The sequence below is a fragment of the Pseudomonas sp. GW821-FHT02H06 genome, assembly GCF_059421525.1.
This window is the reverse complement of sequence record NZ_JBWKVD010000006.1, coordinates 173,014-229,909: the sequence shown is the minus strand read 5'-3', so window position 1 is coordinate 229,909 and position 56,896 is coordinate 173,014. Positions and strand designations below refer to the sequence as shown.

Annotated in this window: 49 protein-coding genes, 2 tRNA genes and 1 pseudogene (2 of these 52 running past the window's edge); 25 read left to right on the top strand and 27 right to left on the bottom strand. The window is 61.5% G+C overall.

Annotated features, from left to right (window positions below):
• A protein-coding gene (locus AC07VF_RS12885; protein ID WP_192172472.1) for a TerC family protein crosses the window boundary here: on the top strand, positions 1-204 show its final stretch. 561 nt of this gene lie to the left of the window's left edge; only the last 204 of its 765 coding nucleotides appear in the window; the start codon falls outside the window, past its left edge; the stop codon is at positions 202-204.
• Between the two features lie 131 nt (positions 205-335).
• Here the strand turns inward: AC07VF_RS12885 and AC07VF_RS12880 are convergent, their stop codons facing one another.
• Positions 336-512, bottom strand: coding sequence for a hypothetical protein (locus AC07VF_RS12880; protein WP_192172473.1), 177 nt, complete (start codon positions 510-512; stop codon positions 336-338).
• 226 nt (positions 513-738) lie between these two features.
• Between AC07VF_RS12880 and AC07VF_RS12875 the strand changes: the two genes are divergently transcribed.
• Positions 739-1,440 (top strand): peptidase C39 family protein, encoded by a 702-nt coding sequence (locus AC07VF_RS12875; protein ID WP_197983805.1) that lies wholly within the window; start codon positions 739-741, stop codon positions 1,438-1,440.
• 25 nt (positions 1,441-1,465) lie between these two features.
• On the opposite strand, the gene AC07VF_RS12870 is transcribed toward AC07VF_RS12875, so the two are convergent.
• Complete coding sequence (locus AC07VF_RS12870) at positions 1,466-2,749, bottom strand: NAD(P)/FAD-dependent oxidoreductase (protein WP_282371328.1); 1,284 nt, start codon at positions 2,747-2,749, stop codon at positions 1,466-1,468.
• Positions 2,750-2,997: 248 nt separating this feature from the next.
• On the opposite strand from AC07VF_RS12870, the gene AC07VF_RS12865 reads away from it, so the two are divergent.
• A tRNA-Val gene (locus AC07VF_RS12865) sits at positions 2,998-3,074 on the top strand.
• A 111-nt stretch (positions 3,075-3,185) separates the two neighbouring features.
• Here AC07VF_RS12865 and AC07VF_RS12860 read toward each other — a convergent pair.
• Positions 3,186-3,407: a hypothetical protein gene (locus tag AC07VF_RS12860; RefSeq protein WP_197983806.1), complete on the bottom strand. Its 222-nt coding sequence runs from the start codon at positions 3,405-3,407 to the stop codon at positions 3,186-3,188.
• A gap of 176 nt (positions 3,408-3,583) precedes the next feature.
• Complete coding sequence (locus AC07VF_RS12855; protein WP_282371330.1) at positions 3,584-3,907, bottom strand: hypothetical protein; 324 nt, start codon at positions 3,905-3,907, stop codon at positions 3,584-3,586.
• A gap of 309 nt (positions 3,908-4,216) precedes the next feature.
• Here AC07VF_RS12855 and AC07VF_RS12850 point away from each other — a divergent pair.
• The 3 genes from AC07VF_RS12850 to AC07VF_RS12840 all read left to right on the top strand — a co-directional run bounded on the left by AC07VF_RS12850 (position 4,217) and on the right by AC07VF_RS12840 (position 5,544).
• Positions 4,217-4,293: transfer RNA gene (locus AC07VF_RS12850), tRNA-Val, on the top strand.
• Between the two features lie 255 nt (positions 4,294-4,548).
• Complete coding sequence (locus AC07VF_RS12845; protein ID WP_495009593.1) at positions 4,549-5,106, top strand: DUF4174 domain-containing protein; 558 nt, start codon at positions 4,549-4,551, stop codon at positions 5,104-5,106.
• A gap of 93 nt (positions 5,107-5,199) precedes the next feature.
• A complete protein-coding gene (locus AC07VF_RS12840; protein ID WP_495009594.1) occupies positions 5,200-5,544 on the top strand; it encodes a 2-oxoacid ferredoxin oxidoreductase in 345 nt (114 codons plus the stop codon).
• A 99-nt stretch (positions 5,545-5,643) separates the two neighbouring features.
• Here the strand turns inward: AC07VF_RS12840 and AC07VF_RS12835 are convergent, their stop codons facing one another.
• Positions 5,644-6,276, bottom strand: coding sequence for a DUF5666 domain-containing protein (locus AC07VF_RS12835; protein ID WP_346628950.1), 633 nt, complete (start codon positions 6,274-6,276; stop codon positions 5,644-5,646).
• 280 nt (positions 6,277-6,556) lie between these two features.
• Here AC07VF_RS12835 and AC07VF_RS12830 point away from each other — a divergent pair, with 280 nt between their 5' ends.
• From AC07VF_RS12830 to AC07VF_RS12820, 3 genes are read left to right on the top strand one after another with little or no spacing between them, the layout of a single operon-like run.
• A complete protein-coding gene (locus AC07VF_RS12830; RefSeq protein WP_346628951.1) occupies positions 6,557-7,648 on the top strand; it encodes an ABC transporter substrate-binding protein in 1,092 nt (363 codons plus the stop codon).
• Positions 7,635-8,633 (top strand): ABC transporter permease, encoded by a 999-nt coding sequence (locus tag AC07VF_RS12825; RefSeq protein ID WP_495009595.1) that lies wholly within the window; start codon positions 7,635-7,637, stop codon positions 8,631-8,633. The genes AC07VF_RS12830 and AC07VF_RS12825 overlap by 14 nt, the downstream gene beginning before the upstream one ends.
• Complete coding sequence (locus AC07VF_RS12820) at positions 8,627-9,421, top strand: ABC transporter ATP-binding protein (protein ID WP_495009596.1); 795 nt, start codon at positions 8,627-8,629, stop codon at positions 9,419-9,421. The genes AC07VF_RS12825 and AC07VF_RS12820 overlap by 7 nt, the downstream gene beginning before the upstream one ends.
• Before the next feature lie 78 nt (positions 9,422-9,499).
• Here AC07VF_RS12820 and dacB read toward each other — a convergent pair whose 3' ends face one another.
• Both dacB and AC07VF_RS12810 read right to left on the bottom strand, forming a co-directional pair.
• Positions 9,500-10,966, bottom strand: coding sequence for a D-alanyl-D-alanine carboxypeptidase/D-alanyl-D-alanine endopeptidase (gene dacB, locus AC07VF_RS12815; RefSeq protein WP_192172483.1), 1,467 nt, complete (start codon positions 10,964-10,966; stop codon positions 9,500-9,502).
• Between the two features lie 386 nt (positions 10,967-11,352).
• Positions 11,353-11,697, bottom strand: coding sequence for a YggL family protein (locus AC07VF_RS12810; protein ID WP_065988787.1), 345 nt, complete (start codon positions 11,695-11,697; stop codon positions 11,353-11,355).
• Between the two features lie 442 nt (positions 11,698-12,139).
• Between AC07VF_RS12810 and AC07VF_RS12805 the strand changes: the two genes are divergently transcribed.
• Both AC07VF_RS12805 and AC07VF_RS12800 read left to right on the top strand, forming a co-directional pair.
• Positions 12,140-16,816 (top strand): RHS repeat-associated core domain-containing protein, encoded by a 4,677-nt coding sequence (locus tag AC07VF_RS12805; protein ID WP_495009597.1) that lies wholly within the window; start codon positions 12,140-12,142, stop codon positions 16,814-16,816.
• A complete protein-coding gene (locus AC07VF_RS12800) occupies positions 16,813-17,274 on the top strand; it encodes a HEAT repeat domain-containing protein (protein WP_495009598.1) in 462 nt (153 codons plus the stop codon). Before AC07VF_RS12805 ends, AC07VF_RS12800 begins: the two co-directional genes overlap by 4 nt.
• Before the next feature lie 169 nt (positions 17,275-17,443).
• On the opposite strand, the gene AC07VF_RS12795 is transcribed toward AC07VF_RS12800, so the two are convergent.
• A complete protein-coding gene (locus AC07VF_RS12795) occupies positions 17,444-18,604 on the bottom strand; it encodes a cysteine desulfurase family protein (protein WP_495009599.1) in 1,161 nt (386 codons plus the stop codon).
• 207 nt (positions 18,605-18,811) lie between these two features.
• Here AC07VF_RS12795 and AC07VF_RS12790 point away from each other — a divergent pair, with 207 nt between their 5' ends.
• The gene (locus AC07VF_RS12790; RefSeq protein WP_282371358.1) at positions 18,812-19,273 is read left to right on the top strand and encodes an Lrp/AsnC family transcriptional regulator; all 462 of its coding nucleotides are present in this window, start codon (positions 18,812-18,814) and stop codon (positions 19,271-19,273) included.
• Between the two features lie 97 nt (positions 19,274-19,370).
• Here the strand turns inward: AC07VF_RS12790 and pcsA are convergent, their stop codons facing one another.
• Complete coding sequence (pcsA, locus tag AC07VF_RS12785) at positions 19,371-20,090, bottom strand: phosphatidylcholine synthase (protein ID WP_192172487.1); 720 nt, start codon at positions 20,088-20,090, stop codon at positions 19,371-19,373.
• A 286-nt stretch (positions 20,091-20,376) separates the two neighbouring features.
• Between pcsA and AC07VF_RS12780 the strand changes: the two genes are divergently transcribed.
• Positions 20,377-20,706, top strand: coding sequence for a hypothetical protein (locus AC07VF_RS12780; RefSeq protein WP_192172488.1), 330 nt, complete (start codon positions 20,377-20,379; stop codon positions 20,704-20,706).
• A 67-nt stretch (positions 20,707-20,773) separates the two neighbouring features.
• Here AC07VF_RS12780 and AC07VF_RS12775 read toward each other — a convergent pair whose 3' ends face one another.
• Both AC07VF_RS12775 and AC07VF_RS12770 read right to left on the bottom strand, forming a co-directional pair.
• Positions 20,774-22,768 (bottom strand): peptidase U32 family protein, encoded by a 1,995-nt coding sequence (locus tag AC07VF_RS12775; protein ID WP_495009600.1) that lies wholly within the window; start codon positions 22,766-22,768, stop codon positions 20,774-20,776.
• 122 nt (positions 22,769-22,890) lie between these two features.
• On the bottom strand, positions 22,891-23,271 hold the full coding sequence (locus tag AC07VF_RS12770) for a RidA family protein (RefSeq protein ID WP_495009601.1): 381 nt from the start codon (positions 23,269-23,271) through the stop codon (positions 22,891-22,893).
• Between the two features lie 444 nt (positions 23,272-23,715).
• On the opposite strand from AC07VF_RS12770, the gene AC07VF_RS12765 reads away from it, so the two are divergent.
• Positions 23,716-24,573 carry an SDR family oxidoreductase gene (locus AC07VF_RS12765; RefSeq protein WP_346628960.1) on the top strand — a complete coding sequence of 286 codons (858 nt, stop codon included), beginning with the start codon at positions 23,716-23,718 and terminating at the stop codon, positions 24,571-24,573.
• 87 nt (positions 24,574-24,660) lie between these two features.
• Here AC07VF_RS12765 and AC07VF_RS12760 read toward each other — a convergent pair whose 3' ends face one another.
• The 11 genes from AC07VF_RS12760 to AC07VF_RS12710 form a co-directional block, all read right to left on the bottom strand.
• Positions 24,661-25,500 carry a DUF3618 domain-containing protein gene (locus tag AC07VF_RS12760; protein WP_495009602.1) on the bottom strand — a complete coding sequence of 280 codons (840 nt, stop codon included), beginning with the start codon at positions 25,498-25,500 and terminating at the stop codon, positions 24,661-24,663.
• A complete protein-coding gene (locus AC07VF_RS12755) occupies positions 25,497-25,928 on the bottom strand; it encodes a phage holin family protein (protein WP_192172493.1) in 432 nt (143 codons plus the stop codon). Before AC07VF_RS12755 ends, AC07VF_RS12760 begins: the two co-directional genes overlap by 4 nt.
• Complete coding sequence (locus AC07VF_RS12750; protein ID WP_495009603.1) at positions 25,928-26,692, bottom strand: hypothetical protein; 765 nt, start codon at positions 26,690-26,692, stop codon at positions 25,928-25,930. The genes AC07VF_RS12755 and AC07VF_RS12750 overlap by 1 nt, the downstream gene beginning before the upstream one ends.
• 292 nt (positions 26,693-26,984) lie before the next feature.
• Complete coding sequence (locus AC07VF_RS12745; RefSeq protein WP_495009604.1) at positions 26,985-27,203, bottom strand: PLD nuclease N-terminal domain-containing protein; 219 nt, start codon at positions 27,201-27,203, stop codon at positions 26,985-26,987.
• A 25-nt stretch (positions 27,204-27,228) separates the two neighbouring features.
• Positions 27,229-28,470, bottom strand: coding sequence for a zinc-dependent alcohol dehydrogenase (locus tag AC07VF_RS12740; protein WP_192172496.1), 1,242 nt, complete (start codon positions 28,468-28,470; stop codon positions 27,229-27,231).
• Between the two features lie 303 nt (positions 28,471-28,773).
• Positions 28,774-31,455, bottom strand: coding sequence for a DNA ligase D (gene ligD / locus AC07VF_RS12735; protein ID WP_495009605.1), 2,682 nt, complete (start codon positions 31,453-31,455; stop codon positions 28,774-28,776).
• A 230-nt stretch (positions 31,456-31,685) separates the two neighbouring features.
• The gene (locus tag AC07VF_RS12730) at positions 31,686-31,928 is read right to left on the bottom strand and encodes a hypothetical protein (protein WP_423572520.1); all 243 of its coding nucleotides are present in this window, start codon (positions 31,926-31,928) and stop codon (positions 31,686-31,688) included.
• Between the two features lie 134 nt (positions 31,929-32,062).
• The gene (locus AC07VF_RS12725; protein WP_495009606.1) at positions 32,063-32,578 is read right to left on the bottom strand and encodes a DUF4142 domain-containing protein; all 516 of its coding nucleotides are present in this window, start codon (positions 32,576-32,578) and stop codon (positions 32,063-32,065) included.
• A 138-nt stretch (positions 32,579-32,716) separates the two neighbouring features.
• Positions 32,717-33,031 carry a hypothetical protein gene (locus tag AC07VF_RS12720; protein ID WP_495009623.1) on the bottom strand — a complete coding sequence of 105 codons (315 nt, stop codon included), beginning with the start codon at positions 33,029-33,031 and terminating at the stop codon, positions 32,717-32,719.
• The gene (locus AC07VF_RS12715; protein WP_495009624.1) at positions 33,031-33,972 is read right to left on the bottom strand and encodes a methyltransferase; all 942 of its coding nucleotides are present in this window, start codon (positions 33,970-33,972) and stop codon (positions 33,031-33,033) included. Before AC07VF_RS12715 ends, AC07VF_RS12720 begins: the two co-directional genes overlap by 1 nt.
• Positions 33,973-34,013: 41 nt before the next feature.
• Positions 34,014-35,369, bottom strand: a complete 1,356-nt coding sequence (locus tag AC07VF_RS12710; RefSeq protein WP_495009607.1) for an iron-containing redox enzyme family protein — start codon at positions 35,367-35,369, stop codon at positions 34,014-34,016.
• A gap of 294 nt (positions 35,370-35,663) precedes the next feature.
• Here AC07VF_RS12710 and AC07VF_RS12705 point away from each other — a divergent pair, with 294 nt between their 5' ends.
• The 9 genes from AC07VF_RS12705 to AC07VF_RS12665 all read left to right on the top strand — a co-directional run bounded on the left by AC07VF_RS12705 (position 35,664) and on the right by AC07VF_RS12665 (position 45,218).
• Complete coding sequence (locus AC07VF_RS12705) at positions 35,664-36,614, top strand: LysR family transcriptional regulator (RefSeq protein WP_346628966.1); 951 nt, start codon at positions 35,664-35,666, stop codon at positions 36,612-36,614.
• A gap of 404 nt (positions 36,615-37,018) precedes the next feature.
• Entirely contained in the window at positions 37,019-38,479 is a 1,461-nt protein-coding gene (locus tag AC07VF_RS12700) for an NAD(P)-binding domain-containing protein (RefSeq protein WP_495009625.1), read from the top strand.
• Positions 38,476-39,450: an ABC transporter permease gene (locus tag AC07VF_RS12695; protein ID WP_192172502.1), complete on the top strand. Its 975-nt coding sequence runs from the start codon at positions 38,476-38,478 to the stop codon at positions 39,448-39,450. The genes AC07VF_RS12700 and AC07VF_RS12695 overlap by 4 nt, the downstream gene beginning before the upstream one ends.
• Positions 39,447-40,367, top strand: a complete 921-nt coding sequence (locus tag AC07VF_RS12690) for an ABC transporter permease (RefSeq protein ID WP_495009608.1) — start codon at positions 39,447-39,449, stop codon at positions 40,365-40,367. The genes AC07VF_RS12695 and AC07VF_RS12690 overlap by 4 nt, the downstream gene beginning before the upstream one ends.
• Positions 40,364-41,389 carry an ABC transporter ATP-binding protein gene (locus AC07VF_RS12685; RefSeq protein WP_495009609.1) on the top strand — a complete coding sequence of 342 codons (1,026 nt, stop codon included), beginning with the start codon at positions 40,364-40,366 and terminating at the stop codon, positions 41,387-41,389. The genes AC07VF_RS12690 and AC07VF_RS12685 overlap by 4 nt, the downstream gene beginning before the upstream one ends.
• On the top strand, positions 41,379-42,389 hold the full coding sequence (locus AC07VF_RS12680) for an ABC transporter ATP-binding protein (RefSeq protein WP_495009610.1): 1,011 nt from the start codon (positions 41,379-41,381) through the stop codon (positions 42,387-42,389). The genes AC07VF_RS12685 and AC07VF_RS12680 overlap by 11 nt, the downstream gene beginning before the upstream one ends.
• Positions 42,390-42,444: 55 nt before the next feature.
• A complete protein-coding gene (locus AC07VF_RS12675; protein ID WP_495009611.1) occupies positions 42,445-44,010 on the top strand; it encodes an ABC transporter substrate-binding protein in 1,566 nt (521 codons plus the stop codon).
• Between the two features lie 93 nt (positions 44,011-44,103).
• Positions 44,104-44,625 carry a CMD domain protein gene (locus tag AC07VF_RS12670; protein ID WP_495009626.1) on the top strand — a complete coding sequence of 174 codons (522 nt, stop codon included), beginning with the start codon at positions 44,104-44,106 and terminating at the stop codon, positions 44,623-44,625.
• Complete coding sequence (locus AC07VF_RS12665) at positions 44,625-45,218, top strand: peroxidase-related enzyme (RefSeq protein ID WP_495009612.1); 594 nt, start codon at positions 44,625-44,627, stop codon at positions 45,216-45,218. The genes AC07VF_RS12670 and AC07VF_RS12665 overlap by 1 nt, the downstream gene beginning before the upstream one ends.
• A gap of 352 nt (positions 45,219-45,570) precedes the next feature.
• Here AC07VF_RS12665 and AC07VF_RS12660 read toward each other — a convergent pair whose 3' ends face one another.
• The 5 genes and pseudogenes from AC07VF_RS12660 to AC07VF_RS12640 all read right to left on the bottom strand — a co-directional run bounded on the left by AC07VF_RS12660 (position 45,571) and on the right by AC07VF_RS12640 (position 55,645).
• Positions 45,571-51,186, bottom strand: a complete 5,616-nt coding sequence (locus AC07VF_RS12660) for a putative Ig domain-containing protein (RefSeq protein WP_495009613.1) — start codon at positions 51,184-51,186, stop codon at positions 45,571-45,573.
• A 369-nt stretch (positions 51,187-51,555) separates the two neighbouring features.
• Entirely contained in the window at positions 51,556-52,767 is a 1,212-nt protein-coding gene (locus AC07VF_RS12655) for a GGDEF domain-containing protein (RefSeq protein ID WP_495009614.1), read from the bottom strand.
• 138 nt (positions 52,768-52,905) lie between these two features.
• A complete protein-coding gene (locus tag AC07VF_RS12650) occupies positions 52,906-53,670 on the bottom strand; it encodes a methyl-accepting chemotaxis protein (protein ID WP_489299528.1) in 765 nt (254 codons plus the stop codon).
• A 90-nt stretch (positions 53,671-53,760) separates the two neighbouring features.
• A pseudogene (locus tag AC07VF_RS12645) lies at positions 53,761-54,792 on the bottom strand (cache domain-containing protein); the annotation flags it as partial.
• 340 nt (positions 54,793-55,132) lie between these two features.
• The gene (locus AC07VF_RS12640) at positions 55,133-55,645 is read right to left on the bottom strand and encodes an acyloxyacyl hydrolase (RefSeq protein ID WP_282371647.1); all 513 of its coding nucleotides are present in this window, start codon (positions 55,643-55,645) and stop codon (positions 55,133-55,135) included.
• Positions 55,646-55,898: 253 nt separating this feature from the next.
• On the opposite strand from AC07VF_RS12640, the gene AC07VF_RS12635 reads away from it, so the two are divergent.
• Together AC07VF_RS12635 and AC07VF_RS12630 are read left to right on the top strand one after the other, a co-directional pair.
• Complete coding sequence (locus tag AC07VF_RS12635) at positions 55,899-56,324, top strand: VOC family protein (RefSeq protein ID WP_495009615.1); 426 nt, start codon at positions 55,899-55,901, stop codon at positions 56,322-56,324.
• Between the two features lie 159 nt (positions 56,325-56,483).
• A protein-coding gene (locus AC07VF_RS12630) for a HAMP domain-containing methyl-accepting chemotaxis protein (protein ID WP_495009627.1) crosses the window boundary here: on the top strand, positions 56,484-56,896 show its 5' portion. Its footprint extends 1,483 nt past the window's final position; only the first 413 of its 1,896 coding nucleotides appear in the window; the start codon lies at positions 56,484-56,486; its stop codon lies beyond the right edge, outside the window.

Genomic DNA, 56,896 nt, shown 5'->3' with positions numbered 1-56,896 from the left:
AACCCGACCGTGGTCATGCTGGCGCTGGGCTTCCTGATCATGATCGGCATGACGCTGATCGCCGAAGGCTTCGGCGCCCACGTTCCGAAAGGCTACGTGTACACCGCGATGGCGTTCTCGGCTCTGATTGAAGTGCTGAACATGCTGGTTCGTCGGTCCCGCCAGCGCCGCCTGGACGCCGAAGCGCAGGGCCAGAAGGTCTGACGCCTGGATAAGCTTCGCCCGCCGATAAAGAGCGAAGCAGCACAAAAGCAGGGCAATAAAAAACGGTCGGGAATGGGATGCCATTACCGACCGTTTTCATGTGTACGGTGATCAGTCGTTACACGGCAGTATCAATGGGCCGTGACATGACGGATTTTGCGTTGTGCGCGTTCTACGGATTTCGCGGCTTCGGTTTCCCGATAATGCGGATGATGGCGACGCGAGATACGCATCACCCCCCATAACATGGCGGCCGCAACGGCCAGCCAGGCAGCGATCAACATCACAATGGTCATTCCGAGGCTCATGGCTTCCTCCGGCTCTTCTCTTCGTCTCTTAGTAACCGACAGTCTAGTCTCCCTGTTGTTGCCAAAAATTGACCGGTGGTAGGAATTGCATGACCGATTTGTTCTATCCACTCGCGTTGACAGCGTTTCGGGCTATACCGCAACCGGTGGCGGCTCTATCATCCGCGTTCCGGCCGGATCCAGGGATCCCTCGCCATCAGTCAAGTGAGTGAAGAACGTGCGGGCATTGACGCGATTGGATAGCGTTGCAGGTCGACGCAAATGGCTGGCGCTGGCCGCCGTGCTGGTCTTGGCAGGCTGCTCGAATGCCCACAACTGGAAACCCGGCTATCCGCCGATGTACAAGACACTGCCCGACCGGGTTGAAATCAACGCGGTGCCGTCGTTCCGGGGCAAGGATTATCAAAGCGCGCCGTTCGCACTGGCCAGCATGCTGACCGTCCATGGCGTACAGACCACGCCGGGGCTGCTGGAAAAACCGCTCAAACTCCCGGGCGCCGAAGACAAGCTCGACCGCAGCATGTTGGACCTGGCTCGCGAATACGGGTTTGTGGTGTATCCCGTCGACCACGGTTTCCCGGACCTGCTGGCGCAGGTGTCGGCGGGGTATCCGGTCATGGTGCGGTTTTCGGACGGCTCGATGTTCTGGAAAGAACAGCGCTACGGCGTGCTGGTCGGGTTCGATCAGAACAAGCGAACGGTGCTGATCTATACCGGGCCTGGGCGAGTGACGGCGAGCTTCGATTCGTTCACCTCGGACTGGAACGACGCCGGCAACTGGGCCGTGCTGATCCAGAGCCCACGCCAGGTGCCGGTGCCGGTAGACCGCGAGCGCTGGCTCAAAGCCGCCAATGATCTGGCCCAGGCCGGTCAGGAACAGGCGGCGGGCGAGGCGGTGAAGGCGCTGAACAATCCAGCTGCCCGTTAACGGTTGGCCGTTCATCGCCCCTGATTCAGAACCCCAGCTTGTCCCGCAGGCTGTAATACCAGGCACCCAATGCCGTCAGCGGCGTGCGCAACAATTGCCCGCCGGGGAACGGGTAGTGCGGCAGGCCGGCGAAGGCGTCGAATCGCTCTGCCTGTCCGCGCAAGGCTTCGGCCAGCACTTTGCCGGCCAGATGGGTGTAAGTCACGCCGTGTCCGCTGCATCCCTGGGAGTAATAGATGTTGTCGCCCAGCCGGCCGACCTGGGGCAACCGCGACAAGGTCAGCAGGAAGTTTCCGGTCCAGGCGTAATCGATCTTCACGTCCTTCAGTTGCGGAAACGCTTTGAGCATCTTCGGCCGGATGATCGCTTCGATGTTCGCCGGATCGCGGGCGCCGTAGACCACGCCGCCGCCGAAGATCAGACGCTTGTCGCCGGAGAGCCGGTAATAATCCAGCAGGTAGTTGCAGTCCTCGACGCAGTAATCCTGGGGCAGCAACGTGCTCGCCAGTTCCTCACTCAGTGGCTCGGTGGTGATCACCTGCGTGCCACAGGGCATCGATTTGGCCGCCAGTTCCGGGACCAGATTGCCCAGATAGGCGTTGCCTGCGACGATGACAAACTTCGCCCGGACCTTGCCCTCGGCGGTGTGCACGACCGGGCTGGCACCGCGATCGATGCGGGTGGCCGCAGACTGTTCATAAATGACCCCGCCCAGGGACTCGACCGCCGCCGCCTCGCCCAGCGCCAGGTTCAGCGGGTGGATGTGACCGCCGCTCATGTCGAGCATGCCGCCGATGTACTGGTCGCACGCCACCACTTCACGGATGCGGCGCTGGTCCATCAGCTCCAGTTGCGTGTGGCCGTAGCGTTCCCAGAGACGTTTCTGCGACTCCAGATGGCCCATCTGCTTGGGCGTGATCGCGGCGAAAACCCCGCCGTCTTTCAGGTCGCACTGGATCTGGTATTTGGCGACGCGGTCCCGGATGATCTGCGCGCCCTCGAAGGCCATGTGCCCGAGCAATTGTGCTTCCTTGGGCCCGACGCTCTTTTCGATGGTGTCGATGTCGCGGCTGTAGCTGTTGACGATCTGTCCGCCGTTACGTCCCGAGGCGCCGAAACCGACTTTCGCCGCTTCCAGCACGGTAACCTCGAAGCCGTGTTCCAGGAGAAACAGCGCGCTGGAGAGCCCGGTGTAACCGGCGCCGATGATGACCACGTCGGTCTCGACGTCCCCCTGCAGCCGAGGCCGAACCGGAACCGGATTGGCGGAAGCGGCGTAATAGGAATGTGGGTATGGCGTGTTCGTCATCCTGTAACCCCTGTTTTATATTTTTTACGAGTGGGCGGATCCTACCTGAGATGAAATTTTGCGGCCAGCCGACGCTGGAGGTTTGCGGGCCTTGACGCGATGCCGGTAAGGCATTGGCCACCGAGGCACGGGCGCGTTCATTTAGCCCGATTCGCCCGTACAGGGGCAAATAGCTCGCACATTCATAGGCTTAGGGATGAATCAAAGTTGACAGCGTTCCGGATCCCGGTAGAATGCCGCCCCACAGCAGGCACGTAGCTCAGTTGGTTAGAGCACCACCTTGACATGGTGGGGGTCGTTGGTTCGAGTCCAATCGCGCCTACCAAACAAATCCGCTCTGCTGGGCGGTAACGAAAAAGGGTGACCCGAGAGGGCCACCCTTTTTTGCTTGCTCGAACCTGAATCACCCCAGGCGAGCGGCCATTGCGCCGGCCGATCAGTCGGCCTTGGCGCGGGTGATGCGGCCCGCCCTGATCTCGTCCACATAGGCGCGCAGGCGGTCAGCGTCCTTGTACTGCTGGTTCATCAAGTGCAGCACCGCGACCACGTCGACATCGTTGACCCGTTCGGCCAGTCGGCTGATTTCGCCTGCAGTGCTTTCCAGATTGGCCGCGATGGTGCTCAGGTCACGCTTGAGTTCCAGCGCTGATTTCTTCATGCCCACGGTGCCGCTCTCCACTGTTGATGACGCCCGGGTCCGCGACCCTGGTTCAGGCGCGGCGGCGACGCACTATATCAAAGCACGACGGTAAGCCACGACAACCGGGCACGAAAAGGGCGCTGTTCAAGCGCCCTTAATGATTCGTCTGTAATGGCCCGCGCCTACGTAGTGCTTCAACCGCCAGCGCCGCCTGCGCTCGACGAACCCGAGCCCTTGCTGCCGCCGCCATTGGTGGTATCGCCACCGGGCAAATCGGCATCGTTGTTATTGCCGGTGCCATTGCTCATCGACGTGCCGCCGCCAATGCTGATGCCTTTCTTGGTTTGCGTGTCCACATCAGAGCCCTGGCGAGCCGGGTCGCTGCCCTGTACGCGCGGGTCGATGCCGGTCTGGGAAGGTGGCGGACCCATGTCTGGCGATGTGGCGCCAGCCAGCGCTGTGAGGGAAGTGCATGTCAGTGCGCAACCGAGGGTGAACGCAGTCAATAATCTGTTCATCAGGTGATCTCCGTGTCGTGATTCCTTGTCATCATTGGGCATCTGAAGTTCGTCCGAAGTGCCATGATGGCGACAGGCGGCATGTTCGGTGCGCAAGTCGAGGGCCCTCGTTGATTCACCCAAGCATCCGCTGGCGATCGGGAGGCCGGTCATGGCGTTTACCGCCCGAGTCTCGCTGATCGACGGCGACTCTGTAGGTTGATCCGCCCATGTCGATGCTACGGGGAAATAATTTGCATATTCATAGGCTTAGTGGGCGAAAAAGACGTTGACAGTCATTTGAATATCCGTAGAATGCCGACCCACAGCAGGCACGTAGCTCAGTTGGTTAGAGCACCACCTTGACATGGTGGGGGTCGTTGGTTCGAGTCCAATCGCGCCTACCAAACAAATCCGCTCTGCTGGGCGGTGACAAAAAAGGGCGAATCGAAAGATTCGCCCTTTTTTGTTGCCCGAAATTTTCCCGTCGGGCCAGCGGTGCTCACGTCAGCCATAGCCCCTATGGCCGGACGTTTTGACCCTATTCGATACCCGCAAGCCTCTGCGCGCCGCGAAATAAATCCGGTTTTTTTCCCGCTACCGTCTGGACCTTTTCCCATGATGCGCGATCATCAGTGCATGGAAATCCAGAGGAGGTGTGTATGTTTAGCCGGTCGTTGACCCTTGCCGTTTTGTTCGCCGTGTCGAGCCCTTTGCTGGCTGCCGACTGTGATGGCCCACTTTCCCAGGAGCGCGGCAAGGCCCGTCCACTGATCGTTATCGCGTCGAGTTCGGCAGACCCGACGCTGGGGGCCCTTAAGAAAAGTCTGGACGAACCCGCCAACAAAGATGGTTTCGCCAAACGTGACATGGTCCTTTACACCATCATCAATACCGTGGGGCAGCGTAACGGTAAAGACCTCGACGCCCAGACCACCATGGCCCTGATCCGCGAACTCAAGCTTGGCGCCCAGACAGAAAAACAGGCGCAGGTGATTCTGGTGGGCAAGGACGGCGAGAAGAAAATGACTCACAACGGCCCCATCGATCCGAAGGAGATTTTCAGCACCATCGACCAGATGCCGATGGCCGAGAAGGAAGCAGCCGCCGCTGCTCCACCTGCGCCCGTCGCCGAGCCGAAGACCGCAACGCCGTCAGGCAAATCGGCCAAGCCCGGTAAGGCCGCGCCTGCTGCACCGCCCGCCGGGCTGGATGATTAAGCGCTCGGACGGCTTACCCATGGGGCTCGCTTGAGGTTGCTGGTAACATCGTTCCTTTTTTAACGAAAAGGACGTTTGATGAATGGGACTGGCATGAAACATTGGGCGGGCGCTGTGGCACTGATCCTGTTGTCGGGTTGCATGAGCTTGAATCAGACACGTTCGGCAGGGCCGGCGCAGGTTTACACCAGTCAGAAGCCTGCGGTCGCCGTCGCCGAATGCATCAAGGTCACCTGGGCCAACGTTCAGCTGTTCGGTGATGTGGCTGACGTGTTCATGGCTAAGGGCGAGCCGGGCGCTTTCACGGTCTACACCACCGAGGGCGAATATTTCGCTGACGTGGCGGGCAAGGCGGGCATGACCAAGGTCAATTTCTACGCCAAGCCCGGCGCCAAGGTGATCGAGCAACGTGGCGCGGTGCTCGCGACCTGTCTTTGAGTCAGACCTGATAATTGACCTGCGCATGCTGACCGGTGCTGTTTCATCTACCGGCGCCACGCAGGTTTTTAACGCTACAAGCCCTGCACATTGGCCGCTTCACATTGGCGGCGTCACGCCATTTTCCCCTGCAGAAATCGACAGCGCCGTCAGCGAGTTGTCCGAACCTTTCTGCGCCTGCAGCACCACCTTCACGCCGGGCTTGAGCAAGCTGCGATCGCCTGGCACCAGGTTGACGATCGGCACGTCATCAGGGATGACGATCTTCTTCTGCCCGCCTTTGTAATTCACCGTGATGGTGCGGCCATTACTGGCGACCAAATCGCCGACCGATCCGTTGGTCATCGTGCTGTCCGGCGTCAGGTCAAAGGCCCGATGGCCATCCCCCGTGCCCGCCATTTCCGGCGGGAACACATGCACCTCGAGCGCCTTCAACGAACCGTCCGGCAGCGGCACCGCGGCGGAGCCGATGTAGCTGCCCGGTTTGATTTCCGACACCTGCGCCAACGTGACGCCGCGAATCTGCGTGTCAGGCGTCAGCGCAACCTGCAGGTCCTCTCCGCGATTGCTGTGAATTTTCAGCGCATCGCCTTCGATCGCTGTGATGGCGCCGCGCACGCGGGTGGGTTTGCTGTCTTCGGCGTGGGCTGGCAGCGCTGCCGATAGCAGCGCGCTGAGCAATCCCGAGATGAGAAGAGAGTGGCGGAGGGTCTGGGTCTTGGAGGTCTTCATTGGCGGCGCGAATCCGGTGATGGGTCGAGCACGCAGCATAGCGGTAGTGCACAAGGTGGTGCATGACATTGCCGTCAGCCAGTACGCTTCGATGCCGCCTGGCATGCAGGATGCGAAGTCATTCAGATAGACTATTTGCATAGTCATATAGAACAAAAATGAATTTAATTAATTAAATGGCCGGTGCTAATGTTTTAAGCAGTCGGCGAAACCCCAGGATTTGGTTATTAAAAATTCTCGTTCGGCGACGACCATCTCACTCACCGGGTAAGGGAACACCATGGCCGTTTTCGATCAATTGAGCCGTCGGCGGGTGCTGAGCCTCGCCGGCGCTGCGCTGGCATCGCCACTTCTGCTGTCATTGCCGCGCGGCGTCTGGGCTGCGGACGAACATGCGGAGCATGCCGGGCACGGCGCCGACGTCAGTGGCGGGGCGAGCGAGCCGGCGGGCACGGGCGAATTCATCAGGCTCGATCAGCCGAGGGCGCTGAAGCTTGCGATCAACTTGAACGCCGTGTGCCTGGCCCCCGTGGTCATCGCCCACGGGCAGGGCTTTTTCAAGAAGCACAATCTGGACGTCGAGCTGGTCAATTTCGGCAACTCGACCGAAGTGTTGCTGGAAGCCATTGCGACGGGCAAAGCGGACGCCGGCATCGGCATGGCGTTGCGGTGGCTGAAAGCGCTGGAGCAGGGCTTCGACGTCAAGCTGACTGCCGGAACACACGGCGGCTGCTTGCGGTTGCTGACGGCGGCGAGTGGCAACGTGAAGACACTCGAAGACCTCAAAGGCAAGGCCATCGGCGTGACCGACATGGCCAGTCCCGACCGTAACTTCTTTTCCATCCTCCTGAAGAAACATGGCGTCGACCCAGTGCGCGACGTCGAGTGGCGCCTGTATCCGGCCGACTTGCTGGGTACGGCGCTGGAGCGCGGCGAAGTGCAGGCGGTGAGCGGCAGCGACCCGTTCATGTACCGACTGATCAACGCCGGCAAGGCTCGCGAACTGTCGTCGAATCTGGTGGAGGACTACGCCAGCCTCAGCTGCTGCGTGGTGGGCGTGACCGGCAAACTGGCGCGGGACGACAGACGCGCCGTGGCGGCCCTGACTCAGGCGATTCTTGAAGCCCACGATTACTCGGTCAAGCATCCGGAGGAGGTGGCCAAAGGGTTCCAGGCTTACGCGCTGAACACCACCACCGAGGAAGTCGTCGCCATCCTCCACGATCACACCCATGGACATCACGCCGTCGGCGCGGTACTGACCGCCGAGATCGCCACCTACGTTCGCGACCTGAAAACCGTCGAGGTCATCCGTCAAAGCACTGATGCCAACGCCTTTGCTGCGGAGATCACTGCCGATGTCTTCAGTTGAGCTGGCGGCCGGCGTCGAACGGCTGAAACACCCGGCGGGGCGCTTCTGGCTGCACGGCGTAGTGGCGGCGGCGGTCTGGCTCGCGGCGGCGCTATTGATCGTGTATCTGCCCAACGCCACCCGTCTCTGGCCGATGACCCAGGGTCTGGCGAATCTGTGCCCGATCATGGCCGGGCTGATCCTGCTGGCGGTGGTTGCGGGGCGTTGGTCTCCGCGCATCGCCACGCGTACGCAAACGCTCGGCCCCTGGCTGATCGCGCTGCCGATTCTACTCACGATCTGGGAGCTGCTCACCGCCAAATTCGGCGTATTGCCGGTGCCGTTCTTCGCGCCACCCCAAGCGCTGCTGGACGTCTACGTCGAGGACTGGCCGCGCCTCGCCGACAGCCTGTTTCATTCGGCAATTCTCCTGGGCAGCGGTGTCGCCCTTGGCGCACTGACAGGGTTCATCGCCGGCGTCGCCATCGGCTGGTCGCGGAGCATCGGCTACTGGCTGCACCCGGTGTTGAGGATCCTCGGCCCGGTGCCGTCCACCGCCTTGCTGCCGCTGTGCTTCTTTCTGTTCCCCAGCAGTTGGAGTGCGAGCGTGTTTCTCATTGCGCTGGCGACCTGGTTTCCGGTGACGGTGCTGACGTGGTCAGGGGTGTCGAGCGTCGACAAGGCCTACTACGACGTGGCCCGTACCTTGGGCGCAAGACAGGGTTTTCTCATCTTCAAAGTGGCGATTCCCGCAGCGCTGCCTCACGTTTTCGTCGGCTTGTTCATGGGCCTCGGCGCATCGTTTTCCACCTTGGTGGTCGCCGAGATGATGGGTGTGAAGTCCGGCATCGGCTGGTACCTGCAATGGGCCCAGGGGTGGGCGGCGTACGCCAACATGTACGCAGCATTGTTGATCATGGCGCTGGCCTGTTCGGGGCTGATCTCGGCGCTGTTTCTGATTCGTGACCGTCTGCTGGCGTGGCAGCAAGGAGCAATGAAATGGTAAATGCAGCCAGAGCGGCAAGCGCCGAGCACAGTCGTGGTCTGGCGCTGCGCATCGATAACCTGAGCCACGGTTTCTCCCTCGAAGGGCACAAGCTGCCGGTGTTGCAGCGGGTGTCGCTGGAGGTTGAACCGGGGGAATTCGTCGCCCTGTTAGGACCGTCGGGTTGTGGAAAGTCCACCCTGCTGCGGCTGGTCGCGGGGCTGGAAGGTGCGGACAGCGGGAGCATTACGGCGGACGGTGTGGCGATCACCGGGCCGGATCCGACGCGGGTGGTGGTGTTTCAGGACCCGACCCTGTACCCGTGGCGTCGGGTCTGGGACAACGTTGCCCTCGGCCTGGAAGCCCAGGGTCTGCTAAAAACCACGAAGGGCAAGGTTGATGAGGCCTTGGCGAAGGTCGGTTTGACTCAATTCGCACGAGCCTATCCGCGACAGCTGTCGGGCGGCATGGCCCAGCGGGTGGCGCTGGCGCGGGCGTTGGTCAACGAGCCAAGACTGCTGATTCTCGATGAGCCGCTGGGCAAGCTCGATTCGCTGACCCGGATTGCCATGCAGCAGGAGTTGATCGATCTGTGGCAACGCCAGGGTTACACGGCGCTGTTGGTCACCCACGATGTCGAGGAGGCGCTGCTGCTCGCCAATCGCGTCATTGTCTTCAGCGACCGGCCCGCGCAGATCAAGGCCGAGCTGATCATCGACCGTGCCTATCCACGGCACCGTGACGACCCGTATCTGGTTGACCTGCGCAAACAGATTCTCGGATTGCTGGGGTTGGGGCAGAGCTGGTAGGCAGAGCATGTACGTAAAGACTGGCCGCCGGGCTGTGCGCATGTCGTCGAGCGACTTCGCACAGCCCGGCGCGTGACGTTATTGCTGAAGCGAAATCGACGTGCTCGCCAGTTTCGGCTGGTTGTACAGGCTGACCAGCACTTCATCCAGCACCGAAGACGCACCCCATGGACGCGGGTCGTTGAGGATCGCGACCACCACCCAAGTGTTGCCGTTGCTGTCGCGGCTGAATCCCGAAATAGCCCGTACGGTGTTCAGGGTGCCGGTCTTGATGTGGGCTTCGCCGCGCAGGGCGGTACGTTTCAGGCGTTTGCGCATGGTGCCGTCCATCCCTGCCAACGGCAGCGAACTCATGAATTCGGCTTGAAACGGGCTGTTCCACGCGGCCTGGAGCATCTGCGCCATTTCCCGTGCGCTGACCCGTTCGGCGCGGGACAGGCCTGAACCGTTTTCCATCACCAGATGCGTCGCGATGATGCCTTTCTTCGCCAGCCATTGGCGCACCACACGCTGTGCGGCTTTGGCGTCGTCACCGTCGGCTTCGTTACGGAACTCGGCGCCCAGGCTCAGGAACAGCTGCTGGGCCATGGTGTTGTTACTGAATTTATTGATGTCGCGGATGATCTCCGCCAGATCCGGCGAGAAGGCCCTGGCCAGCAACTTGGCGCTGCCCGGTGTCACGTCCAGACGGTCCTTGCCGAGAATGGTCCCGCCCAGTTCCTGCCAGATGGCGCGCACGGCACCGGCGGTGTAGGTCGGGTGATCGAGCAGCGACAGATAGGTCTGGGAGTTGCAGCCGTCACCCAACTGGCCGGACACCGTGACGGTGATGCCGCCATCGGCTTCCGGCACCGGGTTGTACAGCACGTCGCCGGTGCACTTGCTGGATGACAGCGCCTTGACCTGGTTATTGATGTGGATCGCGGCGATGGGCGGCTCTACCGAAACCAGAATCCTGCCGCCGTCGTTGCGGGTGACGAAACGCAGGGCCTTGAGGTTGACCATCAAGGAGTCAGGGCGCACCAGGAACGGCTTGTTCTTATCGTTGCCATCGTCATCGAACACCGGCAGTTGCGGTTGTACGAAATGGCTGCGATCGAGCACCAGATCGCCGGTCACCTGCTGCACGCCGTTGGCACGCAGGTCGCGCATCAGCAGCCACAAGCGTTCCATGTTCAGCTTGGGATCGCCGCCGCCCTTGAGGTACAGGTTGCCACGCAGAACGCCATTGCTGAGGGTGCCGTCGGTGTAGAACTCGGTTTTCCATTGATGGGTCGGGCCGAGCATTTCCAGGGCGGCGTAGGTGGTCACCAGCTTCATGGTCGAGGCCGGGTTGACCGACACGTCGGCGTTGAAAACAGTCGGGGTGCCGGGGCCGCTGACCGGCAGCATCACCAGCGAAAGCGCATCGTTCTGCAGCTTGCTGGCTTTGAGTGCTTCCTGAACCTTGGGGGGCAGGGCGGTATTGATAGGGGCGGCGGCGATGGAGAACGAGAGGGGCAAAAGCAGGGTGGCGATAAACAGCGGACGCAAAGACTTGATCATTCAATAAACCCTACTGCAGCGAACAACGAAGATGAAGAGGGGGTGAATTCCCTCGCATTGTGAACGATCCACCAGAAAATGCCCGATGGCAGGGCGTGACACTGGCGTTTCGGTAAAGCGGCATTATGCCCCAAGCTTTCGTGACTTGCGCCGGGGTACTGCCGTCAAACGGCGCTATTTTTTGCGCTTGCCCATTCAAAGTCACGTTAAACCGTGGTTTTTTCCCGTAACGCCGGCTGCAGGCCGCCATTTCCTGGCAGCATTCGTGACGTCCGGCTGCGGTTTTGTCCGGTGAACACAACAAAACCTCGAATCCCGGACACAAAAAAGCCATCCCGAAGGATGGCTTTTTAGGTATCAGCTCGGCGGGAAGGCCCGCCAGCTCATCAGACAGCCGCGTTGATCGGCTTTTCCGGGTACCAGGCGTCCTGCAGAGGGCTGACTTCAACTTCAGTCAGCTCGCTACGGCCTTTGAGCCATGCTTCGACAGCAGCGCGCTGTTCTTCGCTGACCGAACCACGGTTCGCCAGGCAAACCAGACCGAAGTCGTCGCCGCCGACGTAGTCCAGACCGTTAGCGTCCATGGCCTCTGTCAGGAAAGCGTCGAGGAAAGCGTCGATGGCCTCGTCATCCAGGTCCTCTTTGAAGCCCAGCTTCAGTTCGAAGCCCAATTCCTGGAACTCGTCGACACAGAGTTTTTTGCGCAGACGACGGGAGCGGTTAGTGGCCATGAAGCGTTCCTCTTGAGTAATTTCGGGGCGCAGTCTATCAGCTTCGTCCTGATGGCGCCTGCTTGATGCTGATCAGGGTTGTCGCATTTCTCACTGTGGTCGGGGAGGGGCTGGCGCTGGCGCAGAGAGCTTTGGGATGACTCATAGCCATGATGCGCGAAAAGTTGCGCACTCGTTTCGTGAGAATGGGGTGGTTGATGGGTTGGAGGCCACGTCGTTCGTAGTGTGCAGACGAGTGCGCAAGAAGTTGCACAGGGGTGCGCAACTTCTTGCGCACTTCTTCTTTGTTTTCGGGTTTAGCGTTCGCTTAAGCCTGCCGTTTTTCTTCGCAAGCAATTGATTTATATCGGCTAATTCACAGCTGGCACAACCCTTGATATCTCCGTCGCCCCCGGTTCGGCAAACACGCCTGCCTGATGGTTTTTGAGCACGGAGAGCATCCTTGGCAAACCCCGTAGTTACGCCCGGCAGCGACCAGAAACGCGAGCCTCAAGTGGCGATCGTTCCGCTTGATCTGATTCAGCTTCAGGACGTTGGCGTCGGTGCTGCAAACGTCGATGCCTGGTTACAGGAGATCAGCGGCGGGGTTGTTTCGCTTGATCGAATCAAGGCCCAGGCAGGCGGACTGCCGGTGGTAGGCAACATCATGGCGCTGGTCGATGCCTTGAATGACATCGCCAGGTTATGGAGCAGCGAGAAGCGCGATCCGCTGGATTGGGTGAGTCTGGGCATCAATCTGATCGGAGTGATGCCACGCCCGCCTCGCATGGCGGCGGCACGGATGAGCCTGCGGCCAATGCTGTTTCTGGTGCGCCAGGAGATGCGTCGGAGCGGGAAATTGGTGTTGGGTGGCGTGCTGATCGAGATTCTGATCGGGCACCTCAACGCGGACATCGTCGGGACGCTTGATGACTTTGTGCCACAGGCGCAGGCCAAGCTCCCCGGCATTCTTGAGGATGCCGGAAAACTTGGGGAAGGTGTGCTTCTTGAGATCGCTTCCGGTCTTGAAAAGCTGGTTGACCCGAAGCTGAACGCCAGCGCTGATTTGCTTGAGGCCGAACAGCGGGTTCAGGTCGCTGGGGATCAGTGGGCGTATGACCCCAAAGCCGCGATTGGCAACATTTTTGCGGCCGCTGCGGATGTTTGCATTGCTGCGGGTAAAGGCGCTGTAAACGGTGCTGCCGAATATTTCGTGCCTGAAGCGCTGAAGGCGCAGGTGCTCAGACATGCGGCCTCGTTGCGATCACTGGGCCCGGAGCTTCGGGATCAGATCAATCGTCTGGCGGATCCTGGGGTTCAGAATTCCATTGGTTCGCTCCTGCTCACGCTGGGTGATGCGGTGGTCACCTGGCGGTCGCGCAATGGGCATGGCCAGTCGTTCAACATCAAACCGGGGATGGTTAATCAGGCCAAGCGCAAGGCGAGTGAAGGCAAGCTTGAGGCTGTTCAGTTCGAGAAGCCTGCAAAGGGTCGGCCCAACGAACAGAAGAATTGCGCCTGTGCGGCGACGATCAAGAGCATCAGTTTTGCGATGGGCTCGGAGTCGGTTAGTCACACCGATTTCAGTCTGCCGGGTCCGTTTCCGATTGAGTGGACGCGGACTTACTGTTCGAGTCTGGATGCCTACGATCAGGACGTTATCGGTGCGCGGTGGATTACGGCGTTTACTACACGTTTCGATCTCGTCGGCGACGGTTTGGTGTTTCATGACTTCGACGGGCGTAGCCATGAATTCCCTCTTCCCAAGGTCAAGCTGTTTCACTTTAACGCCATTGAAAATCTGACCGTCGTTCGCGTCAGCAAGGATCGGTTGGTGCTGATGCGGGGCTTGGAGCAAAGGGAGACCTATGTTCAGCGGGGTGATCGTTTCGTTCTGATCAACAAGGTTTTGCCGAATGGCGCCGGGGTGATGTTGCATCACGAGCATCGCCATGGAGATCGGATGGTGCTCTCCGAGTTAGTCACTTACTCGGAAAAAGACGTCAACAAAGTTCATCTGCGCCTGGGCACGTTGATCGATGATCAGGGGCGTCTGACCGGTCTTTGGGAGGTTCGTGATGCCGACGTCAAACGGCAACTGTGCGCGTATCAATACGATGATTTTGGTGACCTTGTTCTGGCTCAGGACGAGAACGGTTCGGCCTGGCGCTACCAGTATCAAAACCACCTGATTATCCGTTATACCGACCGCACCAATCGCGGTTTGAATCTGCAATGGCAAGGCTCCGGCCCCGATGCCAAGGCCGTGCGCGAATGGGCCGATGACGGCAGTTTCGAAACCCGACTGGCGTGGGACGAAAATATCCGCCTGACCTACGTCACCGATGCTTTGGGCCACGAAACCCGGCACTACTACGACAGCCTCGGCTACACGTACCGCATCTGCCACGCCGACGGGCGTTCCGAGTGGTTCTTCCGCGACGCCGCGAAAAACATCATCCGCCACGTCCACACCGACGGCAGCACGGATCGGTATCGCTACGACAAGCTCAGCAATCTGACGGAACACACCCGCGCTGATCACAGCGTGATGAATTACGCCTACGACGAAAAAAGCCATCTGATCAAAATCAGCGATGGCGAGGGTGGGCTGTGGAAACGGGACTATGACCTTCGCGGCAATCTCGTTGAGGCGATTGATCCGCTAGAGAACGTCACCGAGTACGCCTACAACTCGTTTGGTCTTCCTACTGCGATCAGGGATGCCAATGGCAACAAGAAGGCGTTGGCCTACAACGATGCCGGACAACTCGTTAAGTACACCGACTGCTCGGGCAAGGTGAGTAGCTGGGAATACGACGAACGCGGTCAGATGGTTCGCTTCACCGATCCCGCTGGCCACGGCACCACGTATGAATACAAATCAGGTCAGTTGGTCCTGATCAAGCATCCGGACAAAACCGAAGAACGTTTTAGTCGCGACGCCGAAGGCAGGCTGCTCGCCCACTCCGATGGCCTGGAACTCTGCACCACATGGCGCTATACCGCTGCGGGATTTATCGCCGAACGCGTCGACGCTGCCGAGCAAACCTTGCGTTACCGCTGGGACAAACTGGGCCGCCTCGTAGCGCTGGAAAACGAAAACGAGCGCCGTGCGCATTTTCACTACGATCCTGTGGGCAGGCTGCTGGAAGAGCGCGGTTTCGACGGGCGCTCGACCCGCTATCAGTACGACCCGGAAACCGGGCGCCTTGCCGAGACCATCAACGGCCAGCGCACCATTGCGCTGACCTTCGACCCCATGGGCCGTCTCACCGAACGCCGCGCCACCCTCGGCGAACAAGCCCAAAGCGAAACCTTCGCCTACGACGGCAACGGCCATCTGGTCATGGCGACCAACGCCGCCAGTCGCCTGCAATGGTTTCACGACCCAGCTGGCAATTTACTGCGCGAGCACCAGCATTACTCGAACCTGGATAAACCACTGGTTGCCGTCTGGCAGCATGAGTACGACGCGCTCAATAACCGCTTCGCGACCATTCGCCCGGACGGCCATCGCGTCAGCTGGCTGACCTACGGCAGCGGCCATCTGCTCTGCTTGAAGCTCGACGAGCACGAACTGCTCAGTTACGAGCGCGATGATCTGCACCGCGAAGTCGCCCGCCATCAGGGCAACCAACTGCTGCAAACCCAAAGCTGGGACCCGGCGGGACGCCTGCAAGAGCAACTGCTAGGACGAGCAGACGACAAAACCACGCTCATAAAACGCGCCTACACCTACGACGCCGCCGGCCAACTCACCGACATTAACGACAGCCGTCGCGGCCCATTAAGTTACCGCTACGACCCGGTCAGTCGCCTGCTCAGCGCCATGAGCCGCCTCGGCACCGAAACCTTCGCCTTCGACCCGGCCAGCAACCTGCTCGATGACAGCGCCGCACCCGTCCGCCGTCCACTAGACCCCGAACCGGTCCGCCACAAACTGATCGACAACCTGCTGCGCGACTACGCCGGCAACCACTACGAATACGACGAACGCGGCAACCAGACCGAGCGCTGGACCAACGGCCTGCGCAGCGAACTGCACTGGGACCTATTCGATCGTCTGGCGCATTTTCGAGATCCGCGCCTCACTGTCGACTTCGGCTACGACCCACTCGGACGTCGCCTCTACAAACTCTCAAAAGCCCATTACCGACCGCGCCCAGAAGCCGGCACCGGCTGGAATGAAAACGAACACGCCCGCAAAGAGCGCGAGCTCGGCTGCGGCTTCACCTTATACGGCTGGGATGGCGACAACCTCGCCTGGGAAAGCAGCCCTCCACCCTGCGCTGGCGGGTTAGGCCGAACCGTCCACTACATCCACGAGCCCCGCACATTCGTGCCGGTGGCCCAAGCCATCCGCCACGAAACCATCCGCCTCGTAAGCCAACCGACCTACGAAGGCCGCTACAACTTCAAAGAAGACCCGCTCTGGAACTACAAGCCAGTCGCGCTGCCGATTGACGCACTCGCCTGGTACCAATGCGACCACCTCGGCACGCCCCAGGAAATGACCGACCAGAACGGCAACACCGCGTGGAGCGCTCAGTACAAAGCGTGGGGCGAGGCGCAAGAACAGCGCTCAGAGTTCGCCCAGCAAGTCGGCCTGACCAACCCCATCCGTTTCCAAGGCCAATACCACGACCACGAAACCGGCCTGCACTACAACCGGCATCGGTACTATGATCCAAAGGTCGGGCGGTTCATCAGCAAGGATCCGATTGGCTATTTAGGTGGATTGAACATCTACCAATATGGGCCAAACTCAATCAGTTGGGTCGACCCGTTAGGGCTGGCAAGTTCGCCCGTCGGACCAGGGCGTAAGCCTAAGTCAGATAAGCCTAATCAGAACTGCAAACGCGCATGCAGAAAAAAATGGGAGGTCAATCGGTATGACCGGGTTTGTGAGGGTAATGTCGCTGGGGTGGGCTACGCAAAATACTATCTGGACCCCAAAAAGCAGCAGTGGTGGTCAGTAGATAAAACAGGCCACGGTGAAAGTGCTTGGAAAGTCTACGATGAATCTGGCGCGTGGCTCGCGGATACTGATGTTTATGGAGATCGTATGAGCAAGCATAAAAGCGGAGTCGGGAAAAATATAAATTTTAGATCTCTGAAGTGTAAGGATGAAAAATGATCACGTCTGCTGAGGAATTTGTTGCGCTACGGAGTAGCTCCATTAAAAGTGAGTACGACAGAGCGGCAACTGAGGAGGCACCCATTTCGGTGTGGCGCGAGGTGATCAAAAATTATCCGGATTACAGGCGATGGGTGGCGCACAATAAAAGTGTGCCATTGGAGATTTTAGAGCAGCTGTGCCAGTTTGATAGTGCTATCAGGCAGTTCGTGGCAGCCAAGAGAAAGCTATCACCAGGGATGTTTGAGGCTCTTTCTCAGGATGAGAGCTATGTTGTAAGAATAGCTATAGCCGCCAACAAAAAAACACCAATTGAGATATTGGAAAGATTATATGGTGATGAAAACAAGCATGTGGCACGCGCCGCAGGCTACAACCTTGAAGATGTTAAGAGTAAACAGAACAAGAAAAAGGGAGTTGAGGTCTCTAAGTTTTACTTTGATGGGGCGCCTACGTAGTCAAGAGTGTACAGCGTCTTACAGTCTTTGGTAGAAAACTAACGAATTTAAAGTGCTGTATAAATACAGCTCCCCTTAACTTTCGAAGTTCCAAGCAGTCAGAGGGGACAGGTTTATTTACGGTGAAGCGCTGTAAATAAACCTGTCCCCTTACAATCCTACTCACCTCTCACCAAAACGTCGCCGCCGGCGCACTCAACTTCCCGGCAATCACCGCAATCGCCTTCTCAACATCATCCACCTCGGTGTACCGCCCCAAACTCAGCCTCAAGCTGCTGCCCGCCTGACCCTGACTCAACCCCAGCGCCAGCAACACGTGGGAAACGCTGCTGCTTGCAGAGTTACACGCCGAGGTCGACGAAACCGCCAATTCACTGGCAAGGCTGGCGACGTTGAAACCCGGGCTGTCGATGCAAACGTTGAGCGTATGGGGAACGCGTTGTTGGGGATCGCCATTAAGACTCACGCCGTCCAGGCTGAGCAGGCCTTCGCGCAGTAGCGCCGACAGCGCACTGATGCGTGCAACTTCCTCGTCCATTTCCGCGCTGGCCAGTGCATACGCCGCGCCCATGCCGACGATCTGGTGGGTGGCGAGGGTGCCGGAGCGGTAACCCTGTTCGTGGCCGCCGCCGTGCATCTGTGCTTCGAGAAGCGGCCGTGCGCGATCGCCGATGTAGAGTGCGCCGATGCCTTTAGGTCCGTAGGTTTTATGTGCCGAGAAGGACATCAGGTCCACCGGCAATGCGCTCAAGTCGATTGCCAGTTTGCCAGCGCCTTGAGCGGCGTCGACGTGGAACAAGGCGCCGTGTTCACGGACGATTTGGCCGATGGCGGCAATGTCAGTGACGGTGCCCAGCTCGTTGTTGACCAGCATCAGCGACACCAGCAGGGTGTCGTCGCGCAGTGCTTGGCGCACGGCGTCGGGGTGAATCAGGCCCCGGTTGTCGGGTTCGAGCCAGGTCACCGGGCACCCGGCCTGCTCAAGCTGGCGGACGGTGTCGATGACGGCTTTGTGTTCGATGGTGCTGGTGATGAGGTGGCGACGGGCGCCGTTGTTGGGGTTGAGCGCGATGCCCTTGATCGCCAGGTTGTTGGATTCGGTCGCGCCTGAGGTCCAGACCAGAGTATCGGCACTGCAGCCCACCAGTTCTGCGACCTGACGGCGCGCCAATTCAACGGCCTGGCGGGCTTGATTGCCGTAGGCGTGGGAGGTGGAAGCCGGGTTGCCAAAGGTGCCTTCGCGGCCCAGGCAGGCGACCATGGCCTGGATGACGCGGTCATCAACCGGTGTGGTGGCGGCGTAATCGAAATAACAAGGGAGTGTTTTCATGGGGATTTCTGCGCTGTCCGTCGTGCAGAAAATACTACTAGCGTCAGGCTGAAAAAAAATTGATTCCTCAACGGAGATTTAGACTCGGCTTAGAATATATTTCCGGTAAAACCCCAGTTAGCGGAATATGATTTTCAGCTTCGCTCTTTTTGGCCTATCTTTATCGCTTCCCGGCATATGACTTCACCTGAGGCCACCGCGCATCCCATGGACAAATTCGACCAGGCCATCCTGAGCATTCTGCAAAACGACTGCACCCGTCCGATCGCGGAAATCGCTGACAGCGTCGGCCTTGGCAGCACCGCATGCTGGCGTCGGGTACAGAAGCTTGAAGAGCAGGGCATGATTCGCGGGCGGGTGGCGTTGCTTGATCCTGGGCAATTGAACGTCGCAGTGACAGTCTTCGCCGCCATTCGCACCAACCAGCACAATGCCCAGTGGCTGGGTCGTTTTCACGACCTGATTGCCACGTTGCCCGAAGTGGTGGAGTGCTACCGCATGGCAGGCGACACCGACTACATGCTGCGGATCGTGGTGCCGGACATCGCCGGCTATGACGCCGTCTACAAGAAGCTGATCCAGCTGTCCGGCATCACCGACATGAGTTCCAGCTTTGCCATGGAGCAGATCAAGTCGACGACCCAGCTGCCGTTGAGTTACACCCTCTAGGCCGCGTCAAAAACGCCCGGTTAAACCTCGCGCAAAAAAAAGCAGCCATCCGAAGAGGGCTGCTTTTTTTGTGCGTTGAAGAAAGCCGTTGGAAGAATCAGACGCGGGCTTTGTCGATCCATTCCATGGACGTGCGCCAGATGCAGATCCCCAGGAAGTACGCCGACATCGCCAGCCACACGAACAGCGTCACCGACCCGTTGTAGGGGTGGTTCATCACTAGCAGGAAGCTGCATAAGAACCACACGGCCGTGACCGCGATGTTGAGCGGCATAAAGCGGCGAACGCGGAACGGGTGCAGGAACTTCATGCGTGTGACGGTCAGCAGCGCCAGGCAGATCACCGTGATGAAGGTTAGCCACGGTGCCGGGGAAAGGATGTACACGCACAGGGCGACAACGTTCCAGGCGGCCGGGAAGCCCTGAAAGTAGTTGTCCTTGCTCTTCATCTCGACGTTGCAGAAGCAGAACAGCGACGACACCAGAATGATCGAGGTGGTCAGCAGCAGGGTGTATTCCGGCAGCGGGATGTAGCGGTAGATGAACAGGGCGGGGATGAATACGTAGGTCAGGTAGTCGATCACCAGGTCCAGCACGGAGCCGTCGAAGTGCGGCAGGACCGACTGCACGTTGAGCTTGCGCGCCAGGGAGCCGTCCACGCCATCGACAATCAGAGCGAAGCCCAGCCAGAGCAGGCACGCCTTGGGTTGATTGTCGAACAGAGCAATGGTCGCGAGAAAGGCGAGCACCACGCCCGTGGCGGTAAAACCATGGGCGCCCCAGGCCTTGAGCCAGGCGATGCGTTGAATTGGAATCATGGACGGTCCTTCTGGAAATAAGCGGGTTCGGTCGGGTACAGCAGCGGTCGACGGAACCAGAGGTGCATCTATCGACCGGGGATCGGCCGATAAGGTTCATACGTAACCCCTACACGGTAGCAGGCGGCGCAGGCTTTCGTTACTCAAATGTGACGCGGAGCGCTGAGTCATGGCGGCGCGGGTGTCATTGGTCGGCTGGCCGAGAAAGAAGGCAATATGCTGGCCCCGGTGCAAGGGCGCTGTCGTCAGAATCCACGCCTGATCAGTCACTTAGGCAAGGAATCGCATGTCATTTCTCAGGGCTCTACTGACCTTCTGCGTTCTCGCAACGGTGACTTCCCAGGCCTTTGCACGCCCTCCGAGCAAGAACGAACGCGACCTCTGCACCTGGGGCGCCGGGATGGCGGGCACCGCTCAGCAATACAAACTCTCCGGCCTGACGCTGTACGGCGCACGCAAGAAGATGCAGGCCCAGCACTTCGCCCAGCAGTGGATGCGCATGAGCGCACTGGGCATTACCGAACAGACCTACGACAGTCCTTCAAGGCTGCGGCCGGAAAGCGTCAAACAGGTGTATTACGAAGGCTGCATCAAGCACGAAGTCGCACGCCGCTGACTCACCGCGCTGCATCACGGAAGCTCCATTCCGAAAGGTGCAGCGCGGTCAGCGCAACAGGCCCGGATCAGTGGGGTGCGCGCGGGATGGTCTTCAGCAGATCAGCGGGGCTGATATGCCCCACCACCTGCACGCCGCTGCCCGGATGCGGCAGACCCAGAATGTGGCCCTTGATCTTGCCGATCACGTGCATCTCGCACGGCTTGCAGTCGAACTTCAACGTCAGCACTTCATCGCCATGCACCAGCTGCATTGGCGCCACCTTGGTGCGCACGCCGGTTACGCCCTTGGCCTGCTTCGGACACAGGTTGAAGGAGAAGCGCAGGCAGTGTTTGGTGATCATCACCGGCACTTCGCCTTTCTCTTCGTGGGCCTCGTACGCGGCGTCGATCAACTGCACGCCGTGACGGTGATAGAAGTGCCGCGCCTTCTCGTTGTAGACGTTGGCCAGAAACGACAGGTGCGCCTCAGGGTAAACCGGCGGCGGCGAGGTTTCCGGCTTGCGGGCACCGCGGGGGTGCGCCTGGACGCGAGCGGCGGTCAAGCTCTCGATGACCTCACGGCGCAAGGCCTTGAGTTGCGAGTTCGGAATGAAAAATGCCTGGGGAGCGTCCAGCTCGATGGCCGTCGCGTGGTATTCGGTTGTGCCGAGCTGGCCGAGCAGATCGTGCAGCTGTTCCAGTGCCTGCTCCGGTTTGTTGGCAGCGCCAAACGGGCCGTTCAGCTCGACGCGGGCGCTGATGCCTTCTTCGCTGGTGGCGACCAGTTCCAGACGCTCTTCACGCAGACGCGCCACCCATGACAAACCAATGCGGCGTTCGGCCGAGGTCTTTTGCAGCGCTTGCTGCCAGTTGTGATCGAGGTTGCGGCTGAGGGGATGGTTCGGCCGCAGTTGCAGGCCCTTCGGCATCTCGTTCGGCTCGACGCGGTAGCGATAGCGCTTCTCGCCGTCTTCTTCGAACTCGCCTTTGGGCTCGGCGATGTTGGCGCGGAAACCCACCACTTCGCGCTTGACCAGCACGTTGAGGCCGTCACCGTTGGACAGCGGCTCATGGGTGACCACCTGCAAGTCGCGCTTGCCGACTTTTTCGACCACGCCGACCAGCAGGCCGGTGAAGGTGGGAGAGTCGAACGCGCCGATGTCGATCTTGCGGTCGGTGACGAAGTAGTCGGTGCTGCCCCGGTGGAAGGTCTTGTCCGGGTCCGGCAGGAAGAAGTGCGCGGTGCGGCCGCTGGAGGCGCGGGCCAGGTCCGGGCGGTCTTCCAGAATCTCGTCCAGACGCTGGCGGTAGTAGGCCGTGATGTTCTTCACGTAGCCCATGTCCTTGTAGCGGCCTTCGATCTTGAACGAACGCACGCCCGCATCCACCAGTGCGCGCAGGTTGGCGCTCTGGTTGTTGTCTTTCATCGACAGCAGGTGTTTTTCGTACGCAACGACGCGACCCTGATCGTCTTTCAACGTGTAGGGCAGGCGGCAGGCCTGGGAGCAGTCACCCCGGTTGGCACTGCGGCCGGTCTGCGCGTGGGAAATATTGCACTGACCGGAGAAGGCCACACACAACGCGCCGTGAATGAAGAATTCGATGGCGGCATCGGTTTCGTCGGCGATGGCGCGGATCTCTTGCAGGTTCAGCTCACGGGCCAGTACCAGCTGCGAGAAGCCGGCCTGATCGAGGAAGCGGGCGCGTTCCAGCGTGCGGATGTCGGTCTGGGTGCTGGCGTGCAGCTCGATGGGCGGAATGTCCAGCTCCATCACGCCGAGGTCCTGCACGATCAGCGCGTCGACGCCTGCGTCGTAGAGCTGATGGATCAGCTTGCGCGCCGGCTCCAGTTCGTTGTCGTGAAGAATGGTGTTGATGGTGGTGAAGACGCGGGCGTGGTAACGGCGGGCGAACTCGACCAGTTGGGCGATTTCGCTGACGTCGTTGGCCGCGTTGTGGCGCGCGCCGAAGCTGGGGCCGCCGATGTAGATCGCGTCAGCGCCATGCAGAATGGCCTCGCGGGCAATGGCCACGTCGCGGGCGGGGCTGAGCAATTCCAGGTGATGTTTGGGCAGAGACATATTTTTTTAGTCGGCACGGTCACGGTCAAGGCGCGCATTGTAGCGGCGAAACGCTTGACCGGCACCCGTCTGCTGCCCGGTGGCGCCTGCCTGTTGAGCGGGGCGCCGGAAAACCCGCGGGATCAGGCCTTGGCGGCCATCGCCGTGACTTCCACGCGCATGCCTTCGACGGCCAGCGCAGCGACGCCAACCGCCGCGCGCACCGGCCAGGGTTTGGCGAAAAAGCGTTTATAGACGTCGTTGAAAGCGGCGCGATCGGCCATGTCGGTGAGGTAGATGGTCAGGTGCAACACGCGGTCTATGGAACTGCCGGCCCGCTCCAGCGCCACTTTCAGCGCCTGCAGCGTGCACTCACTCTGTTCAGCGATACTGCCCAGTTCCAGGCTGCCGTCAGCGCGCGTGGGGATCTGCGTGGACACCAGCAGACCCCCGAAGCCGGCGACGTCCGAGGAGATGGAATCGGCGTCGGGATCCGGCGTGAAGGAGATGTCGTGGTTTGCCATGGGAAGCTCTCTTCTACGAGTGTGTGGATGACGGGCCAAGAAACGGCCGACGCTCATGATGTCCGACTCGGAAGGGAAAGGGGAGGCCTGACGGTGTTTTGGCGGGCCATGTGGGCCTGGCTTGCGATCAAATCCTGACACCGATGTGCCAGGGGTCGGCACAAAAAAGCGAACCGCCATCACGTTATCTCTGACGCGAAGGCGGCTCCGGGGGGGTTGTCAAATCGGCGGATTCAACGTGATTGAAAGTAGCAGCGGTCGATTCCGTTAGCTAGCTAACATTTAGCAATACAGTGTTGCGGATGAGGAAAGAATCGACATCGCATCGGTCCCCGATGAAACCGCCTGGCAAGGCCGTTTTAAAAAACTCCGAACTCATCCCTCGCGCCTTCAGTCCACTTTTGACGCTGACCGTTTGCGTTGGACTATTTCAAGGAGAGCCCCATGACTGATTACCCGAAACCGCCGTTCAAGCCTCAGCAGCAAACAGTGCCTGGCGATCAGAGCCGAATGGAGCCATACCCGGATTGCGGCGAGACCAGCTACAAAGGCTCGGGCCGCATGAGCAACAAAATTGCGCTGATCACCGGCGGTGACAGCGGCATCGGTCGAGCAGTGGCAATTGCCTACGCTCGCGAAGGCGCCGACGTGGCGATTTCGTACCTCGACGAACACGAAGACGCCAAGGAAACCGCACGCTGGGTGGAGGAGGCGGGCCGCCAGTGCCTGCTGCTGCCGGGGGATCTGGCCGAGAAGGCCCAGTGCCTGGCGATTGTCGACGAGACGGTGAAGAAATTCGGCCGCATCGACGTACTGGTCAATAACGCTGCCTTTCAGATGTCCCACAAAACCCTCGAAGAAATCCCCGACGAGGAGTGGGTGAAGACCTTCGATATCAACATTACCGCGATGTTTCGCATCTGCAAGGCCGCAGTGCCCCACATGGCCGCGGGCAGTTCGATCATCAACACCAGCTCGGTCAATTCCGATTCGCCGAAGCCGACGCTGCTGCCCTACGCCGCCACCAAAGGCGCCATCGCCAACTTCACCGCCGGCCTGGCGCAGTTGTTGGGTGAGCGCGGCATTCGCGTGAACAGCGTCGCGCCCGGCCCGATCTGGACGCCGTTGATCGTGTCGACCATGACCGACGAAGACGTGAAAAGCTTCGGCGAAGAAACCCCGCTTGGGCGGCCGGGTCAGCCGGTTGAAGTCTCGCCGATCTATGTGCTGCTGGGCTCCGACGAAGGCAGTTACATCTCGGGGACACGTTATGGCGTGACCGGCGGCAAGCCGATCCTGTAGACCTCTTCTCCATCGATGCTGAACACCGTCCAAAGAAAAGGGGCTGCCAACGCAGCCCCTTTTTTCCGTCCTGCGTACCCTGCGTTATCAGACCCCCTTGGCGGTGCTCTTCAGATCATCGGCCATGTTCTTGCCCGCGTCGGACACTGTTTCCCATGTCTCGCTCACCGTCGCCCTGGCTTTCTGGGTGAGGTTGTCGCTGGCCTTGCCGAACGCCTTGTTTTCTTTCTCGGTGCTCGGCAGCGCAGCACCCAGGGCCGCCCCCAGCGCGATGCCCATGGCGGCGAGCGCCAACGGCTGTTCGCGCAGCAGGTACTGGAAGGTGCCCTGTACATTTCGGCTCTGACGCAGCAGCGCTTCATGGGCATTGCCCGCAGTGGACGACAGCGTGTCTTTCATCGCTGCCGTCTTTTCGCTGGCCTGCTGCTTCAGGTCGTCCAGCGTGTGACTGGCGGATTCCCCGAACTGCCCGACCTTGTCGCTGGCTTGATGCGCCGATTCCCGTGCGTGATCCGTCGCGCCGCTGAATGATTCGCTCACGCTGTGGGCTGCACCGCTGAGCTTCTCGCCCCACTGGCCGAACATCGAAGCGCCGCTGCCGCCGGACGCGGCGCCGGGCTTTTGATTCTGCCCAAGCATCAACCAGGAAATGCCCACGGTGGTGAGCAGCATCGGCATCGGGTTGTTCCTGATTGAGGTGCCGAGGTTGCCGAAAAACTCGCCGCCGTTTTCCTTAGTGAACGTCAGTGCCTGGTCGATCAGTTGCCCGGGCGACAGTTTGCTTTCCAGGGCGTCTACGAGGTTTTCGATGTTGGCCCTGCGCGCATCAATGTTGCGCTCGATCGCGTCCGGGCTTTTCGCCAGCAGCGGATCGGGGATGTCGCGGTTCAGTTCATCTTCGGTGGCAAAGCTGCTGTCGACGCTCATGAGACTTTCCTCTGAATGGCTTCTTTGTCCTTGCTGAGCGAGTTCATCGTGCGCTCAGGGGCCAGTTGGGTGGCCTCAAGGTGTTTCTTGCCGGATTGCACCATCAGGAAGCCGACGATCATTGCCACCACGCCCACGATCAGCGCGGCCAGCCAGGGCACGAGGACCATCGCCAGCCCATAGACGGCGGCCAGCAGGAGGATCACCAACCCCGCCAGCATGATGACCATGCCGCCGGCGAGGGCGGCGGACGCTGCTTTGGCCGTGGCGACCGAGGTGCGGATTTCGGCCTTGGCCAGCGCGAGTTCTTCGCTGATCAGCGCAGGGACTTCGTGGGCCAACTGGCGGATGATGCCGAGCGCCGATGTGTCGGTGTCGCCGTTGTGGATGCCGGTGCTGCGTGGGGGAAGTTCAGAATTGATCGACATCAGAATTCTCCCCGGGACGCAGGCTTGTCAGGCGCGGGCGTTGACGTGTGCGCAGGGCTCGACGCGGTGCCGGGGTCTGCGTTGAAGCTGCCCAGTTCGGCGCCCGATTGCTGTATGCCGCCACCGTCGTCGAGATCCGTGGTGGCTGCGCCCTGGGCGGTGGGGTTGCGCGGGGCCAGTGGGTCCGGCGTCTGGATCGGCACTCCTCGGGAGGTATCCGCTTCGTACGGGTGACGAGCGCTCAGGCCTTCGTTCTGGCCTGCCTTGAAGCCGCTCTCGCTGTCGCCCGAGGGGTACTGCGGCGAGTCAGGGGCAGATGACGATGGGGACGAGGTTGAGGCTTTCAGGTCCGGACTGCTGGCGCGCAGGAACCGCGACAGCCCGAAGCCCACCGCGACACTGCCCGTCACGAACAGCGCAGGGTTTTCCCGCGCCAGACGGCCGGCCTGCTGCAGCATCTCCTCGGCGCTTTTGCCGCGCATGCTGGTCGCAAACGCGCTCAGGCTCTCGGCGATGTCGCTGATGTAATGGGAGATGCCCAGGGTGTCCTTGTCCTGTAGCTCTTCAGCCGCAGCGCTCGCTGTTTTGGCCAGGTTTTCGATTTGCTCGGCGGCGCTGTCGCGGTAACTGCCGAACTGCTCGGTGCCGTGCTCGCGGGCCGTGCCGAGCAGGTCTTTCGCATTATCTTGCAGAGTGTGCAGCGCCTCGCCGGGAGACGCGGGGCGCGCTTGGGCGCCTGCGGTGTCTTCGCTGAATGTAGGCATTTGATCATCATCCTCAAATCAATCGGGACATCATTCGGGGCAAAGGCACACTCAGGGACGGGCGCACCTGGCCATCTCACGCGGCAGCGAATCTGCACGCTGTGTAAGGGTGGAGGGGCCTAGGGAAGCGGGAGTTCGGGGTCGAAGACGGACGGTCGAGCAGTTGATCCGAACGCTGGAAAGGCGGGGCCATGATCGATCTGTTCGGGCGTGAATTGATTCAAACGAGGGGAAGGTGAGGGCAGCATCGGCGCGCGGTCATTGCGACCGCGCGCCGTAAAACGGGCGTGTCTCAGCCCTTGCTATGCGCCTTGGACGTGGGTGCTTCGGCGATGCCTCGCGGGCCGGCGATGCCCCAGATGGCGACACCGATGACAGGGAAGATGAAGATCAGCACCGCCCAGCCGATCTTGGTGCCGGACGACTTGGTGCTGCGCCAGACACTGGCGATGGACCACACGTCGACCAGAAGGATGATCACCGCCAGGGCGATCGAGAAGAGCGTTTCCATATCATTGTCCTCGGTGCGCGTGCCATCACATGGCGGGGATGCCGGTGACGGTTCCGGTTTGGGTCACGGTTTCGGTTTCGGTCAGAGGGATTTCAGGGCTGCCCGGTGTCAGGATGACCTTGCGGCAGTCTTCCTGTTTCTTGTCGAAAATCTTGTAGCCCTCGGCGGCCTGCTCCAGCGACATTCGGTGGCTGATGATCGCCTCGGGGGCAAGGCGGCCGGCCTCAATGTGCTCGAGCAGTTCCGGCAGGTAGCGTTGCACGTGGGTCTGGCCCATTTTGAAGGTCAGACCCTTGTCAAACGCATCGCCGAACAGGAAGCCGTGGATGAAGCCGGCGTACACACCCGGCACGCTGACCACGCCGCCACGGCGTACTGCTGCGATGCACTGGCGCAAGGCCTTGCCGCTGCTGCCTTCCATTTTCAGGTTGGTCAGAATGGTTTCGGTGGTGCTGCCTTTGGCTTCGAAACCCACCGCATCCACCACGCCGTCGACGCCGCGCATGCCCTTGGTCTGACGAATGATGGTGTCGGCCGGATCGTCGTCTTCATCGAAGTTGATCGGGATCACGCCGTAGGTCGCCTGGGCGTACGCCAGCCGGTAAGCGTGGTGGTCGACCATGAAAATCTGATCGGCGCCGAGCATCCGGGCCACGGCCGCCGCCATCAGCCCTACGGGTCCTGCGCCGTAGATGGCGATGCTCGAACCCTGGCCGATGCCGGTGTTCAGGACCGCCTGATAACCGGTGGGCAGGATGTCGGAGAGGAACAGCACTTTCTCGTCCGACAGCGTGCCGGGGACCTTGAACGGGCCGGTGTTGGCTTTGGGCACGCGCACGTATTCGGCCTGGCCGCCGGGGATGCCGCCGTACAAGTGGCTGAAGCCAAACAGCGCCGCCCCCGGTGGAATGGCCTTCTTGTTCATGATTGCGCCGCGACCGGTGTTGGTGGTTTCACAGGCGGCGTACAGGTCCAGGTTGCAGAAGAAGCATTCGCCGCAGGCAATGACGAAGGGGATCACGACCCGGTCGCCGCGCTGCACGGCGGTCACGGCTGAGCCGGTGTCTTCAACGATGCCCATGAATTCATGGCCGAAAATATCGCCGTGTTCAACGGTGGGAATTTTGCCGCGATACAGGTGCAAATCGGAGCCGCAGATGGCCGTGGCGGTCACGCGCAGGATGATGTCGTCAGCTTGTTCGAGGACCGGATCGGCAACGGTGTCGACTTTGACGTCATGGGCGCCGTGGTAGGTAAGTGCTCTCATTGTGATTTTTCTCCGCGATTAATTAGGGGCAACTAAGTAGCGGAGCAGGCGGCGAGGGGTTTAGTTCAGGACTTTGCAGTGTCGGGGGGATTAGCGGTGCGTGCGGGGCCACTATGTGATCACGGTCCCACTGGAGAAACGCGGTGCTTTAGTGGGACCGGCTTTAGCCGGGAAGAGGCCGGTGTGAGCGCCATCAATTCTGCAGTGTGATTGCTGACGCCTTCCCGGCTAAAGCCGGTCCTGCAATGAGCACGCGGTCCCACTATGGGATCGCGGCCTCACAACGGAGTGCGCGCGGCGGGGCTATTTGAGGCCAACCCGCTTGCGCATCTGCGCCGTGATGGTCTGCTTGGTTTTACTCAGGTCCGCCCACGGGTCGCTGTCGAGTTCGGCAAGGCGTTCGTGGACGGTGTTGATGTCCCAGGCGTTGGCGCCTTTGATCTCCAGCAGCTCTTCGCGATGAATCGGCACCGACACCGGCAGGCCTTCCCGGGTGCGCACCGAGTAGGCGCAAATGGTGGTGGCGCCGAGGCCGTTGCGCAGGTAATCGATGAAGATCTTGCCAATCCGGTTCTTCGGCCCCGACACCGCCGAAAACCGCTCCGGCAGCAGCCTGGCGATGTGTTTGACGATGGCGTGGCTGAACTCCTTCACGGCGTCCCAGTCGGCTTTCGGCGTGAGCGGCACGACCACATGAATGCCCTTGCCGCCGCTGGTTTTCAGGAACGATTTAAGCCCCAGTTCATCCAGCACGGCGAGGGTCAGCTGCGTGGCTTCCACCATGGTTTTCCAGGGCAGCGCCGGGTCAGGGTCGAGGTCGAGAATGAAACGGTCCGGCCGCTCCAGATTCTTGGCAACGGCGTTCCAGGTGTGCAGCTCCATGGCGCTCATCTGCACCGCACCGATCAGCGCCTCGATGTTGTTGATCAGCATCACGGGGTGGCCGGTGTATTCCTTGCCCATGGTCTCGATGCCGGGGATGGCCAGGCGGTCGGCGTTTTTCTGGAAGAACAGCTCGCCGCCGATGCCCTCGGGCGCACGCACCAGCGCCACGGGGCGTTGGGCCAGTTGCGGCAGGAGCCACTCGGAAATACGGATGTAGTAATCGGCGAGGTCACGCTTGGTCGCGCCGCTGGTAGGGTCGATCACCCGCTCGGGGTGGGTCAGGCGGATCTTGCCCGTTGTGGCGTCGGTTGGGGCTGCTGATCCAGGCCGGCTTTCTTCGGACTTGGCCGCCCTGGATGCTGTTGCGCGTTTGCGCGCGGGCTTTGGCTTCTCCTCAGGCCCTTCTGGCTCCGACTCTGGCTCGGAGGTTTGCTCGGCAGAAACTGCCGGAGCCGGAAGCTCTTCGGTGATCGATTCGGCAGGCTTGTCGGTGCGCAGGCCATGGAACACTGCGTGCCGCACCGATCCCTCTTTGGTGATCTCGGCGAAGGCCACTTCAGCCAGCAGCACCGGTTTCAGCCAGTGCACGCCTTTGGCTTCAAAGCCGGTGGGCGGATTGACCACCGCAGCCTTCTTCCCGTGTAGCGGGGTCAACTGGTCGTAGATCGTGCCCAATGTCGCTTCGTTGAAACCGGTGCCGACCTTGCCGGCGTACTTCAATTCACCGCTGTCGGCATCGTGCAGACCCAGCAATAACGCGCCGAATTTGCTGCGCGCGCCCTTCGGATCTGTGTAGCCCACGACGATGAATTCCTGGCGGCGTTTGCACTTGAGCTTGATCCAGTCGCCGCTGCGGCGTGACACGTAGGGGCTGCCGGCGCGCTTGCCGATCAGGCCTTCCATCTTCATCTGGCAGGCGCTGTTGAGCAGGACTTCCGGCACTTCGGCGAAGTCTTCGGAGTACCTGAGCACCTCGTCGTCGGTGCGTTCGAGCACCTTGGACAGCGCGGTGCGTCGCTGCTCCACCGGCACTTCCCGCAGGTCCATGCCGTTCAGGAAAGGCATGTCGAACAGGTAATAAATGATGTTGCCGCTGCGGCCGGCCTCGAAGGCGTTCTGCAGGGCCTGGAAGTCAGGCACGCCGTCGTCGTTGGCGACGACCATCTCGCCGTCGAGCCAGGCCGACTCAAGGCCCAGCCCGGCGATGGCTTCGGACTGGCGCGGCAGTTTATGGGTCCAGTCATGGCCGTTGCGGGTGAACAGCTGCACCTTGCCGTCGGCGACCCGCGCCATGACCCGGTAGCCATCGAATTTGATCTCGTAGCGCCAGTCGCCTTCGGGGGCGGACTCCACCAGCGTGGCCAGTTCCGGCTTGATGAGGTCCGGGAGCTCTGCAGGTTCAGCGCCCACCAGCTGCGCCTTGGCGGATTTTTTCCGTGGGGCAGGGACCTTCTCTACGGGCTTCGGCTGTTCAGGCCGGGGCTTTGCCGACCTGGACGCGGTCGACTTGCCGCCACGTTTTTTCGGGATCAGGGTGCGCTCGCTGAGCACGCTGTCGGGCAGCGCCTTGACCACGTCGTAGTCGGTTTCCGGGCGGGCGAATTCGTCCTGATGCTTGATCAGAAACCACTGTTCCTGCTTGCCGGGAATGTGCGTCTTGACCAGGTTCCACACGCCGCCGAGCTTCTCGCCCTGCAATTCAAATTTGAGTTTGCCCTTGGCGTAGGCGTCGGCGGGGTCGGAGAGGGGCGTCCACACGCCGCGGTCCCAGACGATGACGTCGCCTGCACCGTAATGTCTTTCGGGAATGCTGCCCTCGAACGTGGCGTACTCCACGGGGTGGTCCTCAACGTGCACGGCCAGGCGCTTGGCTTTGGGGTCCAGCGAAGGGCCCTTGGGCACGGCCCAGCTTTTGAGGGTGCCATCGATTTCGAGGCGGAAGTCGTAATGCAGGCGGGAGGCGTCATGCTTCTGGATACAGAACTGCAGGGCATGGGCGGCCTTTTTGCTCGAAGCGCGATTTTTCTTCGCGCTGCCTGAGGGCTCCGGCGTGGCGTCGAAATCTCGCTTGCGGTTGTATTCGTCCAGTCCGGCGCTCATGGAAATCCCTCACCCTGGGGCATGTGTCTGTTAAACGCAGAGTTCGCGGCGAGGGCGGAGTTCCGGAGTGGGAGCGGCAGTCTCCTTACACCCGCAAAAATGATGGCGCCTGAACGGGCCTCTTCCCGGCTGAAGCCGGTCCCGCTAAAGGATCGCGTTTCCATAGTAGGACTGGCTTCAGCCGGGAAGGCGTCGGCCCAGACACTGCTAGATCACGATAGCGGAGCAGGTCAAACAGCCCCACGCTGCTCGGTCGCTTCGGCCAGCATCGCCAGGGTCTGCTCCATGTCGACGATGGAGGCTTCCAGCGTGGTGAAGCACTGGGCGATGCTCTGCTTGTCGTCCACCGTCTGGTGCCCGGTCAGCTCGGTGACCTCGGACAGCTCAAGGCGGAACAGTTCGTTCACGCTGCCGCGAAGTTCGTTGAGTTGGTTGAGGACAACAGCCATTTGATTGCGGGTTGCATTGCTCATGTCGGGCCTCACGTACTAAGGGGCGGGCGTATGTCCCATGAAGACACTCTGACAGATATGAAAAAGGCAGGGTCTCTAAACCCTGCCTCTCTCAACTAAATGTTCGAATTAGCCTTTAACAGGCACCGTCCGAATTATTTGGCAGCGTCACCGCCATGTGCTTTGGCCAGGGCCTTGGCGTGGGTCAGGTGCTCTTCCAGCTTAGGCAGAGTCGCCGTCGCGAACGCTTTCAGATCAGCGTCCTTACCTTCAGCGGCTTCTTTCTTGAACAGCGCAATAGTTTGTTCGTGGGCAACCACCTGGTTGTTCGCATACGCCTGATCGAACGACTTCGAGCTGCGCAATTCCAGAATCATCGCTTTCGCTTTGTCCATCAGCATGGCGTTATCAGAGACTTCCAGCTTCTTGGTGTCGGCGATGCCTTTGAGTTTGGTATTGGCGGCGGTGTGGTCTTTCACCATCATTTCCGCAAATGCTTTTACATCCGCTGAAGTGCCTTTTTCCAGCGCGAGTTTGCCGGCTTCGACTTCAGCCACACCTTTGGCGGATGCATCTTCAACGAAGTCGTCATTGTCCTGGGCAGCGAAAGCGCCTTGGCTACCGATGGCCATCAACAATGCGAGTGCGGAAGTCTGAATAAGATTTGCCATAGTGAAGTTCCTCTTCTGTCCTTGACGTGGCTTGAGTGCCCGTACTTATTCCGACGCAATGAACGCGGTAAACGTTCAGAGAATTTGATAACGCGCCGCTGTCAGGTCATGCGTTGCAAGTCTGGCGTCAGCCGCAGCTCACTGTTGCAGTGACTCGAACCAGTTCCGATAGGGCGTATTCATCGCCTTGTAGCGATTGAAATCTGCTGCACCGTCCGACCACCACACCGGACCGCGCTCACCCAGTGCAATCTTCGCCGCGTCGACCGAAGCACGGGCCGCCTTGAGCGCGTCTGCATCATCGGCGCGTTTGGCGGCTTTGACCGCTTGGCGGGCCTTCATCAGCGCGTTGACCCACTGCTGCCGCTCTTCTTCGCCAAGGGCGGGGTTGCTGCAGCGCCACAGTTGGCCCTTCACCACGAAATAGCGGCCATCCGGCGTGGTCGGATAGATCACTGGATCCGCGTCACCGTCAGCACCACAGCGGCAATGCGGTCAGCTTCCTGATAGGTCTCGGTGTCCAGCTCTTCACCGAACACGTCGGGGTCCATCTCGCGATAGGACCAGGCGAGGTCAGGACGGTCGACAAGCTTGCGCGCCTGCTCAAGGAAGAGGTCAACGCCGTCCACCGAGGGAGCGCCGGTGTACAACAAGACGCTGCCGCCCGGGGCCAGTCGCTCGATGGCTTGGGCCAGAATGCGCACCGAAAGCTCCGAACCGAGCTGATCGCCACCATGGCGGTAGGCGCGTTCCTGACTGTCTTTCATGTAAGGCGGGTTGGCGACGATCAAGTCAAACTCGCCCGTGGTGCCCGCCAGAATGTCGCTGTGGTAGGCGACCACGTTATCGGCCTTGGCCAGCGACGCGTTGACCGCGGTAAAGCGCAACGCAGTGGGGTTGATGTCCACGGCCAGCACGCTGGCATCCCGACGGGCACGGCCGATCAAAATCGCGCCGACGCCACTGCCGCAGCCGATGTCGACGGCGGTGCGGATCGGGTGCGTCGAGGTGCGCAAATGCTCCTCGATGGCCTGGGCGAAGCGATAGGTGTCGGGTCCGAAGAACACCGAATCGTGGGCCACGGTGGGGAAGGCGGAGTGGACGAACAGCAAATCGTCGAGGCTCGACCAACGCACGTCGCTGACCCACAGGCCGGCATGGGCACGCAGTACACCGGCGGCGAGCAAAGTTTCGAGCTCGGCTTCGTCCAGCAGGCCGGTTTCGAAAGGGCGGCTCCAGCCGAAAACGTCGCGAAGGCTACGGGCTTTACGGTTCTGCTCACGTCCGTTGACGCGCTGATGGGTCAGCGGTGTGACCGTCATGAAACGATAGTGATCAGCCTGCAGGCGTTGGCCCAACTGCAGCAGCGCCAGGTCGTGGCTTTCGTCGGTCATTTCCGGGGTATCGAATGTCGGCTCGAGCAATGTCTGCTGGTTCATCGTGTCAGGCTTCCTTGCGCCAACTGGCGGGCATAGATTCGGGTGGCTGCCAGACCTTCCGGCGTTGGATGGGAATCGGGAGCGATCAGCTCAACCAGTTTCTCCAGGGGCAGGGAAGGGGCGTTGCGCGGCTGTGCGACGTCGTTTGCGGCCACGTGGCGGCGACGAAAGCGGGTGCGGAACGGGTTGCTCTGCTCGGCAGCCTGCCAGTCACCGGCGATCCAGTCCTTCAGCAGTTGCATTTCATAACCGCTGAACACGCCGAACATCACCGCGCCGGGGCCGTCGATCAGTTGCCAGAAACGGCTGTCCTGCGGGTCTTGATTGCGCTTGATCCAGCCGCGATCTTCCAGCGCACTCAGCAGCTGACGGCTCTGGCCGGGTGTGGCGAGCCAGTCATTGATCGTGCGCCCTTCGATGCGGCAATAGTCCGAATGCATGTGCTGGCCGAAGGTGCTTTTGGTCTCCAGCATCGAGACCACTTCTTCTTCTAGATCGAACGCGCGGACGATGTCGGTCGAACCAATGCCCAGATCATTGAGCAGGTAGCCTGCGCGCAGACGCTGAAGAAATTCATCCTTGCTGTCGTCGTTCGGCAACAGATCCAGTACGGCCTGTACCGCCTTGTGGGCGTGGCCCGAGCTGGCGTTGTCGATGGTCACGTGCAGGGTGAAGTAATACGGGTCGATGCCCAGCTCACTCAGCTCGAAGGCGGTGATCAGCAGGTGCAGCGGCAGTTGTTCGTAGCCGAGGTTGTAGCCCAGCACTTCTGGCAGGAACTCGTCGCTCAAGTGGCCGAGACCCAGTTGAATGGCGCCCTGCAAATACAACGAGTCGTCCAGCTGCGCGATGGGTGCGCAGTCGTGTTCGGTGAGCAGGTTGCGGTACAGCACCACGTGGTTCAGTGCAGGCTCACCGTCGCCCAGCTCTTCGAGGTAGGTGCGGATCAGGCCGTGATAGCGCCAGTCATTGGCATGCTTCACCGTGCCGTACAGCCAGGCGCCGTCCACCAGCTTGCTCGGTGCAACGCTTTGCAGGAAGAACAGGGCGTGGGCTTTATTGGTGAAGAACTTGCGGGGCCCGCCGGCGCGGCGTTCCTCCAGATAGACGCGATATTGCTCGGCCACTGAATGACTGTTATTGGCCACCCATGCCGAGAGATCATTCAGATCAGCAGGCAGGTTGGACGGCAGCGTCTTCGCGACCTCCAGTTGCTCCTGGAGGAACTCACGGGCGTTGTCCCGCTCGGCTTCCACCTGTCCGCGCAGCAGACGGGAGTACAGCGAGTGGTGGGCGCCGCTGGATAAATGCGCCGTGGCAGAACGCTCGGAAAGAAGCTGTAAAGAGGTCATGGGTAGCCTGCTGACTTTTCTTGATATGTAGGTTCAGAGGGAGGGGGTTCGCGAAAATTCCATCGAGTTGCAGGGCAGTCGATGATCGACACCCGTGGCGGATGAATGGCCGGGATCTGTACTCAAATGACGATCACTGAAGTCAGGATCGTACAAGGACGGGCACCGGCGCCGAGGGTCGGGTAGACGACCTCGCGCCGTTTTCGCCTCACCGTGTAGACTTCGGCCACTCGCGAACCCGCTGCCTCGCTGGTTGCGCGCTGTCTTCATTAACCCCGTGGTAAGGCTCTGTTTATGGATCTGCGTCAACTGGAAGCATTTGCGGCGGTGATGTCCGCAGGGAGTGTCACCGCCGCTGGCAAGATGCTGGGCCGCTCGCAGCCTTCGGTCACGCGGGTCATTCAGGAGCTGGAGCAGGAACTGGGGTTCGCGTTGTTCGAGCGCAGCGGCCCGAAAGTCACGCCGACCCACAAGGCGTTCATGATGTACGGCGAGGTGGAGAGCGCGCTGCTGGGCATCCGCAACATTCGCCAGCGCGCGGCGCATATCGCCCAGGAGGAAAACCATCAGATCAAACTGGTGGCGATTTCAGCGCTGGCGGCGGGGCTGCTGCCCGCTGCGCTGGCGCGTCTGCCCGAGCATCTGCGGCCGCAGCAGGTGCAACTGCAAAGCATGTCGCCGGAGAACGTGGTTCAGGCGGTGTTATCCAAGACCATGGACCTGGGCGCGGTCAGCCTGCCGCTGGAGCATCGCGGCCTGGACATCCACTGGATCGGCGAAGCGCCCTGTGTGGCTGTGCTTCGAGCGGATTCGGAGCTGGCGCGACATGACGTGTTGTCGATGGAGCTGCTGTCTCAGCAAACGCTGGTGACCATGGCCAACCCCTACCGCTTTCGCCGACGCATCGACAAGGCCTTTGCCGATGCAGGCGGTGGAACGCCGCGCATGCTCGACACCAATACCTCGCTGATCGCCATGCAGATGGCCCGGGCCGGGCTGGGCATCGCGCTGGTGGACCCGTTTACCGCGATGGGTGTTCCGGTGGAAGGTGTGGTGGTGCGGCCCATCGCTTGCAACATTCCCTTCTTCTTCGGCCTGATTTCCGCATTCGCCCACCCGCTGTCGGATGTTGCCCAGGCACTGATCGAGGAGATCGCCCGCTCGGCCAGACAACTGCTGCCCGACATGCTCATGCACGAGGCCAGTGCACACGATGCGCTGCTGCAGAGCATTTATGCGGAATAGATGAGCCGCAGGGAAATCTCGGCCGCGCCCGAGTTGCGGCGGTTGGAACACTTCTTGTGGGACCGACTTTAGCCGGGAAGGGGCCGTCATTGGCGCTATAGATGTATCGGATTCACTGGCCTCTTCCCGGCTGAAGCCGGTCCCACAATTTCGCGTTCGGCGCATCAATTTGCAGCGACGCGAAACCCTAGTGGGACCGGCTTTAGCCGGGAAGGGTGCATAGCTGACACTCATCCTACGTTTAGCTATATCCATATGCTTTTTTGCGCGTTGCGAGAATAAGGAGCGGCTTTTAGTATTCGGATTAAGCATTCAAAGCATCCATGAATTCATTATTCGACAGTTTTGGAACGTTTCTTGAATTCAACATCAAGCATCACCCGATCGACTCCCGAGTACTCCCGATGTCCGACACGCTGATTCCCTCAGGTCTTGCCGCACTGGAAAGCCGTCTGCGACAGGACCTGACCTGGCTCGATCTGCCGGCCAGCCCATGGGTCAAACCCGTTTACAGTGAAGGCGCGCCGGTGTTGGACGTGGCGATTATCGGCGGCGGCATGGCCGGCCTGGCACTGGCGGCGGAGCTTAAGCATGCAGGCGTGGCGGCAGTGGTGTTCGATCAGGCGCCAGCCGGTTTCGAAGGTCCGTGGGCGACCACCGCGCGCATGGAAACCCTGCGCTCGCCCAAACAACTCACCGGCCCGGCCCTGGGCCTGCCGGCGTTGACGTTCCGCGCGTGGTACGAGGCGCAGTTCGGCAGCGAAGTCTGGGCGGCGCTGGACAAGATCCCGCGCCTGCAATGGGCTGAATACCTGCGCTGGTACCGCAAGGTCCTGACGCTGGACGTACGCAACGAACACCGGGTCAGCCATGTGGCGCCCCGTGCCGACGGGCTGGTCGAGCTGGACGTCGAAACCGCCGGGCACACCCTCCATCTGCGGGCCCGTCACGTGGTTCTGGCCACCGGACGGGACGGCCTTGGCGGGCCGTGGGTCCCCGATTTCGCCCACACCCTGGCACGCCATCTCTGGGCCCATTCGGCTGATGGCCTTCAGCCTGAGTGGTTCGAGGGCAAGCGCGTGGCCGTGATCGGCGGCGGTGCATCGGCCATGGACAGCGCCGCCACCGCCCTCGAATCGGGTGCGAGCAAGGTCGACCTGCTGATCCGCCGTGCCGAATTGCCGCGCATCAACAAGGGCAAAGGCGCTGGCAACCCGGGCATGACCCACGGCTACTGGCGTCTGCCGGATGCCTGGAAGTGGCGCATCCGCAATTACCTCAACACCCAGCAGGTGCCGCCGCCGCGCGGGAGCACTTTGCGCGTCTCCGGCTCGGGCCGTGCGCGGTTTCTGCTCAACAGTCCAGTCACCTCCGTCGCGCAGAACCCGGCCGGCGGCGTGTGGCTTAACACCCCGACAGCGCGCATCGAGGCCGACTTTGTGGTGTTCGCCACCGGCTTTCGTACGCACTTCCAGCAGCGCCCGGAGTTCGCACCCTTTGCCTCCCACGTCCGCGTCTGGCGCGACCGTTATGAGCCGCCCGCAGGGGAGAGCGACGCCGAACTGGCGGAGCTGCCCGATCTGGGCACGTGCTTCGAGTTTCAGGAAAAGACCCCCGGCGCCTGTCCCGGCCTGGACCATATTCACTGCTTCAGTTACCCGGCAGCGTTGAGCTTCGGCGCGGTGTCCGGCGACATCCCGGCCATCAGCGAAGGCGCCAAGCGGCTCGCCCAGGCGCTGATCGGTCAGCTGTTCGTCGAGGACGTCGACCTGCACTTTGAAGCCATGCGCAACTACGCCGACCCCGAGCTGTTCGGCGATGAGTGGGTGGCCGGACAACCGACCGCCGACGAGTTGCTTCAATGATCGGCTGGACGCTGCGGCGACTGACCCAGTCCTTTCTGGTCGTGTTGCTGATGACGCTGGTGGTGTTCGTCGGCCTCAACGCCATCGGCAACCCGATGGACATTCTGGTGGGCGAAGACCTCAATCAGGCCGAGCGCTTGCAAGCCATCGCCCACCTCGGTCTCGACAAGCCGCTGTGGGAGCAGTACCTGATTTTTATCAAGGGCGCGGTGCACGGCAATCTCGGCCAGAGCTTCGTCTACCACGAGGACGCCATGCGCCTGATTCTGCAGCGCTTGCCGGCGACCTTCGAACTGGCGTTCTGCGCGTTGTTTCTCGCCGTGGTAATCGGCGTGCCCTTGGGTATGTTTGCCGGCACCTACCCGGATCACCCGCTGTCGCGAATGATGATGGCCGCCAGCATCGTCGGCTTCTCGCTGCCGGCGTTCTGGGTGGCGCTCATGATGATCATGCTGTTCTCGATCAAGCTCGGCTGGCTGCCGGCCAGTGGTCGCGGCGAAACCCGCGAGCTGTTTGGCGTGCAGTGGTCGTGGTTGACCCTCGACGGCCTGCAACACCTGCTGCTCCCGGCGTTGAATCTGGCGCTGTTCAAAATCTCGCTGGTGCTGCGCCTGACCCGCGCCGGTGTGCGCGAAGTGCTGCCCCAGGAGTTCGTCAAATTCGCCCGGGCCAAAGGGCTCTCGCCGATGCGGGTGATGTGCATGCACGTCATGCGCAACACCATGATTCCGGTGGTGACGGTGCTGGCCATGGAACTGGGCTCGACCATCGCCTACGCCGTAGTCACCGAGAGCATTTTTTCCTGGCCCGGCGCCGGCAAGCTGATTCTGGACAGCATCAACATGCTCGATCGCCCGGTGGTGGTGGCTTATCTGATGGTCGTGGTGGTGATATTCGTGGTGCTTAACCTGATCGTCGATGGCCTGTATTACCTGCTCGATCCCCGGGTACGCGTGGAGGGCTCGCGATGAACGCCGCTTCCAAACCGGTCCCGTCCCACGCTGGCCTGCAGGCGCAATCACCCTGGCGCCGGGTCGCCGTCGAATTCATCAGTTCGCCCACCGCTGTCATCGGCCTGCTGGTGCTCGTGCTGATCGTGCTGGTGGCGGTGCTGGCGCCGTGGATCGTGGTGCAAAACCCCTACGACCTGATGCAACTGAACGTGCTGGATGCGCGGCTCGCACCCGGCAGCGCCAATATGGACAGCGGTTACACCTATTGGCTGGGCACCGACGGACAGGGCCGCGATCTGGTGTCGGCGATCCTCTACGGGCTGCGCATCAGCCTGTGGGTCGGCATCGGTTCGGCGCTGATCGCGGCGGTCATCGGCACCCTGGTCGGGCTGGTCTCGGCTTACGTCGGCGGCTGGCTCGACGCGTTGCTGATGCGGCTGGTCGACCTGCTGCTGTCGTTTCCGGTGATTCTCATGGCGCTGATGATTCTAGCGTGGCTGGGCAAGGGCGTCGGCAACGTCATGCTTACTCTGATCCTGCTGGAATGGGCGTACTACGCCCGCACGGCGCGGGGTCAGGCCCTGACCGAAAGCCGCCGCGAATACGTGGATGCCGCCCGCGGCCAGGGCATCGGACCGTGGCGCATTGTCGTGGGCCACATTCTGCCCAACTGCCTGCCGCCGCTGATCGTCATCGGCGCGCTGCAGATTGCCCGGGCCATCACGCTGGAAGCGACCCTGTCGTTCCTCGGTCTGGGCGTGCCGGTCACCGAGCCTTCACTGGGGTTGCTGATCGCCAACGGCTTTCAATACATGCTCAGCAACGAGTACTGGATCAGCCTGTTTCCCGGCCTGGCGCTGTTGATCACCATCGTCGCGATCAATCTGGTGGGCGATCGTCTGCGTGACGTCCTCAACCCGAGGTTGCTGCGATGAGCCTGCCTGAACGCAATGCGGCGGCCATGTCCACACAAGCGCCCGCACAAACGCCAACACTGGAGGTGCGCAATCTGTGCACCTCGTTCTACACCCGCGCGGGCGTGTTGCCGGCAGTGCGCGACGTGTCCTTGCGGGTCGCGCCCGGCCGGATTCTCGGTCTGGTGGGGGAGTCCGGTTCGGGCAAGTCCGTGACCGGCTTTTCCATCCTCGGTTTGGTCGATGGGCCCGGCCGGATCAGCGGTGGTCAGGTGCTCTTCAAGGGGCGTGACCTGACCCAGCTCAGCGCGGCCGGCTTGCGGGAACTGCAGGGCAACCGCATCGCCATGATCTTTCAGGACCCGATGATGACCCTGAACCCGGTGCTGCGGGTCGACACGCAAATGATCGAGGCGGTGCGTGCCCATCGTACCGTCAGCAAACGCGAAGCCCGCGCCCATGCCGGTCGTACCCTGGCGCTGATGGGTATTCCCAGCCCGGAAGAACGCCTGCGTGCCTACCCTCATCAGTTGTCCGGCGGCATGCGCCAGCGGGTGGCGATTGCCATTGCGCTGCTGCATTCGCCGGATCTGATCATCGCCGACGAACCGACCACGGCGCTGGACGTGACCATTCAGGCGCAGATCCTCAGCGAGGTGCAGAAGCTGGTGCGCGAGCAGGGCACCTCGCTGATCTGGATCACCCATGACCTGTCGGTGGTCGCCGGCCTGGCCGATGACGTGGCGGTGATGTACGCCGGGCGCATCGTCGAGCAGGGTTCGGTGGCCGATGTGCTCGACCGTCCGCAACACCCTTACACCCAGGGCCTGATCGACAGCCTGCCGAGCCGCAACAAGCGCGGCCAGCGCCTGCGGCAGATCCCCGGCATGGCCCCGGACCTGTTGTCGATGCCGACCGGTTGCGCCTTTGCCGCGCGCTGCTCTCGCGCCTCGTCGGTCTGTGCTCAAGAACCGACCGAGCGTGAGATTGCGCCCGGCCAGACCGTCCGTTGTTTTCATCCCGGAGCCGCCGATGCGCAGTGAATCCAACCCGCTCATCGAGCTGCGCCAGGTCAGTAAAACCTTCGGCACAGCGGCGGACAGCTCCGTTCAGCGTCTGCTGCAACGCCTGCACGTCACCCGTCCACGGCCGGTCACCCACGCCGTTGATAGGGTGGATCTGCGCATTCAGCGCGGCGAAGTGGTGGGGCTGGTCGGCGAGTCCGGCTGCGGCAAGTCCACCCTCGGGCGCATGGTCGCGGGGCTGTTGCCGGTGTCGTCGGGCACCGCGCTGGTGGACGGTCAGGCGCGGGACAGCCTGACCCCGCAAGAGCGCCAAGCCGTACGTTTGAAAGTGCAGATGATTTTCCAGGACCCGTCGTCGAGCCTGAACCCGCGCCTGCGGGTGGACCGCATCGTCGGCGAGGGCGCGCTGTTGCACGGGCTGACTGACAAACAGGGCTTCGACGATTACGTCAGCGCGCAATTGCAGCGCGCCGGGCTCAGCCCGCAACTGCGCCAGCGTTATCCGCACCAGTTCAGCGGCGGCCAGCGCCAGCGCATCGGCATCGCCCGGGCGCTGGCGGTGCAGCCTGAGTTGCTGGTGTGCGACGAGTCCGTGGCGGCGCTGGACGTGTCGATTCAGGCGCAGATCCTCAATCTGTTCATGGACCTGCGCGACGAACTGGGGCTGACCTATCTGTTCATCAGCCATGACCTGGGCGTGGTCGAGCACCTGTGCGATCGCGTGGTGGTCATGTACCTCGGCCGGGTGGTGGAAAGCGCCTCGGTCGATGACCTGTTCGCCCGCGCCAATCATCCTTACACCCAGGCGCTGTTGGCGCAGATCCCGCATTTCGATGTCCGCAGTACCCGTTATGACGCGATCAAAGGGGAAATCCCCAGCCCGCTGAACCCGCCCGCCGGGTGTCATTTCCACCCTCGCTGCCCGCATGCCACGGCGCGCTGCCGCGAGGAAGTTCCGGCCCTGAGGGAGGTTTCGCCGAACCACCTGAGTGCGTGTCACCTCAACGATCTGTCATGAGCGCGCCCCTCGAAGCGCGTCCTGAATCCCAGCCATTGCGTACAAGGAATCTCCCATGCAACCACGTGTTCGCTCACTGATCGCCACGGCTCTGCTGCTGGCCGCCGGGGGTGTGTCGGCCCAGGATCTGCGGATCGGTTACGCCGACCCGGTCTCGTCCCTCGACCCGCAACTGAACAACTACGCCGGCGACCGCTCGGTGGCGCTGCACGCCTTCGAATCCCTGGTCAATCGCCACGATGACAAGACCCTGCCGGGCCTGGCCAAGAGCTGGAAAGTCGTGGACCCGACCACCTGGCAGTTCGACCTGCGCGATGACGTCAAATGGCAGGACGGCACGCCGCTGACCGCCGATGATTTCGTGTTCTCCTTCGAGCACGCGCGCAACGTGCCCGGCAGCGTCGCCTCGTACGCCGGCGCCATGCGCACGGTCGAGTCGGTCAGCGCGAAGGACGCCCACACGCTGATCATCAAAACCCGCACGCCGAACGCCAATCTGCTGCCTGACGTCGACTCGATCTACATCGTCAGCCGCCACGCCGGGGCGAACGCCAGCAGCGCCGATTACAACGCCGGCAAGGCGATGATCGGCACGGGGCCGTATCGCTTCGTCTCCTACGTGCCGGGTGACCGGACGATCTTCGCGCGCAACGACAGTTACCGGGGCGGCAAGCCGACCTGGGACAAGGTCGATTTCCGCTTTATCGCCAACGCTGCCAACCGCACCGCCGCGCTTCTGGCCGGCGACGTCGACGTGATCGACAAGGTTTCGCCGACGGACGTGGAGCGGTTGCGCAAGACCCCAAGCGTCAACGTGTTTGCCTATCAGGGCCTGCGTGCGCTGATCATTCAGCCGAGTTTCCGCGAAGGGCCCAACGAGTTCATCCGCGACAACGCCGGCAAGCCGCTGGCCGAGAACCCGCTGCGTGACGTACGCGTGCGCAAGGCGCTGTCCCTGGCGATCAACCGCCAGGCCATCGACGAACGCATCATGCAAGGCACCGTGACCGAGGCCAATCAGTGGATGCCGGCCAACACCTTCGGCTACAACCCGCAGGTGAAAAACATCCCCTACGACGTCAAGCAGGCCAAAGAGCTGCTGGCCCAGGCCGGCTTCCCCGAAGGCTTTCAGCTGACCGTGCACGTGCCGGGCGACCGTTATCCGCAGGCGCCGGAAGCGATGCAGGCGGTGGCGCAGTTCTGGTCGCGGATCGGCGTCAAGGTGCAGCTCGAAGTGCTGCCGTGGGCGGTGTATGCCGGCAAGGCCAACAAGAATGAACTGGCGGTCAGCGTCATCGCCTGGGGCAACGGCACCGGCGAGGCGGCCTACGCGCTGACCAACATTCTCACCACCGTCGACAGCAGCAAGGGGCAGGGCGCCTCGAACTGGGGTCATTACAGCAACCCGCTGGTGGACAAGGCCCTGGTCGATTCAACCGCCGAATTCGACGAAGCCAAGCGCCGGCAGATTCTGGAGGATGCAGTGAAGGTGGTCAGCGACGACGTCGGCATCATCCCGCTGTTCCACTACCAGAACATCTGGGCGGCGCGGAAGGGCCTGAAAGTCGAGCCGCTGGTGAGCGACCGCACCGCCGCGACCATGGTCACCGAGCAACCTTGATTCTGCATGTCCCCGCGGCGACACAGGTGCGCAGCGGGGACGACGTCCCACTTACTGTCAGGAAACGTCATGTCATTGAATCCCTCACACCCGCTGGACACTGTGCCGGGCACTGAGCCCGATGTGCTTGATGGTCTGCTCGGTATTCAGCCGGGCTCGACGCTTCACACCGTTCGCCATGCCCGCGACAAGGTCGCCTCCGCCACCCAGGGCAGTCAGGATTTGTTTTTTGCCCCTGAACTGCCGGGCAATCTGTCGCTGACCGAACGCCTGTGGGTGGCCTATTACGCCGCCCATCTGACCCCGCACCCGACGCTTGCCGCGCACTATCTGGCGCAGTTGCACGCCCAGCGTGTGGACGCGTTGAGCGTGGCCAGTGTTGATTCCGGTTCGCTGGATGAGCTGAGCGACCCTCGATTGCGCGGCATTCTGGAATTCACCCGCACATTGATCGAGTCGCCAGTGCATGGCGATCAGGCGGCGTTGCAGGCGCTGCACAATGTCGGGCTGAGCACTGAGGAAATCGTCGTGCTGGCGCAGCTGGTCGCGTTCATGTCCTATCAGGTGCGTCTGGCCGCAGGGCTGGGTGCACTGCTTTCTGCTGGAGAAGCGTGATGAGTGAGCCGATTCGCGACAATGGATTCACCAACGAGGTACTGGGCTGGAAGGCCTGGCTGCCGACGGTTGATCTGAACAGCGCCACCCCCGAGCAGATCGCGGTGCTCGAAGAGAGCCATCCCCAGGCGAAGACCTCGGACTATTACCTGACCCTGGGCCATCACCCGGACATTCTTCGCCAGCGTTCCCAGGCCTTCAACGCCATCATGTACGCCCCAGGCGGGCTGTCCCGAGCCGAGCGTGAACTGGCGAGCACCGTGGTCTCGTGCCTCAACCGCTGCGTGTACTGCGCCTCGGTGCATGCCCAGCGGTTTGAGCAGTTGGCCAAGCGCAACGACGTGATCCGCGAGGTCTTCGCCGACCCTGCCACGGCGGGCACCAACGAACGGGAAAAAGCCATCGTGCGCTTTGCGATAGACCTGACACTGGCCCCGGCCTCGATCGATGCCACCCACATCAAGGCGTTGCGTGAGCAGGGCCTGGACGATGGGCAGGTACTGGACCTGATACACGCCATCTCGATTTTCGCCTGGGCCAACCGCCTGATGCTGAATCTGGGGGAGCCAGTGTTTCCGGCGGATCAGGCCTGATGGATTCATATAACGTTTAGCGCGAATTGTCGTTCTGCCCCGACGCTTTCTTGCAGCAAACACAGCACCTGTGGGAGTGAGCTTGCTCACGAAGGCGCCGTTCCAACCGCTGAAAATTCACTGAATGTCCCGGCCTCTTCGTGAGCAAGCTCACTCCTGCTTTTAGTGGGACTGGCTTTAGCCGGGAAGGGGCCATTGAGTACGCAGCGGATTTTGGGTGTGGCATCTGACGCCTTCCCGGCTGAAGCCGGTCCTACAGGGGATATGCGGTGTATCAGAGGGTTTGGTCGTACTGATCACGCAAAAAAAACGGCCTCCATTGCGGAGGCCGTTTTTGTGTTTACGCGATCAATCAGGCAACGAGGACAGTGACGTGCAGCTCTTTGACACCGACCAGCTGGATTTCGAAGTCCGGGGTGGCGTCGGCGTTGATGCTGCCGTAGAGGATCCCGTCGGCAAAACGTATCTGCCCGGTGGCGTCGTTGCTGTCAAAGGCGTTGCTGCCAATGAAGGTAAACGCGTCGATGCCCGGCGTTTGAGGATTGGCGTCCAGGGCGCTAAAGTCGAGCAGGTCGCCCTCGGCGCTCTTGAAGCCGTTGATCACGTCGCGCAGCGCACCGACACCCATGTCGGCGACAGAGTCGAACACGTAAGTGTCGGCCCCGGTGCCGCCGGTGAGCGAATCGGTACCCGCACCGCCGATCAAACGGTCGTTGCCCGAGCCGCCGATCAGCGTGTCATCGCCGGCGCCGCCGTTGAGCACGTTGGCGCCGCTGTTGCCGGTCAGGCTGTCGGCGAAGGCGCTGCCGATCAGGTTCTCGACGCTCTTCAGCGTGTCCAGGCCGGAGCCGCCGGTGTTCTGCTGGGCCGAGGTCGACAGCGTGGCGGTGATGCCTGCCTGCGCGCCAACGTAAGACACGGTGTCGTTACCGTCCCGCCCGTCCAGCACGTTGTTGCCGCTGCCGGCGAACAGCACGTTGTCCAGCGCGTTACCGATGCCGTTGGCCGCATCGAGGCTGTCGAGGTACAGGTTTTCCACGTTGGCGCCGAGGGTGAACGTCGCCAGGGTGCTGTGCACGCTGTCGATGCCGCCGGAGACGCGATCGGCGTTGGTTTCGATCACGCTGTCGCCGCTGTTGTCGACGTAGTACGTGTCGTTGCCATTGCCGCCGCTCATGCTGTCGGCACCGCCGGCGCCATCAATCACGTTGGCGGCCGCGTTGCCGGTGATAAAGTTGCGCAGCTCGTTACCGTTGCCGTCGATGGCCGAGACACCAGTGAGCACCAGGTTTTCCAGGTTCGCGCCGAGGGTCCAGCTGACCGACGCCTGCACGGTGTCGATCTGCGAAGGCGAGTCGCTGCTTTCGGTGACGCTGTCGAAGGCGTTGTCGACAATGTAAATGTCATTGCCGTCGCCGCCCGTCATGCTGTCGGCGCCGAGGTCGCCGTCCAGCGTGTCGTTGCCGGACGAACCCACCAGGGTGTCGTCCTGGTCGGTGCCGAAGATCATGCCGCCTTCGTTCTGCGCACCGTCGAAGATGGCCTGTACGCTGTTGTTGTCGCTCGGGTCACCGTGGAAGCCCAGGTCGTCGGCGATGTAGTCGGCCAGACGCTGACCGACGATCTCGGCGGACTCTTCATGCAAGTGCCAGACGTCGTCGGGGTAGACCAGCGGGTCGACTTCGTGGCGCAGGGGCAGGTCGGTGTAATCCACCGCAATCTTCACGTCGTCACGCTGGGCGGCGATCGCTTCCTGGGTGGCGCGGACGTAGCCGACACCTTCGACGATGCCGGCGATCTTCTCTTCCGAGAAGCCGCGGGCGCGGGCCGCGTCCTGGTCGTAGTGACCGGTTTCCATCATGTACACGTTGAAGTTGCCGAACTGCGCGTGCAGGTAATCGAACACCGACAAGGTCGCCGCCTTGTACGCCGCCGCCGCAGCATCCTTGTCCGAAGCGCGGGCGATTTCCTGTGCCGCTTCTTCGCCCTGGCCCCAGATGATGCCCATGGTCACGTTGTCGATCGACTTCAGCTCGGTGAGCTGGTCGTTCAGCAAGGCCACGGCGCGCAACAGGGCCGGGCCCGGTTGGTCGGTGTCGGTCAGCCACCAGCACAGCTTCAGCTCTTCGGGGCCGAGGGTCGACAGGCCGTTGACCGTGCTGCCGCCCACCGCGATGTCGATGCCATTGCCGTCGGCGTCGTTGAACTGGCTGCGCACGTCGTAGGTGGTGTATTTGCTCAAACCGTCCACCAGCATGGTGGTGCCGGACTGGCTGTCGTCTTCGGTCATGCGCAGCAGACGTGCGTTGGACTGGCCGAGGGTCGGCAGGAACAGAATGTCCTGGTCGGCCCGGGAGCCGAACACGAAGTCGTCGGCGGTGAGGGTGTTCATGTAGTTGCCGCTTAAGGCGATCTCGAAGCGGTGACCGTCAGCGTCGGGGACGCTGGATTTGATATAGGTTTTGTCGCCAGCGGCGTTGAGGCTCAGGTACAGCGTGCCGTTGCTGCCATCGCCCAGGCCGAGGAAGCCCAGGGCGGAGACGTCGATCTTGTCCACGCCGTGGGTGAAATCGTAGATCGTGTCAGTCGCGGTGACACCGCCGGTGTTGTAGTCGCGGTAGCTGTCCTGGACGCTGGTGTAGCGGAAGGTATCCGCGCCGTCGCCGCCGTACAGCGAGTCGCGACCCGCGCCGCCGTCGATGATGTCCGGCCCTGCGCCGGCGCGAATGGTGTCGTTGCCGCCCAGGCCGAGGATCAGGTCGGCGCCGGCAGTGCCGGCGATCGCTTCGCCGTTGTCGGTGCCGGTGATGGTGCTGGCCGGCGCATCGGCCACGGCCAGGGCGAAGCTGTCACTGACTGACGCGCCCGACGGGTCGGTGGCCTTGATCAGCAGCGTGTAGTTGCCGGAGGCGGTGCTGGTCGGCGTGCCGCTGAAGGTCAGGCGGGTGCTGTCAAAGCTGAGCCAGTCGGGCAGGGCGCTGCCATCGGCCAGGGTCGCGGTGTAGGTCAGCGCGTCGTTGTTGGCGTCGGAGAAGCTGTTGCTGGTGACCGCGTAGGTGAACGGCGAGTTTTCCGTCGCGTTCTGGTCCAGCAGCGGAATCACCACCACCGGCGCCACGTTGACGGGCGCATTCTGGCTGGCGAAGACGAAGTGGCTGGCGTTCAGGCTGCCGGCCAGATTACCCGCCAGGGACAGTTCGAAACGGTTGCCGTTGGCATCCGCGACGTTGTCCTTGACGTAGGTGCGGTTGGTGCTGGCGTTGTAGGTCACCTGCAGCGTGCCGTTGAGGCCGTTGCCCAGGCCGCCGTAGCCCAGGCCCGAGACGTCGATTTTGTCGGCGGTGACATCGAAATCAAGGATCTGGTCACTGGCGCTGGTGGTCGCCGTGCGGTAGCTGTCCTGGGTGGAGGTGAAGCGGAACACGTCCGCCCCCGCACCGCCGGTGAGTTTGTCGGCACCGGCGCCACCGATGAGAACGTCGTTGCCGTCGCCGCCGTTCAGGGTGTCATTGCCCGCGCCGCCGAACAGTTGATCGTTGCCGGTGGTGCCGGTCAGCGTGTCGTTGCCCGGCGTGCCGTTGATAACGCCCGGCGTCACTGGCACGTCCTGCACGGCGAGGGTGAAGCTGTCGCTGACGGTGGCGTTGCTAGCGTCGCTCGCGGTGATCTTGATTGCGTAGGTGCCCGACGCCGTGTTGCCCGGGGTTCCGCTGAAGGTGCGGGTCGCGGCGTCGAAGATCAGCCAGGTCGGCAGGGCGGTGCCGTCGGCCAGGGTGGCGCTGTAGCTGAGGGTATCGTTGTCTGGATCGGTGAAGCTGGTGCCGGGCACGACGTAGCTGAACGGTGTGTTTTCGGTGGCGTTCTGGTCCAGCAGCGGGTTGGCGACGACGGGCGCCTGATTCACCGTCGGGGCGGTGGCGAAGACGAAGTTGGCGCTGGTCAGTTTGTCGAGGTAGTTGCCCACGAGCGCGACTTCGAAGCGGTTGCCTTCGGCATCGGCGGTCAGCGACTTGATGTAAGTCTTGTCGCCGGCGTCGTTGAGCACCGCGTACACGGTGTTGTTCATGCCGTCGGCCAGGCCCGTGAAGCCCAGCTTGGAGAGGTCGATCTTGTCGGCGGTGACGTCGAAATCGGTGATCACGTCGCCGAGATTCGCGCCGCCGGCGTTGTAGTTGCGGTAGCTGTCGGTGCGGCTGGAGAACACGAAGGTGTCAGCGCCAGCGCCGCCACTCAGGGTGTCCTGCCCCGCGCCGCCGTCGAGACGATCGTCCCCGGCGCCGCCCGCCAGGCTGTCGTTGCCGGCCAGACCCAGCAAGGTGTCTGCCCCGTCAGTGCCCTGCAGCGAGTCGTTGCCGGTGGTGCCGGTGAGGGTGCGGTTGAAGATGAAGTTGTCGGCGGTCAGTGCGCTGACCAGATTCCCGGCGAGGATCAGCTCGAAGCGGTTGCCGTTGGCGTCGGCATCGTAATCCTTGATGTAAGTACGGTCGTTGCTGGCGCTGTAGCTGATCTGCAGGGTGCCGCCACGGCCGTTGCCCAGCCCGGTGAAGCCCAGGCCGGCGAGGTCGATCTTGTCCTGGGTCGGGTCGAAGTCGGTGATGGTGTCGTCGAAGCTGGTGGTCGCGGTGCGGTAGCTGTCGGACTCGCTGGTGAAGCGGAAGATGTCCGCGCCCGCGCCGCCGGTGAGCTTGTCGACCCCGGCGCCGCCGATGAGGATGTCGCTGCCGCCACCGCCGTTGACGGTGTCATTGCCCGCGCCGGCGTAGAAAATCTCGTTGGCGTCGCTGCCCAGCAGGGTGTCGTTGCCGTCGGTGCCCTGAACCGCCACCACGGGCACGGTCGCGCTGACGTAGCTGCCATCGCCATACACCAGGGTGTCGCCCTTGGTGGTATGGGTGATGGTGTTGCCGATGATGGCGTTGCGGTCGGTGCCGTCTTCGTTGCGCTCGGCCACGCCATAGGTCGACAGGGCGCTGCCGTTGATGGTGTTGCCCTGAACGGTGTTGTCACTGCCGTTGTAATACTTGCCGGAAACGCCCTTGGTGTCGTCGTAGGACTGGATGATGATTTCCGGCACGCCGCCGCCCAGTGAGTTGTTGCTCAGGGTGTTGTTGATGACGTCGACGTTGTTGCTGCCGTAGATGCGAACGCCGGCGCTGGCGTTGTCGTGGATGTCGACGCCGGTCATGGTGACCTCGCTGGACAGCTTGATCAGCACGCCTTCGGCGCCGTTGCCATAGACCTCACCGCCGGTGATGGTGATGTTGTTCGGCGAAGGGATGTTCTCGCTGCCGCGCTGCACCACGATGCCGCCACCGCCGTTGCCGTAGGCGACGTTGTTGCTCAGGGTGAAATCGTGGCTGCTGGTGACCACGTTGAAACCGTGGCGATCGTTGTCGTAGGCGATGTTGTTTTCGAAGGTGCTGCCGCTGAGGAAGTCAGCGACAAAGCCGTCCAGGCCGTTGCCGTGGGACACGCTGTTCTTGATGACCATGTTCACGGTCTGTTCGTGGGGGTCAAAGCCGTAACCGGAGCAGTCCTTGATTTCCACGCCATCGAGGGTGACGTTGGAGTCGTAACCTTCCTTGCCCGGGATGTAGCCGTTGAACCAGCCGTCGATCTTGCCGGTGGTGTTGTCCCGGTTGCCGTCGATGGTCAGGTTGCTCAGCCCGAAGTCGTGGGTCTCTTCGCCGTAGGCGGAGCGGATGACACCGGTGATTTTCGTGTCGGAACCGTCCGCGACCTTGATGTTGGAGACGCCCATGCCGTCGCCGTACATGTAGACGTTGCTCTTGAGCATGAGGCAGCCGTCGGACGGTTCCTCGCCGCCTGACACGATGTAGGTCCCGGGGGGTACATAGACTTGTCCTCCACCCGCCGCCGCAGCTGCATCAATCGCTTGTTGGATGGCCGCGGTGTCGTCAGAGACGCCATCTCCCTTGGCGCCAAAATTTTGGACGTTAAAAATCATGTACTTATCTCCGGTCACAGGCTGAGGTCACGCTGCGTGCCAATTTCCAATCGGCACTGCAGCAGGTATGACCCACCTGAACGGAAAAGTTGTCGCCGTATGTCGGAAAACCGTCGTTTTGTGACGATCGGCACATTTTGGTGGTTATTGGTGTCATGTAATTGACGTTTAGAGGGATATGCTTTTCTGGCACCTTGGAGATATGAGGAGTCTGCTAGCGATGAAGATCGCTTGGCAGGACCGGCTTCAGCCGGGAAGAGGCTAGGGTGGGCACCCTCGATTCTGCGGTGTGGATGCCGACACCTTCCCGGCCAAAGGCGGTCCCGCAAAGTTCGCGTTAGCCGGTCCTATTATGGGTTAGCGGGCCTACTAGGCCACTTCAGCGGGGGCGCAGCGCAGGCAGTCGCGGCCTTCGCCCTTGGCGGCATAGAGCGCCTTGTCGGCCATGGCGATGAGCGCTTCGGCGCTGGTCTGAGGTGCGCTGGCGATGGCGACGCCCAGGCTGATGGTGACCCTGGCGCCGTCGTCCAGCACCGGGTGAGGCACGTTCAGCGCGGCAACCGCAGCACGCAGGTTTTCTGCCAGGGCCCTGGCCTGAGCCGGGTGGGCGTGGGTCATGAGCACCATGATTTCCTCGCCGCCGAAGCGAAAGGTCAGGGCGTCGGCTTTCTGCGCCGTGCGCTGGATCACGCCACTCAGCAACCGCAAGCAGGTGTCGCCCTGCAGGTGCCCGTAGTTGTCGTTGTAGGATTTGAAGTGATCGATGTCCAGCAGGATGACCGCGACGTTCGTGGGGGTCTGCGTTGCGCGGCTCCACAGAGAGGCCAGCACCTCGCCCTGAAAACGCCGGTTGAACAATTGCGTCAGCGAATCGATGCGCGCCAGTTCCACCAGTTGCGCTCGCAGCAACTGCCCGCGCAACGCAAACAGATAACTCAAGCGGCTTCCGTGTTCCAGAAACCACGACGCCATCATCAGCAACGCCGCGGTGGAGAAGAACAACAGCGCATTGGCTTGCCAGATCTGAAAGTCGGCGAACTCAGCGAGGTAAGTGGTCACCAGCTGAATGACCAGCATGCAGGCCATGGCCACCGCCGCGCAGCGCACCGGCACCTGCTGGATCACCGTGCAATACACCATGATCAGCAGCATCCCCAGCTGATAGTGCAAGCGGAACGGACTTTCGCTGTAGATCATCGCTATCAGCGGCATCACCGAACACGTTACGGTGCCGATGGCTGCCGTCGCTTCCACAATGCGTCGGGTGCTGGCGCGCCGCGCGATGATCAGCAGAATCATAAAGATCGGCGTCATCAGGCAGACACGGCCCAGCGCCACGTAGGTAAACATGTCGTTCAGGCTGAGCCAGTCGCTGACCATGAACAGGTTGTAGATGAGGATGCCGCCGATGCCCACGGCGGACAGAAACTGGCGGCGTTGCTCAAGCGTTTCGGCCTCGTAGCGCTGTTCCAGCTCAGTGCTGAAACGCAGGCTGCGAAAACGCGATGCGATGGTGCGATCGACCTCGGCGAGAAGTTGCGCGTCATGGGGGCCAGGTCGATCGAGGACAAAGGAAAGCATGTTGCACCAAAGGGGTGGGTTGACCGGACTATGACATCATCAGTGATGTCTTAGTGCCATCATTTCGTCGGAGCGCTGTTTTCGCAAGGACTGACCGATCAAGCGTCAGGTTTGCGATGAACAGCGCTCCGTCTTGCCTCAGATACGGAAACTGCCCACCAGCTGCGTCAAACGCACCGACTGACGTTCCAGGTCGGAACAGGCGCGCAACGTGGCCTGCAGGTTTTCCACGCCTTCCTGGTTCAGTGTGTTGATTTCGGTGATGTCGACGTTGATCGCTTCGACCACCGAAGTCTGCTCCTCGGTGGCGGTGGCGACCGACTGGTTCATCGCGTCGATCTCGCCGATGCGCACGGTCACGCTTTCCAGGCTGGTGCCGGCCTGATTGGCGATGCTGACGCTTTCATGGCTCTCGCGCTGGCTGTCATTCATGATCGCCACCGCTTCACGGGCGCCGTGTTGCAGCTCCTCGATCATTTTCTGCACCTGACTGGCCGACTCCTGGGTGCGATGGGCCAGGCTGCGGACCTCGTCAGCGACCACGGCAAACCCGCGCCCGGCTTCCCCGGCGCGTGCTGCTTCGATGGCAGCGTTGAGGGCCAGCAGGTTGGTCTGCTGGGAGATCCCGGTGATGACTTCCAGAATCTGCCCGATGTTGGCGGTCTTGGTGTTGAGCTGCTCGATCTGCTCGCTGGCGCCGCTGATGCGCGTCGACAAACGGTTCATCGCCTGAATGTTCTGACCGACCACGGCCTGACCACTGGACGCCATATTGCGCGCATCGCTGGAATGCCCGGACGCCATGGCGGCGTTCTGCGCGATCTCCTGCGCCGCAGCGCCCAGCTCGTTGATGGCCGCCGCGACACTGCTGGTACGGTTGGCCTGCTGATCAGAGTTCAGCATCGAGGAGTTCGACGCGCTGACCACGCGCAGCGCGACTTCGTTGAGCTGCACGGTGGAGGAGGCCACTTCGCGCATGGAGTCATGGATCCGCTCCACGAACAGGTTGAAGCCGTTGCCCAGGTAGCCGAATTCGTCCTGGCTGAGGATCTCCAGGCGCTTGGTGAGATCGCCTTCACCTGCCGCGATGTCGTGCATGGCGCGGCCCATGGTGTTCAGCGGACGCATCAGCACGCTGAGCAACACGCCCAGCAGCGCAATGATCAGGACCACGGCGATGATCGTGGCGACGATCGCCGAGTTACGGAAATCGCCCAGTGCGGCGTAGGCCTGGGCCTTGTCCACCGCGATGCCGACGTACCAGTTGACCGATGGCAGACCGTCAACGTGAGCAAAGGTGACGACTTCGGTCTTGCCGGCGTGCTCGCTTTCGCTGACATCTTCGGACAGGCGCGGCGTAGCGTTCGGGTAGACCTCGGCCAGGGTTTTCATCACCAGCGAGGTGTCCGGATGCACGAGAATGCGGCCGTTGGCGTCGACCAGGAAAGCATGGCCGTCGTTCTGCAGGCGCAGCGCACTGATCATCTTCACCAGCACTTCCAGACTCAGGTCGCCGCCCGCAACGCCGGCGACGCCGGAAGGGCCTTTCACCGGCGTGGCGATGGTCACGATCAGGCCTTTGGTCACGGCGTCCAGATAGGGCTCGGTCAAGGTGGTCTTGCCGGCCTTCAATGCATCGGTGTACCACGGGCGGGTGCGCGGGTCGTAATCGCCGGGCATGTCATCAGGCGGTTGCGTCACGAATGAACCATCGGCTCTGCCCAGGTAGATGCTCATGAACGTCGAGATCAGCGTTGGCTGACCGAGCAGCCGGTTGAACACCTCGGGCGACGACACGGCGGCGCCCTCGGCGACGTTTTCCACCAGCAGGATGCGTCCCGACATCCAGTTCTGGATATTGCCGGCCGTACTTTCGCCCATCTGGTTCAGACTTTCCCTTAACTGATCCCGGATGGCGTTGCGTTGCAGATAATCGTTGTAGAGGGTGAATAAGGTAAACGCGGCGATCACCACCAGCGACGCCGCCAGCAGGATTTTATGGCTGAATTTCAGGGATTTGGTCATGCCTTGAGGGCCTTCAAGCGATTGCAGGGAAAGGATTGCAGTGTGTCAGTCGGGCTATCGGCGGCCAGCGGGATAGATGAATGGCTTGCTGCGCAAAACAGGCCTCTATTTGACTGGAATCTGACAATCGGTCCTGGGTGTACGGCCCGCGAGTCATGTAACCGTGCTAAGCGAGGAGGGCTGAGGGCGAGGACGTGAGGAAGTGGAGCAGGGCAGACGCCAAAAAAAAAGGGCTGCAAAAAGCAGCCCTCTGGCATTCGACTTATGCGGCCCAAGCACGAAGCACGGCGCTTGAACCTTGAAGCTTGAAGCCTCGAGCTCGCAGCTAGGCCCTCATCCCTTAGAGCGCATGACTGTAGACCAGCGCATAGGATTCGATCCCGTCGTTAGGCTCCTTGATCCCTGCGTTTGAATAGTGGGTAACGCGCAGGCCGACGCGCTGGGTGTCGCCGAATTTCAGACCAGCGCCAAGGCGGTCTTCGAAGTTGAAGGCGGAACCGAACTTCTGGTCACCCGCAGATGAACCGGTAAACAACGAAACGCCCACACCGGCTTCGATATAGGGCTTCACCGGACCGCTGCCAAACTCATAAACGAACACCGGAGCGAAGGAGGCCGAGTGGCGAGCGCCGGCCTGTTTGCCTGCTTCCCAGTAGGTGTAGCCCAGGTCCCAATAGCCGGTCAGCTTGCCGGTGGAGCTTTCCAGCCAGGACTTGTCCCAGTCGAAACCCAGGGCAACGCGGCCGGTGACGCCACCTTGGCTGGTGGCACCCAATGCACCGGAGATCTGCGTGGCGTTGGCGGTCATGGCGAAAGAAGACAGGCAAAGGGCAGCGAGCAGTAGCTTTTTCATGGTGGAGATAGCCAGAAAGGTCAATAAAACCGGGGAGAGTAATCACCCGAACGGATGTAGGGCAGAACGCCACTACGAAAGTTCCATTGGCCCTGTATGAAATTTCCCAGAACTTCGTTTTTGGAATGATTCAAGCGGTATCAAGCGCCCGATTGATCAAAATTGTTGAGGCTCGGCAGAAGGATAATTCGCTTTTACGGCGTGCGATTAAGGTCAACAATCCGCCCTGTCATTCCCGCCCCAAGGATCGCCCATGAGCCTCTCGCCCTTCCATCTCGCCATTCCCGTTTACGATCTCGCCGCCGCGCGCCACTTCTACGGCGACGTATTTGGTCTCTCCGAAGGCCGCTCCAGCGAGCAATGGGTCGATTTCGATTTTTACGGTCATCAACTGGTCATCCATGAGCACCCGAAGACCACTTCCCAGGAGTCCGTGCATTCCAACGCGGTGGATGGCCACGACGTACCGGTCCCGCACTTCGGCATCATCTTGCACTGGGAAGAATGGGAGGCGCTGGCGGAGCGTCTGCGCGCCCGGGAAACGAAGTTTGTGATCGAACCCTACATCCGCTTCCAGGGCCAGGTGGGCGAGCAGGCCACCATGTTCCTGTTCGATCCGTGCGGCAACGCTCTGGAATTCAAGGCGTTCAAGGACATGGGTCAGTTGTTTGCCAAATAATCCGGGATTGCCCCCTCGGGTGCTTGTCAAAGGCGCCCGTTTTCGTTTCAGCCGCACTGCAGCCACTTCAACTTACCTGTCCAGCGGCCGATAAACCGATTCAGCATCTCTTAATGATCGGATCGGACTGGAAAACTTATGCTCACTGCGATGAACAGGATGCTGGAAAACATCAGCGTCAAATCCAAGCTGTCTCTGGGCTTTGGCGCAGTGCTGGTGTTGACACTACTGATAGCGTTGGCAGGGTGGTCCGGGATCGGCGGACTGAGTGAAAGGGGAGACCGGATTCTCGACATCTCAAAGCTCAATGACCTGACGCGTGACATGCGCATCGCGCGTTTGTCCTACACGCTCAATTACGATGCAGATCACGCCGCTGTGGTGGTCAAGGCGCTGGAAAACCTCGACAGTCACCTGGCGTACTGCCGCGCCAATTTCGATTCGGCGTTGAATATCCCGCATATTCAGTCGGCGACGGAGGCGGTCAAGCGCTACCGCGCGCACTTCAGCGACTACGTTCAATCTGTGCAGAATCGCGAGGCCTCTCGTGGCATTTTCGGCAGCAATGCGGA

Excerpts from the sequence above, each read along its gene's own strand:
- AC07VF_RS12880 (WP_192172473.1), bottom strand. The coding sequence starts at position 512 with ATGAGCCTCGGAATGACCATTGTGATGTTGATCGCTGCCTGGCTGGCC.
- AC07VF_RS12870 (WP_282371328.1), bottom strand. The coding sequence starts at position 2,749 with ATGACGAACACGCCATACCCACATTCCTATTACGCCGCTTCCGCCAAT.
- AC07VF_RS12860 (WP_197983806.1), bottom strand. The coding sequence starts at position 3,407 with ATGAAGAAATCAGCGCTGGAACTCAAGCGTGACCTGAGCACCATCGCG.
- AC07VF_RS12855 (WP_282371330.1), bottom strand. The coding sequence starts at position 3,907 with ATGAACAGATTATTGACTGCGTTCACCCTCGGTTGCGCACTGACATGC.
- AC07VF_RS12845 (WP_495009593.1), top strand. The coding sequence starts at position 4,549 with ATGTTTAGCCGGTCGTTGACCCTTGCCGTTTTGTTCGCCGTGTCGAGC.
- AC07VF_RS12840 (WP_495009594.1), top strand. The coding sequence starts at position 5,200 with ATGAAACATTGGGCGGGCGCTGTGGCACTGATCCTGTTGTCGGGTTGC.
- AC07VF_RS12835 (WP_346628950.1), bottom strand. The coding sequence starts at position 6,276 with ATGAAGACCTCCAAGACCCAGACCCTCCGCCACTCTCTTCTCATCTCG.
- AC07VF_RS12830 (WP_346628951.1), top strand. The coding sequence starts at position 6,557 with ATGGCCGTTTTCGATCAATTGAGCCGTCGGCGGGTGCTGAGCCTCGCC.
- AC07VF_RS12825 (WP_495009595.1), top strand. The coding sequence starts at position 7,635 with ATGTCTTCAGTTGAGCTGGCGGCCGGCGTCGAACGGCTGAAACACCCG.
- AC07VF_RS12820 (WP_495009596.1), top strand. The coding sequence starts at position 8,627 with ATGGTAAATGCAGCCAGAGCGGCAAGCGCCGAGCACAGTCGTGGTCTG.
- dacB (WP_192172483.1), bottom strand. The coding sequence starts at position 10,966 with ATGATCAAGTCTTTGCGTCCGCTGTTTATCGCCACCCTGCTTTTGCCC.
- AC07VF_RS12810 (WP_065988787.1), bottom strand. The coding sequence starts at position 11,697 with ATGGCCACTAACCGCTCCCGTCGTCTGCGCAAAAAACTCTGTGTCGAC.
- AC07VF_RS12800 (WP_495009598.1), top strand. The coding sequence starts at position 16,813 with ATGATCACGTCTGCTGAGGAATTTGTTGCGCTACGGAGTAGCTCCATT.
- AC07VF_RS12795 (WP_495009599.1), bottom strand. The coding sequence starts at position 18,604 with ATGAAAACACTCCCTTGTTATTTCGATTACGCCGCCACCACACCGGTT.
- AC07VF_RS12790 (WP_282371358.1), top strand. The coding sequence starts at position 18,812 with ATGGACAAATTCGACCAGGCCATCCTGAGCATTCTGCAAAACGACTGC.
- pcsA (WP_192172487.1), bottom strand. The coding sequence starts at position 20,090 with ATGATTCCAATTCAACGCATCGCCTGGCTCAAGGCCTGGGGCGCCCAT.
- AC07VF_RS12780 (WP_192172488.1), top strand. The coding sequence starts at position 20,377 with ATGTCATTTCTCAGGGCTCTACTGACCTTCTGCGTTCTCGCAACGGTG.
- AC07VF_RS12775 (WP_495009600.1), bottom strand. The coding sequence starts at position 22,768 with ATGTCTCTGCCCAAACATCACCTGGAATTGCTCAGCCCCGCCCGCGAC.
- AC07VF_RS12770 (WP_495009601.1), bottom strand. The coding sequence starts at position 23,271 with ATGGCAAACCACGACATCTCCTTCACGCCGGATCCCGACGCCGATTCC.
- AC07VF_RS12765 (WP_346628960.1), top strand. The coding sequence starts at position 23,716 with ATGACTGATTACCCGAAACCGCCGTTCAAGCCTCAGCAGCAAACAGTG.
- AC07VF_RS12760 (WP_495009602.1), bottom strand. The coding sequence starts at position 25,500 with ATGAGCGTCGACAGCAGCTTTGCCACCGAAGATGAACTGAACCGCGAC.
- AC07VF_RS12755 (WP_192172493.1), bottom strand. The coding sequence starts at position 25,928 with ATGTCGATCAATTCTGAACTTCCCCCACGCAGCACCGGCATCCACAAC.
- AC07VF_RS12750 (WP_495009603.1), bottom strand. The coding sequence starts at position 26,692 with ATGCCTACATTCAGCGAAGACACCGCAGGCGCCCAAGCGCGCCCCGCG.
- AC07VF_RS12745 (WP_495009604.1), bottom strand. The coding sequence starts at position 27,203 with ATGGAAACGCTCTTCTCGATCGCCCTGGCGGTGATCATCCTTCTGGTC.
- AC07VF_RS12740 (WP_192172496.1), bottom strand. The coding sequence starts at position 28,470 with ATGAGAGCACTTACCTACCACGGCGCCCATGACGTCAAAGTCGACACC.
- ligD (WP_495009605.1), bottom strand. The coding sequence starts at position 31,455 with ATGAGCGCCGGACTGGACGAATACAACCGCAAGCGAGATTTCGACGCC.
- AC07VF_RS12730 (WP_423572520.1), bottom strand. The coding sequence starts at position 31,928 with ATGAGCAATGCAACCCGCAATCAAATGGCTGTTGTCCTCAACCAACTC.
- AC07VF_RS12725 (WP_495009606.1), bottom strand. The coding sequence starts at position 32,578 with ATGGCAAATCTTATTCAGACTTCCGCACTCGCATTGTTGATGGCCATC.
- AC07VF_RS12715 (WP_495009624.1), bottom strand. The coding sequence starts at position 33,972 with ATGACCGACGAAAGCCACGACCTGGCGCTGCTGCAGTTGGGCCAACGC.
- AC07VF_RS12710 (WP_495009607.1), bottom strand. The coding sequence starts at position 35,369 with ATGACCTCTTTACAGCTTCTTTCCGAGCGTTCTGCCACGGCGCATTTA.
- AC07VF_RS12705 (WP_346628966.1), top strand. The coding sequence starts at position 35,664 with ATGGATCTGCGTCAACTGGAAGCATTTGCGGCGGTGATGTCCGCAGGG.
- AC07VF_RS12700 (WP_495009625.1), top strand. The coding sequence starts at position 37,019 with ATGTCCGACACGCTGATTCCCTCAGGTCTTGCCGCACTGGAAAGCCGT.
- AC07VF_RS12695 (WP_192172502.1), top strand. The coding sequence starts at position 38,476 with ATGATCGGCTGGACGCTGCGGCGACTGACCCAGTCCTTTCTGGTCGTG.
- AC07VF_RS12690 (WP_495009608.1), top strand. The coding sequence starts at position 39,447 with ATGAACGCCGCTTCCAAACCGGTCCCGTCCCACGCTGGCCTGCAGGCG.
- AC07VF_RS12685 (WP_495009609.1), top strand. The coding sequence starts at position 40,364 with ATGAGCCTGCCTGAACGCAATGCGGCGGCCATGTCCACACAAGCGCCC.
- AC07VF_RS12680 (WP_495009610.1), top strand. The coding sequence starts at position 41,379 with ATGCGCAGTGAATCCAACCCGCTCATCGAGCTGCGCCAGGTCAGTAAA.
- AC07VF_RS12675 (WP_495009611.1), top strand. The coding sequence starts at position 42,445 with ATGCAACCACGTGTTCGCTCACTGATCGCCACGGCTCTGCTGCTGGCC.
- AC07VF_RS12665 (WP_495009612.1), top strand. The coding sequence starts at position 44,625 with ATGAGTGAGCCGATTCGCGACAATGGATTCACCAACGAGGTACTGGGC.
- AC07VF_RS12660 (WP_495009613.1), bottom strand. The coding sequence starts at position 51,186 with ATGATTTTTAACGTCCAAAATTTTGGCGCCAAGGGAGATGGCGTCTCT.
- AC07VF_RS12655 (WP_495009614.1), bottom strand. The coding sequence starts at position 52,767 with ATGCTTTCCTTTGTCCTCGATCGACCTGGCCCCCATGACGCGCAACTT.
- AC07VF_RS12650 (WP_489299528.1), bottom strand. The coding sequence starts at position 53,670 with ATGCTGAACTCTGATCAGCAGGCCAACCGTACCAGCAGTGTCGCGGCG.
- AC07VF_RS12640 (WP_282371647.1), bottom strand. The coding sequence starts at position 55,645 with ATGAAAAAGCTACTGCTCGCTGCCCTTTGCCTGTCTTCTTTCGCCATG.
- AC07VF_RS12635 (WP_495009615.1), top strand. The coding sequence starts at position 55,899 with ATGAGCCTCTCGCCCTTCCATCTCGCCATTCCCGTTTACGATCTCGCC.